At 67.6% G+C, this 56,807-nt stretch carries 46 protein-coding genes, 2 rRNA genes and 1 riboswitch (2 of these 49 cut by a window edge); of the genes, 19 read left to right on the top strand and 29 right to left on the bottom strand.

Annotation, left to right across the window (positions count from 1 at the left end):
* A protein-coding gene (locus ACSQ9E_RS10250) for a VOC family protein (protein ID WP_436217665.1) crosses the window boundary here: on the top strand, positions 1–260 show its 3' portion. It extends 187 nt beyond the left edge of the window; the window shows 260 of its 447 coding nt (coding positions 188–447); its start codon lies beyond the left edge, outside the window; it ends in the stop codon at positions 258–260.
* Positions 261–299: 39 nt separating this feature from the next.
* On the opposite strand, the gene ACSQ9E_RS10245 is transcribed toward ACSQ9E_RS10250, so the two are convergent.
* Positions 300–1,643 carry a protein kinase domain-containing protein gene (locus tag ACSQ9E_RS10245; RefSeq protein WP_436217664.1) on the bottom strand — a complete coding sequence of 448 codons (1,344 nt, stop codon included), beginning with the start codon at positions 1,641–1,643 and terminating at the stop codon, positions 300–302.
* 356 nt (positions 1,644–1,999) lie between these two features.
* On the opposite strand from ACSQ9E_RS10245, the gene adh reads away from it, so the two are divergent.
* The 3 genes from adh (at position 2,000) to ACSQ9E_RS10230 (ending at position 4,859) form a co-directional block, all read left to right on the top strand.
* The gene (gene adh, locus ACSQ9E_RS10240) at positions 2,000–3,520 is read left to right on the top strand and encodes an aldehyde dehydrogenase (protein WP_436217663.1); all 1,521 of its coding nucleotides are present in this window, start codon (positions 2,000–2,002) and stop codon (positions 3,518–3,520) included.
* 11 nt (positions 3,521–3,531) lie between these two features.
* Positions 3,532–3,939 (top strand): DUF779 domain-containing protein, encoded by a 408-nt coding sequence (locus ACSQ9E_RS10235; protein ID WP_057203280.1) that lies wholly within the window; start codon positions 3,532–3,534, stop codon positions 3,937–3,939.
* A gap of 116 nt (positions 3,940–4,055) precedes the next feature.
* Positions 4,056–4,859 (top strand): isocitrate lyase/PEP mutase family protein, encoded by an 804-nt coding sequence (locus ACSQ9E_RS10230; RefSeq protein WP_436217662.1) that lies wholly within the window; start codon positions 4,056–4,058, stop codon positions 4,857–4,859.
* Between the two features lie 30 nt (positions 4,860–4,889).
* Here the strand turns inward: ACSQ9E_RS10230 and ACSQ9E_RS10225 are convergent, their stop codons facing one another.
* From ACSQ9E_RS10225 to sbcB, 3 genes are all read right to left on the bottom strand, one after another.
* The gene (locus ACSQ9E_RS10225) at positions 4,890–6,782 is read right to left on the bottom strand and encodes a sigma-54-dependent Fis family transcriptional regulator (protein ID WP_436217661.1); all 1,893 of its coding nucleotides are present in this window, start codon (positions 6,780–6,782) and stop codon (positions 4,890–4,892) included.
* 108 nt (positions 6,783–6,890) lie between these two features.
* Entirely contained in the window at positions 6,891–8,141 is a 1,251-nt protein-coding gene (locus ACSQ9E_RS10220; protein WP_436217660.1) for a cystathionine gamma-synthase family protein, read from the bottom strand.
* 43 nt (positions 8,142–8,184) lie between these two features.
* Entirely contained in the window at positions 8,185–9,624 is a 1,440-nt protein-coding gene (sbcB, locus tag ACSQ9E_RS10215) for an exodeoxyribonuclease I (protein ID WP_436217659.1), read from the bottom strand.
* Between the two features lie 66 nt (positions 9,625–9,690).
* On the opposite strand from sbcB, the gene ACSQ9E_RS10210 reads away from it, so the two are divergent.
* The 3 genes from ACSQ9E_RS10210 to ACSQ9E_RS10200 all read left to right on the top strand — a co-directional run bounded on the left by ACSQ9E_RS10210 (position 9,691) and on the right by ACSQ9E_RS10200 (position 14,992).
* Positions 9,691–11,028, top strand: coding sequence for a lytic murein transglycosylase (locus tag ACSQ9E_RS10210; protein ID WP_436217658.1), 1,338 nt, complete (start codon positions 9,691–9,693; stop codon positions 11,026–11,028).
* A 26-nt stretch (positions 11,029–11,054) separates the two neighbouring features.
* Positions 11,055–11,281, top strand: a riboswitch (cobalamin riboswitch).
* Positions 11,282–11,362: 81 nt separating this feature from the next.
* Positions 11,363–13,519 (top strand): TonB-dependent receptor, encoded by a 2,157-nt coding sequence (locus ACSQ9E_RS10205; protein WP_436217657.1) that lies wholly within the window; start codon positions 11,363–11,365, stop codon positions 13,517–13,519.
* A gap of 9 nt (positions 13,520–13,528) precedes the next feature.
* Complete coding sequence (locus ACSQ9E_RS10200; protein WP_436217656.1) at positions 13,529–14,992, top strand: PepSY domain-containing protein; 1,464 nt, start codon at positions 13,529–13,531, stop codon at positions 14,990–14,992.
* Between the two features lie 15 nt (positions 14,993–15,007).
* Here ACSQ9E_RS10200 and ACSQ9E_RS10195 read toward each other — a convergent pair whose 3' ends face one another.
* The gene (locus tag ACSQ9E_RS10195; RefSeq protein ID WP_436217655.1) at positions 15,008–15,493 is read right to left on the bottom strand and encodes a hypothetical protein; all 486 of its coding nucleotides are present in this window, start codon (positions 15,491–15,493) and stop codon (positions 15,008–15,010) included.
* A gap of 217 nt (positions 15,494–15,710) precedes the next feature.
* Here ACSQ9E_RS10195 and ACSQ9E_RS10190 point away from each other — a divergent pair, with 217 nt between their 5' ends.
* Together ACSQ9E_RS10190 and ACSQ9E_RS10185 are read left to right on the top strand one after the other, a co-directional pair.
* Entirely contained in the window at positions 15,711–16,064 is a 354-nt protein-coding gene (locus tag ACSQ9E_RS10190; protein ID WP_436217654.1) for a DOPA 4,5-dioxygenase family protein, read from the top strand.
* A gap of 127 nt (positions 16,065–16,191) precedes the next feature.
* Positions 16,192–17,493, top strand: coding sequence for an IS4 family transposase (locus ACSQ9E_RS10185; RefSeq protein WP_436220183.1), 1,302 nt, complete (start codon positions 16,192–16,194; stop codon positions 17,491–17,493).
* Positions 17,494–17,563: 70 nt separating this feature from the next.
* Here ACSQ9E_RS10185 and ACSQ9E_RS10180 read toward each other — a convergent pair whose 3' ends face one another.
* Together ACSQ9E_RS10180 and ACSQ9E_RS10175 are read right to left on the bottom strand one after the other, a co-directional pair.
* The gene (locus tag ACSQ9E_RS10180) at positions 17,564–18,742 is read right to left on the bottom strand and encodes an acetyl-CoA C-acetyltransferase (protein ID WP_057203220.1); all 1,179 of its coding nucleotides are present in this window, start codon (positions 18,740–18,742) and stop codon (positions 17,564–17,566) included.
* Positions 18,743–18,840: 98 nt separating this feature from the next.
* Positions 18,841–20,547 (bottom strand): PHA/PHB synthase family protein, encoded by a 1,707-nt coding sequence (locus ACSQ9E_RS10175; protein WP_436217653.1) that lies wholly within the window; start codon positions 20,545–20,547, stop codon positions 18,841–18,843.
* Between the two features lie 125 nt (positions 20,548–20,672).
* Here ACSQ9E_RS10175 and ACSQ9E_RS10170 point away from each other — a divergent pair, with 125 nt between their 5' ends.
* Entirely contained in the window at positions 20,673–20,999 is a 327-nt protein-coding gene (locus ACSQ9E_RS10170) for a hypothetical protein (RefSeq protein WP_436217652.1), read from the top strand.
* Here the strand turns inward: ACSQ9E_RS10170 and pgeF are convergent.
* Complete coding sequence (gene pgeF, locus ACSQ9E_RS10165; RefSeq protein ID WP_436217651.1) at positions 20,919–21,722, bottom strand: peptidoglycan editing factor PgeF; 804 nt, start codon at positions 21,720–21,722, stop codon at positions 20,919–20,921. The two genes, ACSQ9E_RS10170 and pgeF, sit on opposite strands and share 81 nt — an antisense overlap.
* Positions 21,723–21,731: 9 nt before the next feature.
* Complete coding sequence (locus ACSQ9E_RS10160) at positions 21,732–22,187, bottom strand: MarR family winged helix-turn-helix transcriptional regulator (protein ID WP_057203224.1); 456 nt, start codon at positions 22,185–22,187, stop codon at positions 21,732–21,734.
* 134 nt (positions 22,188–22,321) lie between these two features.
* On the opposite strand from ACSQ9E_RS10160, the gene ACSQ9E_RS10155 reads away from it, so the two are divergent.
* From ACSQ9E_RS10155 to ACSQ9E_RS10145, 3 genes are all read left to right on the top strand, one after another.
* A complete protein-coding gene (locus tag ACSQ9E_RS10155; RefSeq protein ID WP_057203225.1) occupies positions 22,322–23,017 on the top strand; it encodes a fumarylacetoacetate hydrolase family protein in 696 nt (231 codons plus the stop codon).
* Between the two features lie 105 nt (positions 23,018–23,122).
* Complete coding sequence (locus tag ACSQ9E_RS10150; RefSeq protein ID WP_436217650.1) at positions 23,123–23,674, top strand: NUDIX hydrolase; 552 nt, start codon at positions 23,123–23,125, stop codon at positions 23,672–23,674.
* 19 nt (positions 23,675–23,693) lie between these two features.
* On the top strand, positions 23,694–23,888 hold the full coding sequence (locus ACSQ9E_RS10145; RefSeq protein ID WP_057267822.1) for a DUF1737 domain-containing protein: 195 nt from the start codon (positions 23,694–23,696) through the stop codon (positions 23,886–23,888).
* 200 nt (positions 23,889–24,088) lie between these two features.
* Here ACSQ9E_RS10145 and ACSQ9E_RS10140 read toward each other — a convergent pair whose 3' ends face one another.
* The 8 genes from ACSQ9E_RS10140 to ACSQ9E_RS10105 form a co-directional block, all read right to left on the bottom strand.
* Complete coding sequence (locus ACSQ9E_RS10140; RefSeq protein ID WP_436217649.1) at positions 24,089–26,497, bottom strand: penicillin-binding protein 1A; 2,409 nt, start codon at positions 26,495–26,497, stop codon at positions 24,089–24,091.
* Positions 26,497–28,596, bottom strand: a complete 2,100-nt coding sequence (gene ligA / locus ACSQ9E_RS10135) for an NAD-dependent DNA ligase LigA (RefSeq protein ID WP_436217648.1) — start codon at positions 28,594–28,596, stop codon at positions 26,497–26,499. Before ligA ends, ACSQ9E_RS10140 begins: the two co-directional genes overlap by 1 nt.
* Positions 28,589–29,122 (bottom strand): hypothetical protein, encoded by a 534-nt coding sequence (locus tag ACSQ9E_RS10130; protein ID WP_436178644.1) that lies wholly within the window; start codon positions 29,120–29,122, stop codon positions 28,589–28,591. Before ACSQ9E_RS10130 ends, ligA begins: the two co-directional genes overlap by 8 nt.
* A gap of 33 nt (positions 29,123–29,155) precedes the next feature.
* Positions 29,156–30,268 (bottom strand): cell division protein FtsZ, encoded by a 1,113-nt coding sequence (locus tag ACSQ9E_RS10125; RefSeq protein ID WP_436178645.1) that lies wholly within the window; start codon positions 30,266–30,268, stop codon positions 29,156–29,158.
* A gap of 60 nt (positions 30,269–30,328) precedes the next feature.
* Positions 30,329–33,853 (bottom strand): chromosome segregation protein SMC, encoded by a 3,525-nt coding sequence (smc, locus tag ACSQ9E_RS10120; protein WP_436178646.1) that lies wholly within the window; start codon positions 33,851–33,853, stop codon positions 30,329–30,331.
* 237 nt (positions 33,854–34,090) lie between these two features.
* A complete protein-coding gene (locus ACSQ9E_RS10115) occupies positions 34,091–35,158 on the bottom strand; it encodes a GGDEF domain-containing protein (RefSeq protein WP_057267874.1) in 1,068 nt (355 codons plus the stop codon).
* 46 nt (positions 35,159–35,204) lie between these two features.
* A complete protein-coding gene (locus ACSQ9E_RS10110) occupies positions 35,205–38,366 on the bottom strand; it encodes a bifunctional diguanylate cyclase/phosphodiesterase (RefSeq protein ID WP_057203233.1) in 3,162 nt (1,053 codons plus the stop codon).
* A 194-nt stretch (positions 38,367–38,560) separates the two neighbouring features.
* Positions 38,561–40,021 (bottom strand): short-chain fatty acyl-CoA regulator family protein, encoded by a 1,461-nt coding sequence (locus tag ACSQ9E_RS10105; protein WP_436217647.1) that lies wholly within the window; start codon positions 40,019–40,021, stop codon positions 38,561–38,563.
* Positions 40,022–40,211: 190 nt separating this feature from the next.
* Between ACSQ9E_RS10105 and prpC the strand changes: the two genes are divergently transcribed.
* The 4 genes from prpC to ACSQ9E_RS10085 are packed head-to-tail and all read left to right on the top strand — an operon-like array spanning position 40,212 to position 46,114.
* A complete protein-coding gene (gene prpC, locus ACSQ9E_RS10100) occupies positions 40,212–41,366 on the top strand; it encodes a bifunctional 2-methylcitrate synthase/citrate synthase (RefSeq protein ID WP_436217646.1) in 1,155 nt (384 codons plus the stop codon).
* 35 nt (positions 41,367–41,401) lie between these two features.
* Positions 41,402–44,008: a Fe/S-dependent 2-methylisocitrate dehydratase AcnD gene (gene acnD / locus ACSQ9E_RS10095; protein WP_436217645.1), complete on the top strand. Its 2,607-nt coding sequence runs from the start codon at positions 41,402–41,404 to the stop codon at positions 44,006–44,008.
* Position 44,009: 1 nt separating this feature from the next.
* Positions 44,010–45,203, top strand: coding sequence for a 2-methylaconitate cis-trans isomerase PrpF (gene prpF / locus ACSQ9E_RS10090; RefSeq protein WP_436217644.1), 1,194 nt, complete (start codon positions 44,010–44,012; stop codon positions 45,201–45,203).
* 47 nt (positions 45,204–45,250) lie between these two features.
* Complete coding sequence (locus ACSQ9E_RS10085) at positions 45,251–46,114, top strand: isocitrate lyase/PEP mutase family protein (RefSeq protein ID WP_436217643.1); 864 nt, start codon at positions 45,251–45,253, stop codon at positions 46,112–46,114.
* 25 nt (positions 46,115–46,139) lie between these two features.
* Here the strand turns inward: ACSQ9E_RS10085 and ACSQ9E_RS10080 are convergent, their stop codons facing one another.
* Genes ACSQ9E_RS10080 through ACSQ9E_RS10065 form a run of 4 tightly spaced genes read right to left on the bottom strand, consistent with a single transcriptional unit; the run spans position 46,140 to position 48,180 of the window.
* Positions 46,140–46,550: a DUF7684 family protein gene (locus tag ACSQ9E_RS10080; RefSeq protein WP_436217642.1), complete on the bottom strand. Its 411-nt coding sequence runs from the start codon at positions 46,548–46,550 to the stop codon at positions 46,140–46,142.
* Positions 46,551–46,569: 19 nt separating this feature from the next.
* Positions 46,570–46,821 (bottom strand): Imm32 family immunity protein, encoded by a 252-nt coding sequence (locus tag ACSQ9E_RS10075; protein ID WP_436217641.1) that lies wholly within the window; start codon positions 46,819–46,821, stop codon positions 46,570–46,572.
* Positions 46,822–46,849: 28 nt separating this feature from the next.
* Positions 46,850–47,710: a HEAT repeat domain-containing protein gene (locus ACSQ9E_RS10070; RefSeq protein ID WP_436217640.1), complete on the bottom strand. Its 861-nt coding sequence runs from the start codon at positions 47,708–47,710 to the stop codon at positions 46,850–46,852.
* Positions 47,711–47,760: 50 nt separating this feature from the next.
* Positions 47,761–48,180, bottom strand: coding sequence for a MarR family winged helix-turn-helix transcriptional regulator (locus tag ACSQ9E_RS10065; RefSeq protein ID WP_157422020.1), 420 nt, complete (start codon positions 48,178–48,180; stop codon positions 47,761–47,763).
* A 77-nt stretch (positions 48,181–48,257) separates the two neighbouring features.
* Between ACSQ9E_RS10065 and ACSQ9E_RS10060 the strand changes: the two genes are divergently transcribed.
* Positions 48,258–49,409: an FAD-dependent oxidoreductase gene (locus ACSQ9E_RS10060; RefSeq protein WP_436217639.1), complete on the top strand. Its 1,152-nt coding sequence runs from the start codon at positions 48,258–48,260 to the stop codon at positions 49,407–49,409.
* 11 nt (positions 49,410–49,420) lie between these two features.
* On the opposite strand, the gene ACSQ9E_RS10055 is transcribed toward ACSQ9E_RS10060, so the two are convergent.
* The 3 genes from ACSQ9E_RS10055 to ACSQ9E_RS10045 are packed head-to-tail and all read right to left on the bottom strand — an operon-like array spanning position 49,421 to position 50,900.
* Positions 49,421–49,831, bottom strand: a complete 411-nt coding sequence (locus ACSQ9E_RS10055; protein ID WP_436217638.1) for a YybH family protein — start codon at positions 49,829–49,831, stop codon at positions 49,421–49,423.
* A gap of 41 nt (positions 49,832–49,872) precedes the next feature.
* Entirely contained in the window at positions 49,873–50,373 is a 501-nt protein-coding gene (locus tag ACSQ9E_RS10050) for an N-acetyltransferase family protein (RefSeq protein ID WP_436217637.1), read from the bottom strand.
* A gap of 47 nt (positions 50,374–50,420) precedes the next feature.
* Positions 50,421–50,900 (bottom strand): winged helix-turn-helix transcriptional regulator, encoded by a 480-nt coding sequence (locus ACSQ9E_RS10045; RefSeq protein WP_436217636.1) that lies wholly within the window; start codon positions 50,898–50,900, stop codon positions 50,421–50,423.
* A 90-nt stretch (positions 50,901–50,990) separates the two neighbouring features.
* Here ACSQ9E_RS10045 and ACSQ9E_RS10040 point away from each other — a divergent pair, with 90 nt between their 5' ends.
* A complete protein-coding gene (locus tag ACSQ9E_RS10040; protein ID WP_436217635.1) occupies positions 50,991–51,845 on the top strand; it encodes an SDR family oxidoreductase in 855 nt (284 codons plus the stop codon).
* Positions 51,846–51,889: 44 nt separating this feature from the next.
* Here the strand turns inward: ACSQ9E_RS10040 and ACSQ9E_RS10035 are convergent, their stop codons facing one another.
* The 5 genes from ACSQ9E_RS10035 to ACSQ9E_RS10015 form a co-directional block, all read right to left on the bottom strand.
* A complete protein-coding gene (locus ACSQ9E_RS10035) occupies positions 51,890–53,035 on the bottom strand; it encodes an ankyrin repeat domain-containing protein (RefSeq protein WP_436217634.1) in 1,146 nt (381 codons plus the stop codon).
* Positions 53,032–53,640 (bottom strand): sigma-70 family RNA polymerase sigma factor, encoded by a 609-nt coding sequence (locus ACSQ9E_RS10030; protein WP_436217633.1) that lies wholly within the window; start codon positions 53,638–53,640, stop codon positions 53,032–53,034. Before ACSQ9E_RS10030 ends, ACSQ9E_RS10035 begins: the two co-directional genes overlap by 4 nt.
* 36 nt (positions 53,641–53,676) lie before the next feature.
* The gene (locus ACSQ9E_RS10025) at positions 53,677–54,546 is read right to left on the bottom strand and encodes a hypothetical protein (RefSeq protein ID WP_436217632.1); all 870 of its coding nucleotides are present in this window, start codon (positions 54,544–54,546) and stop codon (positions 53,677–53,679) included.
* A 210-nt stretch (positions 54,547–54,756) separates the two neighbouring features.
* Positions 54,757–54,869: ribosomal RNA gene (gene rrf / locus ACSQ9E_RS10020) — 5S ribosomal RNA — on the bottom strand.
* 150 nt (positions 54,870–55,019) lie between these two features.
* Positions 55,020–56,807: ribosomal RNA gene (locus tag ACSQ9E_RS10015) — 23S ribosomal RNA — on the bottom strand (it continues 1,091 nt past the right edge of the window).

Here is a 56,807-nt window from a genome sequence, read left to right as displayed (position 1 = left end):
TCATGGCGCCCGACCACCCCTCGCGCCCGCCGGGCCCAGAGGTCTTCAGCGGCCAGGGCCTGCTGCTCACCCTGCAGGTGGAAGATGCCCGCCGCGAAGAAGCCCGCCTGCGTGCGGCCGGCGTGGAGATCGCCTACGCCGTGCAGCACGAGCCCTGGGGCCAGGTGCGCTTTCAGGTGCGCGACCCGTCGGGCCTGGTGCTTGACATCGTGGAGCAGGCCGAGCCTGCGCCTGGCTTCTGGGATGATTATGTGAAGTGACTTTGCGGGCGCCCGCCGCCTCGCCCGCGACCAATCCGCTCAGTTGCCGTCAGGCCCTTCGGGTGCAAACACCTGCCCGGCCACCATGTCCCATTCGGCGATCTGATCGTTGGCGGCGATCAGCCGGCCCACAAGCAGCTTGATGAAGGCCTTGTCGAAGCGCGACTGCAGGTCTTCCGACGCTTCGCGCAGCGCGGGGTTGCGGATCTTGAGCACCAACACCTCGGTCTCGGCCACGGCGGTGGCGGTGCGCTGGCGGTTGTCGGGGCGCAGGTAGGTCATCTCGCCCAGGGTCACGCCCGCGCCCAGGGTGCTCAGCGTCCAGCCCTGGCGGCTCACGGTCACCTGGCCCTCGATGAGGATGCAGAACGAGTCGCCGGGCTGCCCTTCGCGCATGAGCACGGTGCCCTGCTCCAGCCGGCGCCAGTTGCCCAGGCGCATCAGCTCCCACAGCGCCACGTCGTGAAAATCGGCAAAGAAGGGCAGCTCGCGCAGGCGGCCGAAGCGCTCGGCCTCGGTGTCCTGCGAGCGCTGGCGCGGCAGGTCGCGGTGGGCGTCGAGCAGCGCCTGGGCAAAGTCGCCCCAGGTGGCAAAGCGGTCGGCCGGCTTCTTGGACAGCGCGCGAAGCAGCACGGCATCCACATGCCCGGGCAGCGAGGCGCGCAGCAGGCTCGGGGGCGTGGGTTCTTCGTGGCTGATCTTGTAGAGCGTGGCGAAGTCGGTCTCGCCGTCGAACGGGCGGCGGCCGGTGAGCAGCTCGTACACCACGATGGCCAGCGAGAACATGTCGCTGTGGTGCGTCAAATCTTCCTCGCGCACCTGCTCGGGCGACATGTACGAGGGCGAGCCCACCATGCCCGACAGCTGCGTGGCATCGCTGCGCAGCGACAGCGCGGCGCCGAAGTCGGTGAGCTTGACGTCGCCGTTGGCGGCCAGCATCAGGTTGGCGGGCTTGATGTCGCGGTGTACCAGGCCTTCGCGGTAGGCGTATTCGAGCGCATTGCAGCACTTGAAGGCGATGTCCAGCACCTGGGGCACGGGCAGCAGCGCATCGGCCCGGGCATGGGCCGCCAGGGGCTGGCCGTCCACGTATTCGAGCACCAGGTAGGGCTGGGCGGCGTCCTCGTCGGCGTCGAGCAGGCGCACGATGTGGGGATGCTTGAGCCGGCCGGACATGGCCGCCTCGTTGCGCAGCAGGCGGCGGTAGCGCTCGGCCTGGTCGGGCTGGGCCAGCAGGTGGGCATGCATCTGCTTGATGGCCACGCGCTTGCCGCGGAACCCGTCGAGCCCCAGGTACACGATGCCGCTGGCACCGCGCCCGAGCTCGCGCTCGATGCGGTACTTGCCGATGGTGGCGGGAATGGTGGTGGGGGTAGCGGTCATGGGTATCCGGGTGGCGATGCCCTCATTGTGGCAAAACCAGCGGCCCGCAACCACGCCCCGGGCTCCAAGGCGGGCATTTCGCACGCAAGCGACTGCCATGTGTGCAGGGCTGTGCCACCTGCGCTGTTCCGTTGTGGAACAACGGGTGTGCCATGGCACACCGGCATGGCGCGCCAGCCGCTGCCGGCACACACCCGCCGATGGGGGCGCAAGCCGCATGGGCATTGGGTTGGTGCGCCTTCGCCGACCACAGCACCCTGCCCCGCACGCCGCTGGCACGGGCATTGCGCTCTGCAGGGGGTACAGGCACTGGCAGCGGCGCCTGGCACATCCCAACCACCGCAGGAGACAAGCACATGAACATGGCAGAAATCGCGAGCCTCGGCATCGCCAACCCCTACAAGAAGCAGTACGGCAACTACATCGGCGGCCAGTGGGTGGCCCCCATCGACGGGCAGTATTTCGAGAACAGCTCGCCCATCAACGGCCAGGTGTTCACGGCCATCCCGCGCTCGAACGACAAGGACATCAACGCCGCACTCGACGCCGCGCACAAGGCCAAGACCGCCTGGGGCAAGACCTCGACCACGGACCGCGCCAACATCCTGCTGAAAATCGCCGACCGCATGGAGGCCAACCTGCTGACCATTGCCGTGGCCGAGACCATCGACAACGGCAAGCCGCTGCGCGAGACCATGGCGGCCGACATTCCGCTGGCCATCGACCATTTCCGCTACTTCGCAGGCTGCATCCGTGCGCAGGAAGGCGGCATCAGCGAGATCGACCACGACACCATGGCCTACCACTTCCACGAGCCGCTGGGCGTGGTGGGGCAGATCATCCCCTGGAACTTCCCGATCCTGATGGCGGTGTGGAAGCTGGCCCCGGCCCTGGCCGCCGGCAACTGCGTGGTGCTGAAGCCTGCGGAGCAGACGCCCGCCTCCATCCTGGTGCTGCTGGAGATCGTTGGCGACCTGCTGCCGCCCGGCGTGCTCAACGTGGTCAACGGCTTCGGCCTGGAAGCCGGCAAGCCGCTGGCCAGCAGCCCGCGCATCGCCAAGATCGCCTTCACGGGCGAGACGACGACGGGCCGACTGATCATGCAGTACGCCAGCCAGAACATCATCCCCGTGACGCTGGAGCTGGGCGGCAAGAGCCCCAACGTGTTCTTCGAGGACGTGATGGACGCCGACGACGGCTTCTTCGACAAGGCACTCGAAGGCTTTGCCATGTTCGCGCTGAACCAGGGCGAGGTCTGCACTTGCCCGAGCCGCGCACTGATCCAGGAATCGATCTACGAGCGCTTCATGGAACGGGCGCTCAAGCGCGTGGCCGCCATCAAGCAGGGCCACCCGCTGGACAAAGGCACCATGATCGGCGCGCAGGCCTCGCAGGAACAGCTCGAAAAGATCCTCTCCTACCTGGACCTGGGCAAGCAGGAAGGCGCGCAGTGCCTGATCGGCGGCGAGCGCAACCACCTCGCAGGTGACCTGGCCGGCGGCTACTACATAAAGCCCACGGTGTTCAAGGGCCACAACAAGATGCGCATCTTCCAGGAGGAAATCTTCGGGCCCGTGCTGTCGGTCACCACCTTCAAGACCGAGGAAGAAGCGCTGGAAATCGCCAACGACACGCTGTACGGCCTTGGCGCCGGGGTGTGGAGCCGCGACGGCAGCCGCGCCTTCCGCATGGGCCGGGGCATCCAGGCCGGGCGCGTGTGGACCAACTGCTACCACCAGTACCCGGCCCACGCGGCCTTCGGCGGCTACAAGCAGTCGGGCATCGGCCGCGAGAACCACAAGATGATGCTGGACCACTACCAGCAGACCAAGAACCTGCTGGTGAGCTACACACAGGCGCCCCTGGGCTTCTTTTGAGCCCGCGCAGCATGGCCCACGAGGCACCCCGGCAAGGCCATGGCACGGACCCACCGGTCCGCGTCACGGCCACGCCTGCGGCCCTGGAACTGATCGCACGGCTGCATGCGCAGCACGGCCCGCTGATGTTCCACCAGTCGGGCGGTTGCTGCGATGGCAGCGCGCCCATGTGCTTTGCACGCGGCGAGTTCATGACCGGCGATTCCGACGTGCTGCTCGGGTATGTGGCTGGCGAGCCCTTCTACATGAGCCGACCGCAGTTCGCCGTGTGGGAACACACGCAGCTGACCATCGACGTGGTGCCCGGCGGGGGCGGCATGTTCTCGCTGGAGCGGCCCACGGGCCTGCGCTTTCTGATCCGCTCGCGGCTGTTCAGCGAAGCCGAATCGGAGCTGCTGAAACTCCACCCGGTGGCCTGACACGACGCCCGCCTGGGGGCACAAAGCATCCCAGGCGGGCTTCATCCAGTGCCCTGGCCATGCCTTCAAGGCCCACCGGCGGTATGCTCGCGCCAACACCTACCGAAGGAGACCCTGTGACCGCACATGCCACCACGTTCCGCAGGCTGCACGCCAATGGCACCCTGCTGCGCCTGCCCAATGCCTGGGATGCCGCCAGCGCCAGGCTCTTCGAGAGCCTGGGGGCCAGGGCCATCGCCACGACCAGCGCAGGCGTGGCCTGGTCGCAGGGGTATGCCGACGGCTATGCAATGCCCGTCGAGGTGGTGTTGGCGTACGCCAAGAACCTGGTGCGGGTGCTGCAGGTGCCCCTGTCCGTGGACATGGAAGACGGCTATTCGGACGACCCTGCACAGGTCGCGGACCTGGCCGCGCGGCTGGCCGAGGTGGGCGTTGCCGGCATCAACCTGGAAGACGGGCGCAAGCCCGCTGAGCTGCTCGCACGCAAGGCCGAGGCGATCCGGGAGCGGCTGGCCAAGGACGGGCTGGACCTGTTCGTCAACGCACGCACGGACGTCGTGCTGGCACGGCTGGTCGATGAGGGCAGCCAGGTCGAAGAAGCGATCGCGCGCGGCACGCTGTACCGCAGCGCGGGCGTCGATGGCCTGTTCGTGCCTGGGCTGACCGATGCCGCGCAGATCCAGGCCGTCGTGGCCGGTGTCGACCTGCCGCTGAACCTGATGGCCTGGGGTGGCCTGGCCAACGCCACGCAGCTGCAGGCCCTGGGGGTGAAGCGGCTCAGCGCGGGCTCCGGCATCCCGCAGGTGCTGTGGGGCCATGCCGCGAAGCTGGCGACGGATTTTCTGCAAGGGGGCGAGTCCGACAAGTTGCAGGGGCAGATCCCCTACGGGCAGATGCAGAACCTCTTCAGCGGCCCCTGAAAGGCCCGCGCTGCCACGGGGCCGCGCGCTTCAGCCCGCCGCCTGGGCGCGCAGGTGCCGGTACACGGTATTGCGCGACACGCCCAGCGCACGTGCCACCGCCGACACGTTGCCGCCCTGCGCGGCCAGGGCCTGCGCGATGGCAGCGGCGGTGATGGCCTGCAGGGGCTGCGCGGCGGGTGCGGGTGCGAGCGATGCAACCTCCTCGCATTCCTCCAGGAAATCCTCGGGCAGGTGTTCGCGCCGGATGGTGGTATCGCCCTCGGCCATCAGCGCCGCCGTGCGCAACACATTGGTCAGCTGGCGCAGGTTGCCGGGCCAGGCACAGCGTGTGAACAGGTCCATGACCTCGGGGCACACGGGCAGCGGCGGCGCAGCGCACTCTGTGCCCGATTGCAAAATGCGCTGCACGATGGCGGCCAGGTCGCTGCGCTCGCGCAGCGCGGGCAGGCGCACCACCAGGCCGTTCAAGCGGTAGTACAGGTCATGGCGAAAGCTGCCGTCGGCCATCATCGCGCGCAGGTTGCGGTGGGTGGCGCAGACGACCTGGATGTCCACCTCGACCTGGCGCGTGCCGCCCAGCGGAGCCACGCTACGCTCCTGCAGCACGCGCAGCAGGCGGGCCTGCAAGGCCAGCGGCATGTCGCCGATCTCGTCGAGGAACAGCGTGCCGCCGTGGGCCTGCACGATCTTGCCAGGGCTGCCCTTGCGCCGTGCGCCGGTGAAGGCGCCCTCCTCGTAACCGAACAGCTCGGACTCGATCAGCGACTCGGGGATGGACGCGCAGTTGACCGCCACGAACGGCGCCTGCCGCCGTGGCCCGTCGTGGTGGATGGCGCGGGCCAGCAGCTCCTTGCCGGTACCGGTCTCGCCCAGGATCAAGGTGGCGATGTCACGGCCCAGCAGCCTGGTGACGCGGTCAATCGCCTGGGCCAGCGCGGGGTCGCCGGTGTTGAGGTAGCGCAGGCCCGAGAGCCCTGTCGAACGGGCAGTCCGCACCTGGACGGGGGCCCGGGCTGGCTCGGTTGCACCGCCGGACCACAGGCGCTCGGCCTGCGGCCGGACCTCGGGCCGGGCCATCACCGCCACGCCACCGGGCAGGCGCAGTGTGAGCAGCGCGCCAGGTGCCCTGCGGCCATGGTCGAGCACGCTCGCCATGTCCACCCCGAACAGCGAGGCAAAGGTATGGGCCTGCAGCGCACTGTGCGACAGGCCCAGCTGGAACTGCCCGCTGCGGTTGGCCGAGAGAAAGCGCCCGTCGGTGCTGAAGGCCGCGAGCCCCTCCACCAGCGTGCCCAGAAACTCGGGCCGCGCATGGAAGTGCAGGCGCACCGCGTCGGCGTGCACCTGGTTCCAGAGGTGGTTTTCCACCATCTGGGCGGACATGCGCACCAGCGCCATGGTGTGCTTGCTCTGGCTGCGGTGGTCGCCGCTCACGTCCAGTGCGCCCAGCGCCCTGCCCTGCGGGTCGAGGATGGGGACGCACGAACAGGTGAGGAACTGGTTGGCCCGCAGGTAGTGCTGGCCGGCATGCACCTGCACCCCCTGGCCCAGCGCCAGCGCGGTGCCGATGGCATTGGTGCCCTTGCGCTCCTCGGTCCACACGCCGCCGGGGCGCAGGGCCACGCGGTCGGCGCGGGCCACGAAATCGTCATCGCCCAGCGCATGCAGGATGACGCCTTCGGGGTCGGTGAGCAGCACCATGCTGTGGGTGCCGGCGATCTGGTGGTACAGCGTCTCCATCACCGGCAGCGCATGGTCGGCCAGCAACTGGTTGCGCTGCAGCGTGCATTGCAGGTCGGCACGGGCCAGGGGCATGGCATCCATCACGTCCTGCGCGCGCAGGCCGTAGGCGGCCGAGCGCGCGTGGGCACGCGGTATCAGGTCCTGCGGTGCCGTCAGGGCGGCTTGCTCCAGGTGCATGGGTTTGTCTCCTTGCGACCGTGGCAGTCAGCGCTGCCCGGCGTTTGAGGAAACCTTAGCATGCCGGCCTTACGCCAGCTTGCACCGGCAGGCTGGCATCGGGGGCATTTAAGCGAGGGCCTGGGCGAAGTCCGCCTGCAAGTCCTCGATCTCTTCCAGGCCCACGGACAGGCGGATCATGCCGTCGCCAATGCCCATGTTGGCGCGCACGGCGGGGCCCGCCTCCCAGAAGATGGTGTGCGCCACGGGGATGATCAGCGTGCGCGTGTCGGCCAGGCCCGTGGCCTTGATCGGCAGTTGCAAGCGGTTGCAAAAAGACAGGCATTGGTCGGCATCGCGCAACTCGAAGGCCAGCAGCCACGAACCGGCCTTGAAGTGCTTGCGCGCGATCGCATGCTGCGGGTGCGATTCGAGCATCGGGTAATGCACGCGGGCGATGGCGGGGTGCTGCTCCATCCACTGGGCCAGGGCCAGGGCGGTGGCGCTGGTGCGGTCCATGCGCAGGGCCAGGGTCTCGGCGCCCAGCGCGATCTGGTGTGCCGCGTGCGACGAGAGCATGCCGCCCATGTCGCGCAGGCCCTTCTTGCGCACCTGCTGCAGGCCCCAGCCCTTGGCGTCGCCCTTGCGGTAGGGGGCAAAGATGTTGGGGTAGCTGCTCCAGTCGAACAAACCGGTGTCGGTGACCGCGCCGCCCAGGGCATCACCCAGGCCGCCGATGCTCTTGGTCAGCGAGTTGATCACCAGGCCGGCGCCCACGGTGATGGGGCGAAACAGGTAGGGCGAGGCGACGGTGTTGTCCACCACGTAGAGCAGGCCGCGCTCCTTGCACAGGGTGCCGATGGCTTCGAGGTCGGGGACCTGCGTGCCGGGGTTGGCGATGGTCTCCACGAACACCATGCGCGTGTTGGGCCGCACGGCGGCGGCCACCTGGGCGGCGTCGGTCACGTCCACCACGGTCACCTCCACGCCCAGGTCGGCCAGGGTGCCGAACACGCTGTTGGTGTTGCCGAAGACGAACTTGCTGGCCAGCAGGTGGTCGCCCGCCTTGAGCAAGGTGAGGAACACCGCGCAGACGGCCGCCATGCCGGTCGAAAACACGATGGAGCCCTGGCCGCGCTCCATCTGCGTGACCTTGGCTTCGAGCGCCGCCGTGGTGGGCGTGCCCTGTCGGGCGTAGTTGAACCCGCCCTTGATCGTGCCCTGGAACACGCCAATCAGGTCTTCCACCTTCTCGTAGCCGTATTGCACCGAAGTGTGGATGGGTTGGTGCACCGCACCGTACTCGGTGCCGGCCAGGCGGTCGGCGTGCACGATCTGGGTGGTGAACTGGCGGGTGGGCTTGTCGTTGCTGCTGCTCATGGGAATGCGGGCCTGCTCTGCAGGTGTGAAAAAAGGAGGGTTCTCAGCGCTCGGGTGCGATGTGTTCGGCGTAATCGTACAAGGCGCCCAGGATGTCCTGGGTGCGGTCGTCGTCAGCGGTCTCTGACAGCTTGTCGATCTCGGTGAACAGCTGCTCCACCGTGCGGGCGCCGCCGGCACCATCGAAGAGGCAGGCGGCGCGGTGCACCTCCCAGCGCTCCTGCTCCTCGGGCGAGAGGGTGGCGGGGAAGTTGCGCGCACGGTAGCGCCACAGCAACTCCTTCAAGCGCGGGTCGTCGAACGAAGGGCGCGTGCGGGCCAGCTTCTCGCCGCTCATGGCGCGCATGTCGTTGAGCTGGCGCCGGTCGCCGTTGCCCACGAAGCCGCCGTACAGGTCCTGGTCCACGTCGGGCGTGGGCTCCTCGGGCCGGGCGAACACCTGGGGCCAGATGCCGCTCATGTCGGGCAGCACGCGCGCGATCTCGGCGTGCTGGGCGGCCTGGGGCAGGTCCATGTTCCAGTGCCGGGCGCGCTCGGCCGTGAGCGTGTTCACGTTGCCCACCACCATGGGCGACTTGTTCAGGTGGATGGTCTTGATGGGCAGGCGCGTGACGCCCTCGGGCAGGTCGGCCGCGCGCGAGAACATGCGCAGGCGGATCTCCTCCACGCCCATGCTGGCCAGCGGGGTTGGGTCGTGCGCCAGGTCCCAGGCGATCAGCTCGTTCTTGTTGGTCGGGTGGCTGGCCAGCGGCCACATCACGGCCAGGCAGCCACGCTCCACCGGGAACATGCCCGAGACGTGCAAAAACGGCTTGGCCGTGATGGCCGTGGCCGGCAGGCGCAGCTCGGCCGCCACCCTGTCCTTCTTGTGCAGGCTGAGCGCGAAGTCGAAGAGCTTGGTGTTGTGCTGGCGGATGAGGCGCGCCAGGGCAATGGTGGCGCGCACGTCCGACAGGGCATCGTGCGCGGCCTCGTGCAGCAGGCCGTTGGCCTTGGACAGGTGCTCGAGCTTGAAGCTCGGCGCGCCGTCTTCCTTTTGGGGCCAGGTGATGCCGTCGGGGCGCAGGGCGTAGGTCATGCGCACCACGTCCAGCAGGTCCCAGCGGCCGCACTGGTTCTGCCACTCACGCGCATAGGGGTCGATCAGGTTGCGCCAGAACATGAAGCGCGTGATCTCGTCGTCGAAGCGGATGGTGTTGTAGCCCACGCCGATGGTGCCGGGGCGGGCCAGTTCGGCCTCGATGCGGGCGGCGAACGCGTGCTCGGGCATGCCCTGCTCCAGGCACTGCTGGGGCGTGATGCCGGTGATGAGGCACGACACCGGGTCGGGCAGGTAGTCGTTGGCCGGCTGGCAGAAGATGTTCAGCGGCTCGCCGATCTCGTTGAGGTCTGCATCGGTGCGGATGGCGGCGAACTGCGCGGGCCGGTCGCGCCGCGTGTTGGCGCCGAAGGTTTCGTAGTCGTGCCAGAGGAAGGTATGCATGGAATGAAATTGCTACGGTCAGAAACACCGGAACCCGCAAGTATGCCGGGCACGGGACAATGGGGAATGCCCATTTCGCTTGCCCCCCATTTTGCCCGCCGCTTTATGCATGCCGCACCCCGCCCTGCCCTGACTGCTTGGGCCATGGCCTGCGCCCTCGCCCTGTCAGGCTGCGCTACAACGCCCGCACCTCTCTCGCCAGCAGCTACGCCAGCACCACTGGCCCCCGCTAGGTCGGTGGCGCCCGCCTCAGTTACCAGCCCTGCGCCCCAGGATACCGAGCAAGCCAGCTTTGCCGCCTGGATCGCCGGCTTCTCGCGCGAGGCCCTGGCTGCGGGCATCCGCCCGGCCACCGTGCAGCAGGTGCTGGCCCATGCCACGCTGCAGCCGCGCGTGATCGAGCTCGACCGCGCCCAGCCCGAATTCAACCGCACGCCCTGGGCCTACCTCGACAGCGCCGTGTCGGCCCAGCGCATCGCCCAGGGCCAGGCCAAGCGGGCCGAACACCAGGCGGCCATCGACGCCGCAGCCACGCGCTATGGCGTGCCCTCCTCCATCATCACCGCCATCTGGGGCATGGAGAGCAACTACGGCAGCAACTTCGGCAGCTTCCGCGCGGTCGATGCGCTGGCCACGCTGGGCTTCGAAGGCCGCCGCGCGGCCTGGGCGCGCAGCGAGCTGCTGGCGGCCCTGCGCATCCTGGACCAGGGCGACATCAGCGACGAGCGCATGGTGGGCTCCTGGGCCGGCGCCATGGGCAACACGCAGTTCCTGCCCTCGGTCTTTCTGGCCTATGCGGTCGATGCCGACGGCGATGGCCACCGCGATATCTGGGGTAGCATCCCGGACGTGGCGGCCTCCACCGCCAACTTCCTCGCGCGCATGGGCTGGCAGGCCGGCCAGCCCTGGGGTGTGGAGGTGCGGCTGCCGCCGGGCTTTGACTACGCGCGTGCCGAGCAGACGGTGCGCCAGACGGCTGCCCAGTGGGCTGCCGAAGGCGTGCAGGGTGTGGACGGGCAACCGCTGCCCGCGCTGGAGGCCGCCTCCATCGCCACGCCGGCCGGCGCACGCGGCCCGGCCTTTCTGGTGGGGCCGAACTTCCGCGCCATCCTGCGCTACAACAACTCGGTGAGCTATGCGCTGGCCGTGGGCCTGCTGGCGCGCCAGATCGACGGCGGCAGCGGCGTGGCTAGCGCCTGGCCGCGCGACCTCGCGCCGCTGTCGCGCAGCCAGATGCAGCAGATACAGACCCTGCTCAACCAGCGCGGCTTCAACGCCGGCACGCCCGACGGTGTGATGGGTCCGGCCACGCGCGCCGGGCTGCGCCAGTACCAGCAGAGCCTTGGTGCGGTGGCCGATGGCTACCCCACTGCCGAGCTGCTGCAGCGGCTTGCAGCGCCCTGAACGCAGCACTGACCGTTAACAACCGCATACAATCGAGCCCTGTTGGTGCTCGCGGTCCTTTTCTGGAACGCAGTTCAACGGGAAGCAGGAGGGCTTGGCAACAAGCCTGACCTGCGCTGCCCCCGCAACGGTCGGTGGAAGAGCCTTACGGCTCGGCATCCTTCATCAAGCCACTGGGCGCCAACGGCGCCTGGGAAGGCAAGGGACGCTTTTTCCACCCAGCCCGGATACCGGCCAACGAAGTGGTCTGCAGGCATGCCCATGGCGTGCGGCGAACCGTTCAGTCCAGACCCGGCGGGGATGCCGGGGAGGACGCCCCTGTATCCGTTGCTCCATGAATCCCCACTTTTGCCGCCCCTCGGCCGGGCATGCGCCCGCGCGCTTCCATTTCTCGTGCCTCTACGGTGCCGTTCTCACACTGGCCGCTGCCACTGGCGCACAGGCCCAAACCGCCACACTGGCCCCGGTCACCGTGCAGTCCGGTGCCTTCATCGAAACACCCCAGACGCTGACCACGCCCACCAGCACCGGCAGCCGGCTGGGCCTCACGGCGCTGGAAACGCCGGCCTCGATCGAGGTGCTCGAGGGCGAGACCATCCGCCAGCGCGGTGACCAGTCGATCGCCGACGCCGCCTCGCGCGCCACCGGCATCACGCAGACGGCCTCGGCCGCCAATGGCGCCCTGGTGGCGCGCGGCTTTGCCGGCAATACCTCGGTGATGCGTTTGTACGACGGCACACGCCAGTACGTCTCGGGCGGCACCGTCACCTTCCCGTTCGACCCCTGGCAGGCCGAGCGCGTGGAGGTGCTGCGCGGCCCCGCCTCGATCATGTATGGCGAGGGTGCCATCGGCGGCGCCATCAACACCGTGCCCAAGAAGCCCACGCGCGGCGCCATTTCCAACGAGCTGCGCCTGGGCTACGGCTCGCAGGACACAGTGCGCACGGCATTCGGCAGCGGCGGCGCCATCAACGAGCAGTGGTCGTACCGGGTGGACCTGTCGCACAACCGCTCGGACGGCCATGTGGAGCGCAGCGGCTCCAAGTCGCTGGTGGCCGCAGGCGCTTTGCGCTTCGATGCCACGCCCGACCTGCGCTTGACGCTGTCGCACGACTACGGCAACCAGGAGCCCGCGCACTACTTCGGCATTCCGCTGGTCAACGGCCAGATCGACCCGGCACTGCGCAAGGCCAACTTCAACGTGGCCGATGCGTACCTGAAGTTCCGCGACCAGTGGACGCGCCTGGACACGGAGTGGACGCCCTCCTCGGCCCTTACCCTGCGCAACTCCCTGTACCGCATCGCCTCGGACCGCCACTGGAACAACGCCGAGGGCTATGCCTACGTGCCCGCCACGCGGCGCATCACGCGCTCGGGCTTCATCGGCATCGACTACACGCTGGACCAGGTGGGCAACCGCTTCGACGCCACGCTCAAGCAGCCCATCGCCGGCCTGCCCCATACCCTCACGCTGGGCTTCGACGTGAACCGGCTCGAATACGCCAAGATGCGCGGCGACGGCGCGGCGGCGCAGTCGCTCGACCCCTACCAGTTCGTGCCCGGCAACTTCCCGACCACGGGCGTGACGGTGGGCGAGCTGTTCAAGGCGCAGACCGACACGCGCGCGCTGTTCGTGGAAGACCAGTTGCAGCTCACGAAGCAGCTCTCGCTGGTCACCGGCCTGCGCTGGGATTCGATCTCCTACGGCAAGCAGGATGGGAAGCGCATCGACCCCGATGTGAACAAGAGCTTCAACCACCTGTCGGGCCGCATCGGCGCGGTCTATGCGGTCACGCCGGCCACGTCGGTCTACGCGCAGTACTCGACCGCTGCCGACCCGCTGGGCGGCGTGGTCAACACCTCGGCCCAGCAAAGCCAGTTCGACCTGGCCACGGGCAAGCAGGCCGAAGTCGGCTGGAAGCAACTGTTCGACGACCGCAAGGGCGAGTTCACGCTGGCAGCGTACTGGATCGAGAAGAAGAAGCTGCTGATCCGCGACGCGGTGGACCCCAACCTCTTCCAGCAGGTGGGCGCCCAGTCGTCGCGCGGCATCGAGGCCTCGCTGTCTTACGCACCCACCAGCACGCTGCGCCTGGACCTCAACGCCGCGGTGCTGGACGCCAAGTTCGATGACTTCAACGAAGTCGTCAGCGGCCGCGTGGTCTCGCGCAACGGCAACACCCCGCCCGGCGTGCCCGAGCGCACGGCCAATGCCTGGGCGACCTGGGCCTTCCTGCCCGCGTGGGAGGCGGGCCTGGGCCTGCGCTACGTGGGCGCACGCAAGGTGGACAACGCCAACAGCAGCAGCGCGGCCTCTTTCACCGTGGCCGACGCCAGCCTGCGCTGGGCCGTGCGCCCGGGCACGGTGCTGGCGCTGCATGTCTACAACCTCACGGACCGCATCTACGCGCAGACGCTGTACAGCGGCAACAACCAGTGGATCCTGGGCCGCCCGCGCTCGGCGGAGCTGTCGGCCCATGTGCGCTTCTGATTGCGCAGCGTGAGCCCCGCGCTGCACGCCCTGTGGCGCCCGCTGCGGCGGGCGCTGTACTTCACCCACCGCTGGCTGGGCATCGCTGGCTGCATCCTGTTCGTGCTGTGGTTCGTGTCGGGGCTGGTGATGCTGCATGTGCGCTTTCCTGCGCTCACGCCGCAGGAGCGCATCGATGGCCTGCCGGTGCTGGACCTCGCGCAGGTGACGGTCACACCGGCCGAGGCGCTGGCGCAGCTCCAGCTGGCGGCACCCCGCAGGATGGCGCTGGAGCCGAGCCTGGATGCGCCCGTATGGCGCGTCATCGACGTCAAGGGCAACCACCACGTGGCTTCTGCATCGGCCACGCCGCTAAGCGCGGTCACGCCCGAACGCGCCGAGGCCATTGCACGCGGATTCGCCCGCTCGGCGACGGCGCGCTACCTGGAGACCAGCTTCGATGACCAGTGGACCCTGCCCAATGCCAACAGCTTCGACAAGGCGCGGCCGCTGCACCGCGTCGCCATCGACGACGGCGCAGGCACGGAACTCTACCTGTCGCAGAAGACGGGCGAGGTGGTTCGCGACACCAGCGCCTTCGAGCGCCGCTGGACACTGTTCGGCACGCTGCTGCACTACTACACCTACGCCCCCATCCGCCGGCATGCAGACTTCTGGCGGCAACTGGTGCTGTGGACCTCGGGCCTGGCCATGGTGTCGGCCGGCACCGGGCTCATCGTGGGCGTGCTGCGCGTGCGCCTGCGCCGCCGATACCGCGGCGATTCGGCCACGCCCTACCGGGGCTTTCTGGCCTGGCACCATGTGCTGGGCCTCATCGGCGGCATCGCCATCCTGACCTGGGTGTTCAGCGGCTGGTTCTCGATGGGTCCCAACCGCTGGCTGTCGCACAGTACGCCGGGCAACGCGGCGGCGAAGTTCGGACAGGCCGGGCTGGAGTTCACGCACGGGCTGCCAAGCCTGCGCACGCTGGCCAGCGGCCCATCGCCCGCCAAGGCGGTAGAGGCCGCCTGGTATGCCGGCCGCCCGGTGTGGGTGGTGTCGGATGCGGCGGGCGGGCGCCGCAGCGTGGATGCCGCCACCGGACTGGCTGTGGCGGTCGTGCCCGAGGACCTGGCGAGGGCCACCGCGGCAAGCTACCCAGGCATCGCCGCGGACACCCCGGCGCTGCTGACCGAGCCCGACCGCTACTGGTATGCGCGCCACGTGCCGCCCGTGCTGCCGGTGTGGCGGATCGTGCTGCACGACGACGCGGCCACCTGGCTGCATGTGGACGCTGCCACAGGGCAGTTGCTGTCCACCAGCACCTCAGACAGCCGGCTGCGCCGCTGGCTCTTCAACGGGCTGCACAGCCTGGATTTTCCGCTGTTCCTCAAGACGCCAGCCTGGTACCTGGCGATCTGGGTGCTGTCGCTCGCGGGCCTCGTCGTGTCGGTCACCGGCGTGGTGATTGGCTGGCGCCGGCTGGCGAAATGACCGCCCGCCGGGTGTTCAGCGCGCCTTGGCCTGTGTGGCCTGTATGAGCCCCACTTCGCGGGCCACATAGGCGTACTGGCGGCCATGGATGTCGGCCACGGCCCAGGCGCTGGCCTTCACCTGCCTGGCGGCGGTGCATTTGGAGACCCGAGGGTCGGGGCCGGAGCTTGCCGTCACGGCCTGCATGAGCGTGGACACATGCGGCTGCTTGGCCTTCTCAAGTGCCCAGTAGCCTGCGGAGCTGTAGGCCTTGCGCAGCATCTCGGCCTGCTGCTCCTGCGACCAGCCGCGCGTGGCCCCGCTGGCCTTGAGCTGGGATTCGAGGCGCGCCCGGTTGCGCAGCGGCCCGTCGCCCACGGTCTTGAGCGCGGCATCGATCTCTGCCTGTGCGGCGGTGAACCGGACACCCGAAGTGCATTCGGTCGGGCTCGCCTGCGCGGCCCATACCAGGGTGGATCCCAGCAGCAGCATCAGCGATGCGGTGAATCGGGTCAGTGCCATGGTATCGGTGCCTCGGCGAAAGAAGGGGCCGCGCGGGAGCGGTCGAATCGCCCAATGTAGCGCGCGCTCCACGGCGCGCCAAGGGCCATGGGCTGCGACGGCCGTGCACCGCACCTCGATGATGCGCAAACCAGACACTGATGCCAACGCCCTGGGCAGTGGGGGCTTGTGCAGGCCGGCCCGGCACTGCGGCCGACCAGGCCGTAACATGCCGCCCATGCCCCTGCTCGACCCCGCCCTGATCCGCGACTGGCACGCCCATGTCTACTTCGACACCGAGAGCCGCGACGCGGCCTGGGCACTGCGCGAGACCATCGCGCGCGAACTGGCGGGCCGGGTGGAGATCGGCCGTTTCCACGAGCGACCCGTGGGCCCGCACCCGGTGTGGAGCTACCAGCTCGCCTTCGGCACGGCCGACTTTTCGCACGTTATCGGCTGGCTGGCGCTCAACCACGGCACGCTCGACGTGTTCGCCCATCCCAACACCGGTGACGGCCTGCGCGACCACCGCGATTGCGCGATCTGGCTCGGGCACTCGCACACGCTGAACCTGGTGGGCTTTACCGGCTGAGCGAGCCAGGGCCATGAAAAAAGCCCACCGGGTGGTTAATGCCGTTCACTTAAGCCAGTGAGCGGCATTTTTCCTGTCTGCCCATAGCCCATACTCAGAGCCAGTTGCTTCACCCACCTTGGCTCTGATGGTCGGCAAGACTCCCACCCTCCCCGATTTCACCGCGCTGTCCCAGCACATTGATCCGCAATGGATCGCCCATGCCCTGGCCCTCACTGGCAAAGCCAGCGTTCGGCGGCGTAAGTTGCCGGCCGAGCAAGTCGTCTGGCTGGTCATTGCGCTGGCGATGTACCGCCACCAATCCATCGCACAGGTCGTGGCCGAGCTCGATCTGGTGCTGCCTGATGAGGTCAATCCAGCCATTGCGAACAGCGCCGTGACCCAGGCGCGCCAGCGACTGGGCCAAGAGCCCTTGGCCCAACTTTTTGGCCTGTGTGCCAGCGCTTGGGATGAGCGCCACCAGCGCGGCAGAAGCTGGCGGGGCTTGGCCCGCTATGCCATCGATGGCAGCACTTTGCGAACGCAGGACACCACGGACAACCGTCAACACTTCGGCGCTCAGGAGTACGCATCGGGCGTGGTCGCCAGCTATCCGCAGTTGCGCATGCTCACACTCACATCGCTGGCAACGCACCTGCTCAGAGATGCGGTCTTTGGCGAATACGGCAAGAACGAGATGCGCTATGCCAAAGAGTTGATTGAGGCCATTCCCGAGCACTCACTCACGGTCTTTGATCGGGGCTTCCTGAGCGCAGAGATCTTGCTGCAGGTCCAGCAAACAGGCACCCAGCGCCATTGGCTCATCCCCGCCAAGAGCAATAGCCAGTGGGAGAAACTGGACAAGCATCCGACAGACTATCGGGTGCGCATGAAAGTCTCCCCCCAGGCGCGCAAGGCCAATTCCTGCCTGCCCGCGTACTGGGAGGCCAGGGCGATAGAGGTCATCTCGCGCCACGGCCAGCGGCGCATCTTGCTGACCTCGCTGCTGGATGCAAAAGCCTGGCCAGCCAAAGAGATTGCGCTGCAGTATGAGCAGCGCTGGCACATCGAGACCAGCTACCGCGAACTCAAGCAGGAGATGCTGGGGGCGGGGTTGACGCTGCGCAGTGGCAACCCCCAGACCGTCAGGCAGGAGGTATGGGGAGTCTTGCTGGCCTACAACCTGGTGCGTCTGGAGATGGCTGAGGTTGCGCGAGAAGAAGGAGTAGAGCCCACCGAGCTGAGCTTTACGGTGGCGCTGCATTATTTGCGCTACGAGTGGCACTGGCTGGCCACCAGCAGCCCTGGCACCTTGCCCAAGCATCTGCAGCGTTTGCGTCAGCGTCTTGGGGATTTGCTGGTGTCAAAACAGCGACGGGGGCGTCAATGCCCCCGTGTGGTGAAAAAGCCGCCTGCGCGCTATCCAATCAGGCAAGTTCGCTTTAAGTGAACGGCATTACCACCGGGTGGTGGGCTTTGGCTGGCTGCAGAACCGCAGGGTGCTGCTGCGCCGAGGATGATCAGCGCTCCAAGGCCAGGGACACGCCCATGCCGCCACCAATGCACAGTGCGGCCACGCCCTTCTTGGCGTCGCGGCGCTGCATCTCGTGCAGCAGGGTCACCAGGATGCGGCAGCCCGACGCACCGATGGGGTGGCCGATGGCAATGGCGCCACCGTTGACGTTGACCTTGGCCGGGTCGATCTCCAGCTCCTTGTTCACGGCGCAGGCCTGGGCGGCGAAGGCTTCGTTGAGCTCGAACAGGTCCACGTCGGCGGCGTTCCAGCCGGCGCGCTGCAAGGCCTTGCGCGTGGCCGACACCGGGCCCATGCCCATGGTGGCGGGGTCCAGGCCGGTGGTGCCGAAGGAGGCGATGCGTGCCAGCGGCTTGAGGCCCAGGGCGGCAGCCTTCTTGGCGCTCATCACCACCACGGCAGCAGCGCCATCGTTCAGGCCCGAGGCATTGCCCGCCGTCACGCTGCCGGCCTTGTCGAAGGCGGGGCGCAGGCCGGCCAGGGCCTCGGCATTGGTCTTGCGGTTGAGGTACTCGTCGGTGTTGAAGAAGATCGGGTCGCCCTTCTTCTGCGCCAGGGCCACGTCCACGATCTCGTAGGCGAACTTGCCGGCGTCCTGCGCGGCGGCGGCCTTGAGCTGGCTGTTCAGGGCCAATGCGTCCTGCTGCTCGCGGGTGATGCCGTACTGCTTGGCCACGTTCTCGGCCGTGATGCCCATGTGGTACTGGTTGTACACGTCCCACAGGCCGTCAACGATCATGGTATCGACCAGCTTCCAGTCGCCCATGCGCTGGCCGTCGCGCGAGCCGGGCAGCACATGGGGTGCCAGGCTCATGCTTTCCTGGCCACCGGCCACCACGATCTCGCTGTCGCCCCAGGCCACGGCCTGGGCGGCCAGCATCACGGCCTTGAGGCCCGAGCCGCAGACGGCGTTGATGGTGAGCGCAGGCGTCTCCTGCGCCACGCCGGCCTTCATGGAGGCCTGGCGCGCAGGGTTCTGGCCCACGCCGGCCGCCAGCACCTGGCCCATGATGACTTCACCCACCTGGCCGGCAGCCAGGCCCGCGCGCGCTAGGGCTTCGCGGATGACGATGGAGCCCAGCTCGGTGGCGGGTACCTTTGCCAGTGCGCCGCCAAACTTGCCCACCGCCGTGCGGGTGGCCGAAACGATGACGATGTCTTCCATGGAATGTCCTTCTTTCTGGGGGTGGATACGGGCCCATCGGCGGAACAACGGGCCCTGTGCTTTCGGATCTTGCGGTGAATTCTCTCAGGTCTGCAGGCTCAGGCTTTTTGCTTCACATAGCGGCCGGGGGCCGGCTCGATGGCCTTGAACTTGGGGGCCTTGCCATAGCCCTTGGGCGCGGCGATCTGCTTGCCCGCATGGCCCTTGAGCCAGCCGGACCAGTCGGTCCACCAGCTGCCGGGGTGTTCGGCTGCGCCCTGCAGCCATTGATCGAGCGTGCCGGGGAACTTGCCGTCGGCGCGGATCCAGTGGCTGCGCTTGCCCTTGGCAGGCGGGTTGATCACGCCAGCGATGTGGCCCGAGGCCCCCATCACGAAGCGCTTCTTGCCCGGCAGCACCTGGGTCGAGGCATAGGCCGCCGTGGCGGGCACGATGTGGTCCTCGCGCGAGCCGTAGATGTAGGTGGGCAAGGTGAGCTGCCCCAGGTCCATCTTCTCGCCGCAGACGGTCAGCTTGCCCGGTTGGACCAGGCTGTTTTCGAGGTAGAAATTGCGCAGGTACCAGGCATAGAAGGGCCCGGGCAGGTTGGTGCTGTCGCTGTTCCAGTACAACAAGTCGAACGGCGGGGGCGTTTCGCCCTTGAGGTAGTTGCCCACAACGTAGTTCCACACCAAGTCGTTGGGGCGCAGGAAGCTGAAGGTCGAGGCCAGGTCCTGGCCCTTCATCATGCCGCCACTGCCCATCTCCATCTCGCGGTACTTGACGAAGGCCTCGTCGATGAAGACGTCGAGGATGCCGGTGTCGCTGAAGTCGATCAGTGTGGTCAGGAAGGTGGCGCTGGCCACAGGCTCGGCGCCGCGCGCGGCCAGCACGGCCAGCGCGTTGGAGAGGATGGTGCCGCCCACGCAGAAACCCAGGGCGTTGATCTGATCGGCGCCGGTGATGTTCTGCACCACGTCGATGGCCGCCATGGCGCCGTCTTCGACGTAGTTGTCCCAGGTCTTCTTCGCCAGGGCGTCGTCGGGGTTGCGCCAGCTCACCACGAAGGTGCGGTGCCCCTCGCTCACCGCATAGCGGATCAGCGAGTTCTCGGGCTGCAGGTCGAGAATGTAGAACTTGTTGATGCACGGTGGCACCAGCAGGAAGGGGCGCTCGTAGACCTTGGCGGTCAGCGGCTTGTATTCGAGCAGCTGGAACAGCTCGTTCTCGAACACCACGGCGCCCTCGGTGGTGGCCACGTTGCGCCCCACCTCGAACAGGCTCTCGTCGGTCATCGAAACATGGCCCTGCTTCAGGTCGTGCAGCAGGTTCTGCATGCCCTTGGCAATGCTCTCGCCCTTGGTCTCGATGGCTTTCTTCTGCGCCTCGGCGTTGAAGGCCAGGAAGTTGCTGGGTGCCATCGCCGCCATCCACTGCTCCACGCCGAAGCGGATGCGCGCGCGCGTCTTCTCGTCGGCCTCGACAGCGTCGGCCAGGCCCATCAGGGTACGGGCGTTGAGCAGGTAGGCGGCGGCAGAGAAGGCAGCCACCGGGTTGGCGGCCCAGCCTTCGCCGGCAAAGCGCTTGTCCTTGACCTCGGGTTTGCCCTGCAGGCCCTGGGCCCACAAGGCCTTGGCCTCTTCGAGGTACTGCTGCTGCAGGGCCTGCAGCTTGGCAGGCGACAATTGCACGGGCGCGGGAGTGGCCGCACCTGGTGCTGCCAGGTCAATTTTCTGGAATGATTGGACGGCCTGCGCCCAGCCTTGACCGAAAATCTGCTGGAATTGCTGGGCGCTCTGGTCCCAGATCGATTCTTCTGAACTCATCCCGTCTCCTCTGATGGTGTTCGGCTGCACCGGCACCTTGCCTTCATTGTTGCCCACGCCGCGAGGGCTGGCAACCTGCAACCGCGTTGATCGCGCCAAGAACCCGTAAACACGTTTTCAACACAATGTACCTGATCGTCATCGCCTGGCTCTACGTCACCCTCATGATGGCCGTGGCGGAAGCCACCAACACCACCGGCACGGTGCTCGGGGCCATCGTCACCTTCGTGCTGTACGGGCTGCTGCCCATGGGGATCGTGGTCTACATCATGGGCACGCCCTCGCGCAAACGGGCCATCAAGCAGCGCGAGCAGGCTGAGCAGGCCGCCTGGGACGCCGAGCAGGTGGCGCTGCGGGCCGCGCAGGCCGACTCAGCCGCGCCAGATGCAGGCGGCGAAACGCCCGCTGCCGCCGAGGACGGCGGTGTCGCGCCGGTGCGAAAAGAACCGTGAGGCATTGCGCACCGTGCACCAGGGTGCCGTGCCATCGTTGCCGTAAACCGCGTTGAGCCCCAGGGCCGCCAGGCGCAGCCGGGCCAGGCCTGCCAGATCGGCGAGGAACTTGCCCCCGGGCTGGGGCACGAAACAGGCCTCGGCGGCGGCATCATGGCCGCAGAACGCCGCGCGCACCTCGGCCCCCACCTCGAAAGCCGTGGGCCCGATGCAGGGCCCCAGCCAGGCAATGACCTCGGCAGCAGGCGCGCCCTGGGCCGCCAGATGCTGCACCGTGGATTCGAGCACCCCCTGCCCTTGAGCCCCGGCCAGGCCGCGCCAGCCGGCGTGGGCGGCAGCCACCACGCTGCCCGCGCGGTGGGCCAACAGCACCGGCAGGCAGTCTGCCACCATGATGGTGCACACGGCGCCGGGCGCGGTGGCCAGGCAGGCATCGGCCGCCGTGGCATCGGGCGTGGTGCGGTCGATCACGGCGACATCGGTGCCATGCACCTGGTTCAGGAAGACGGCGCGTGCCCCGGCGGTACGGGCCTGCAGCACGGACTGCAGCACCTGGCGGTTGGCCTGCACGGCCGCCGCATCGTCGCCCACGTGGATGCCCAGGTTCAGTTGGTCATAGGGCGTGCCACTGACGCCGCCGGCACGTGTGGTGCACAGCGCATGCACGCCGGACGGCGCAGGCCAGTCGGGTATCAGCCAGTCGGCCGGCAGGGAAGCATCCATGGGAAGCAATCAGGCGCCGGAGGTGCCTGCAGGGTCCTGGTGTTGGTAGACGACCTTGGTCAGCAGGGTCATCAGGACTGCGCGCTCTTCGGCATTCAGGGGGCCCATCAGGCGCTCCTGCACGCGCTGGGCGGCATCGCGCATCTGCAGTGCGGCGGTTTCGCCCTCGGGGGTGATCCACAGCAGCTTGCGGCGCCGGTCGCGGGTGTCGGCCTCGCGGCGCACCCAGCCGCGCTTTTCGAGCCGGCCGATGACCGAACCCGAGGTGGCGGCATCAAAGGCCACGCGCGAGGCCAGCGTCACCTGGTCCTCGCCCGGCTGGGCCAGCAGCTCGTGCAGGATGGCAAACTGCACCGGGGTCACGTCGAACCCGGCCGTCTCTTCCATGAAAAGCGCCACGGTCCGCTGGTGCGCGCGGCGCACCAGGTGGCCCGGCGTGTTTTGGAAATCGAAGCTCTTTGCCATGGGCGCGAGTGTAGCGCCCCACCCCCAGCAACTGCGGCGCGGGCGTGGCACACTGGCAACAGGCTCGCCTTGTACGCGATCGCCCACGGGCGCACGTGCATCGGCAGACTCCCCAACACCCTTGAAAGGCAGACATGAGCTATGTGTTTTCCCCCGCGCCGGTGGCCAGCGTCCCCGTGGTGGGCAGCGGCGACCGCTTTCCCGTGCACCGCATCTACTGCGTGGGCCGCAACTACGAAGAGCATGCGAAGGAAATGGGCTTCACCGGCCGTGAGCCGCCGTTCTTCTTCATGAAGCCGGCCGACGCCATCGTCGTCGTCGATGCCGGCCAGACCGGCGAGTTGCCCTACCCCAGCCTCACCGCCAACCTGCACCACGAGATCGAACTGGTGGTGGCCATCGGCAAGGGCGGCAAGGACATCAAGGCCGCCGACGCGTTCTCGCACATCTACGGCTACGCCACGGGCCTGGACATGACGCGCCGCGACCTGCAGAACGACATGAAGAAGCAGGGCCGCCCCTGGTGCATCGGCAAGGGCTTCGATGCCAGCGCCCCCATCGGCCCCATCACGCCTGCGGCCCAGGCCGGCGACGTGGCCAAGGCCGGCATCTGGCTGCAGGTCAACGGCACCGACAAGCAGCGCAGCACGGTGGCCCAGCTGATCTGGAACATCGCCGAGACCATCGAGCACCTGTCGGCCGCCTGGGAGCTGCAGCCCGGCGACCTGATCTACACGGGCACGCCCGAAGGCGTGGGCGCCGTGGTGCGCGGCGACACGCTCGAAGGCGGTGTGGACGGCCTCACGGGGATCAAGCTCAAGGTGGTGTAATCCCGATCGCCATCGCCCGCCGCAGGCTCGTCCTGGCGGGCAGTACACTATTATTTTCATAGCTGCGGGCGCCGGTCCAGGCCGGCAGCCCCACGCTTTACCCGCATGACCTTTCGCAGCCCGATCCGACACTGCCGCGCCTGCGGCACCGCCGTGGTGTACCGCCTGCCCGACGATGGCGACACCAAGCTGCGCGCCGTGTGCCCGGCCTGCCACACGGTGCACTACGAAAACCCGCTCAACGTGGTGGGCACGGTGCCTGTGCTGGCCGATGGACGCGTGCTGCTGTGCAAGCGCAACATCGAGCCGCGCTGGGGCAAGTGGACGCTGCCCGCCGGCTTCATGGAGCTGGAGGAGACCACCTCGCAAGGCGCCGCGCGCGAGACCGACGAAGAGGCCGGCGCGCAGATCGAGATGGGCCCGCTGTTCAGCCTGCTCAACGTGCGCCGCGTGGGCCAGGTGCATTTCTTCTACCGCGCCACGCTGCTCAGCGAGGTGTTTGACCCCGGCCACGAGACCATCGAGGCACGCCTGTTCACCGAGGCCGAAATCCCGTGGCACGAGATCGCCTTTCGCACGGTGAAGGAAACGCTGGAGTGCTATTTCGCCGACCGCAAGGCCGGCGCTTTTGGGCTGCACTGCATCGATATCGAGTGAGTCTTGAGAGAGGTCTGCCATGAACAGCACTCCACCCGACAACCTGCCCACCTACCGCCTGCTGACCGGGCCCGATGACGCCGCCTTCTGCAAGCGCGTGAGCGAGGCGCTGGCGCTGGGCTACGCGCTCTACGGATCGCCAGCCGCCACGTTCAACGGCGAGCGCGTGATCGTGGCGCAGGCCATCCTCTGGCCCGGCGCCCAGCACCGATAAGTCCTCTCAGTTATCCATTGCGCTGCGCGCCACCCACGAGGCATGAAACTGGCGCGGCCCAGGCCAGTGCCCCCTCGCAAGGGCCGCCCCGCCGCGAAGGCGGCGTATCCAGCCCTTGCTCTGGGGGCGTCCCCCTCCCGCCTCGCGCAGCGAGACGAGAGAGGGGTGAAGGCGCGAAGCGACTCAGGGGGTGTTTCACTTCAGGGCGGCACCTCGGCCCCTGGCACCTGTCCACCGGGTGGCGGTACGCCGACCGGCGGGGGCATGGCAGGCGACAGCGGCGGCAGCACCATCTTCTCGGCCGGGGGCGTCGGAGAGCGCACAGGCGCTTCAGGCAACGGCAGCAGGTCCGGCTCGCGGATCACGGGCGGCAGGGTGCCTGGGGGCAGCGGTGGCGGGTAGCTGCCGGGCTGTCCCGGCTGGCCAGGCGGTTGGCCCGGGGCATCGCGGCCGAACAGGTCCATCACCCAGCTGCGCATGCCGGCCATGGCATTGCCCACGGCGCTGGTGTCTTCTTCGTCGATGAAGCGGTCCTTGCCGTCGAGCACCTGCGAGCGGAAGGCCTGCTGCACGAAATCGCCGACCATGGGCAGCGCGCTGTGGGCGCCCTGCCCCCAGTAGTCGCTGCGCAGGGTCACGCGGCCGTCGTTGAAGCCCACCCAGGCGCCAGCGACCACGCGCGGGTGCATGAGGATGAACCAGCCATCGGTGTTGTCCTGCGTGGTGCCGGTCTTGCCCGCCACGTCGCCCTGGATGCCATAGCGCGTGCGGATGGCGCGGCCCGTGCCCTTGTCGATCACGCCGCGCATGGTGGCGCGCAGCGTCTGCGCCACGCCCACGGGCAGCACCTTCTCGGCCGCGGGCGGGGTGAAGGTCTGCAGCACCTTGCCATGGCGGTCCTCGATGCGCGTGATGAGCACCGGCGACACGTAGCGCCCGGCATTGGCGATGGTGCCGTAGGCCGAAACCATCTCGCGCAGCGTGACCGGGCTGGTACCGAGCGCCAGCGAGGGCACGAGTTCGAGCTTGCTCTCGCGCACACCCATGGCGCGCGCCAGCTCGGCCACGTGGGCGGGGCCGACCTTGTGCATGAGCTGCGCGGTGATGGTGTTCTTGGACAGGGCCAGGCCGTCGGCCAGGGTCATGGGTTCGTCGCTCGGCGGGCCGCCATCGGTGGGGCGCCAGACCTGCCCACCGCCCAGCGGGATTTCCACGGCCTCGTCCATCAGCGTGTCGGTGGGCAGCGCGCCCTGCTCGAAGGCCGCGCCGTAGACGAAGGGCTTGAAGGTGGAGCCCGGCTGGCGCCGTGCCTGCTGCACGTGGTCGAACGGGTCCTGGCCGAAATCGCGGCTGCCCACCCAGGCCAGCACGTGGCCGGTGACCGGGTCCATGGCCATGAATCCGGCCTGCACGCGGGTTTTGTTCTGGCGCAGGGTGCGCATGAAGGCGGTATCTGCCACCAGGGTCTTGAGCGCTTCTTCTGGCGTAGCACCCTGCTCCACCGCCGTGCGGTATTCGGGCGTGTCGCGCACGAAGTCCTGCACCAGGTCGGACTGCGGGTTCCACGCGCTGCGCTGGGCCCAGGCGGTATCGGCAATGCCCTGCAGCTGCTTGCCCTGGCGCGCCACGGCCTGGTTGGCGAAGGCCTGCAGGCGCGAGTCGATGGTGGTGTGCACCAGCAGGCCATCGGCATGCAGGCTGTAGCCGTTGGCATCGGCCCAGGCGATCAGGGTCTTGCGCAGCTGCTGGGCAAAGTGCGGGGCCAGGCCCGTGGCCTCGCTCTGGCGCTCGAAATCGACGCGCAGGGGGCGTTTTTGCAGGGTGTCGAACTGGGCCTTGTCGAGCTTGTCGCGCTTGACCATCTGCGCCAGCACGGTGTTGCGTCGCGCCTGGGCGCGCTCGGGGTTCATCACCGGGTTGTAGTAGGCCGTGCCCTTGAGCATGCCGATCAGCGTGGCGCTCTCCAGCAGGTTGAGCTTGTCAGCCGACTTGTCGAAATAGGTGCGCGCCGCCATCTCGATGCCGTAGGCGTTGTACAGAAACGGCACGGTGTTGAGGTAGGTCTCCAGGATCTCGTCCTTGGAGTAGGACATCTCGATCTTGATCGCGGTGATGGCCTCCTTGAGCTTGCGCGTCAAGGTGCGCGAGCGCCCGATCTCCTCGGGGAACAGGTTGCGCGCCAACTGCTGGGTGATGGTGGAGCCGCCCTGCGGATCCCCGCGCAGCGTGTGCACCACCGACGAGGCGGTGCGCCGCCAGTCCATGCCCCAGTGCTCATAGAAGCGGTGGTCTTCGGTGGCGATGAGCGCATTGATCACGTGCGGTGCGATGCGGTTGAGCGCCACCCACTCGCGGTTCGCCCACCGGTATTCAGACAGCACCTTGCCGTCGGCCGAGATCAACTGCGCGGGCCGCTCGGTCTTGGCCTTGGTGATGTCGCTGATGGACGGAGTGAACGGGATCAGCGCCACAGTGAAAAGCACCAGGGCCAACGGCAGCGCCAGGATGGCCAGCAGCCATTTGCGGCGCGAGGAGCCCTTTGCATAGGCCACCACGCGACGCAGGCCGGCGGCCAGGCGCGCGCCCAGGTTGGTGAGAAGGGGCGGCATCACGCTGCGGGCCCGCCGGCCAGCAGCGCCAGCATGCCCGCCTCGTCGAGCACGGGCACGCCCAGTTCCTCGGCCTTGGCGAGCTTGCTGCCGGCCTCTTCGCCGGCCACCACATAGCTGGTCTTCTTGCTCACCGAGCCCGAGACCTTGGCGCCTGCGGCCTCGAGCATGTCCTTGGCGGCATCGCGGCTCAGGGTGGGCAGCGTGCCGGTGAGCACGATGGTCTTGCCGGCCAGCACCTGGGCACCCTTTTCTGCCGGCGCGCCTTCAGGCCAGACCACGCCGCAGGCGCGCAGTTGCTCGATCACTTCGCGGTTGTGCGGCTGCTGGAAGAAGGTGTAGAAGCTTTGCGCCACGATGGGGCCCACGTCGGGCACTTCGAGCAGTTGCTCCACCGTGGCGGCTGTCTCGGCCGTGGCGCCAATCATGGCGTCCAGCGTGCCGAAGTGCTTGGCCAGGTCCCGGGCGGTGGATTCGCCGACGTGGCGGATACCGAGGCCGAACAGGAAGCGCGCCAGCGTGGTCTGCTTGGATTTTTCGAGCGCGGCCAGCACGTTCTGGGCCGATTTCTCGGCCATGCGCTCCAGCGCCACCAGCGAGGTGAGCCCCAGGCGGTACAGGTCGGGCAGCGTGCGGATCACGTTGGCCTCGACCAGTTGGTCCACCAGCTTGTCGCCCAGGCCTTCGATGTCCATCGCGCGGCGCGCGGCAAAGTGCAGGATGGCCTCCTTGCGCTGCGCGGCGCAGAACAGGCCGCCGGTGCAGCGGTGGTTGGCCTCGCCGGGCTCGCGCACCACGTCGCTGCCGCACACGGGGCACTGGCGCGGCATGCGGAAGTTGGGCACATAGGCTGGGCGCTGGCCGGGCATCACGCCCACCACCTCGGGGATCACGTCGCCCGCGCGGCGCACGATCACCGTGTCGCCCACGCGCACCTGCTTCTTGCGGATCTCGAACAGGTTGTGCAGCGTGGCATTGGTCACCGTGACCCCGCCGACGAACACCGGCGCCAGGCGCGCGACGGGCGTGAGCTTGCCGGTGCGCCCAACCTGGATGTCGATGCCCTCCACGCGCGTGGCCATCTCCTGCGCGGGGTACTTGTGGGCCACGGCCCAGCGCGGCTCGCGGGTCTTGAAGCCCAGGTCGCGCTGCAGGTCCAGGCGGTTGACCTTGTAGACCACGCCGTCGATGTCGTAGGGCAGCTGGTCGCGCGAGGCGCCCACCTGCTGGTGAAAGGCCACGAGCTCGGCCGCGCCCTTGGCGATCTGCACCTGCGCCGCCACCGGGAAGCCCCACTCCTTGAGGGTCTGCAGCATCTCGTAGTGCGTGATGAAGGCCTGGCCGCCTTCGTTCACCGGCGTGGTGGCGCCCAGGCCGTAGGCGAAAAAGCTCAGCGGGCGCCGGGCCGAGATGTCCGAATCGAGCTGGCGCACCGCACCCGCCGCGGCGTTGCGCGGGTTCACGAATGTCTTGCCGCCCTGCTCGCGCTGGCGTTCGTTCAAGGCATCGAAATCGGCGCGGCGCATGTAGACCTCGCCGCGCACTTCGAGCAGCGGCGGCACGCCGGCCGGCAGGATCAAAGGGATCTGGCGGATGCGGCGGATGTTGTGGGTCACGTCTTCGCCCACTTCGCCATCGCCGCGCGTGGCGGCCTGCACCAGGCGGCCGCCTTCGTAGCGCAGGCTCATGGCCAGGCCGTCGAACTTGGGCTCGGCCACGTACTCGATCGCCGGGTCGGACTCGGCCAGGCCCAGCTCGCGGCGCACGCGGGCATCGAAGGCCTGGGCGCCCGTGGCCTCGGTATCGGTCTCGGTGTGGATGCTGAGCATGGGCACGGCATGGCGCACCGGCGCCAGGCCGTCCGCGACGCCACCGATCACGCGCTGCGTGGGCGAATCGGGGGTGATGAGGTCGGGGTTCGCCTCCTCCAGGGCCTGCAGCTCACGGAACACCCGGTCGTACTCGGCATCGGGCACCGTGGGCTCGTCGAGTACGTAGTACTGGTGGGCCCAGCGATTGAGCTGGTCGCGCAGCGCGTCGACGGCCTCGGCCGGTTGCAGGGACAGCGCACTGGCTGCGGAGGGATTGGAATCAGTCACCACGGATGGCACCCAGGAAAGTAGGAGGCTCCTGCACGGTTACAGGAATGGCGGCGGGCATGGCGCGCTGCAGGAAATCGATAACTCGGGCGTCAAGGCGCCCAAGCCCCGGGCGCACCTCGATGGGCTCGCCCGCATGGCGCTCGAACACATAGCTGCGCAGGCCAGGCGTGCCTTTGACCACGAGCGCCCGGATGTCCGCCAGCGGCACCTGCACGTGGCCCGGGCGCACATTCTGGGGCATGCTCAGGTAGATCCCTGCGCCATCAATGCGCACCAGCGGCTGCCCCATGGGTCCGAACTTGCGCCGTGCGCGCCAGGCCAAGGCCACCGATGCAATGACGAAGCCCAGATACCCCAGGATGAAATAATTGGTCCGGCCTGCCAGGGATGCCCTGAGGAACATGCCCACGATGACCAGAAAGCCGATCGCGGGCAAGCCGTAGTCGATGAAACGGTTCGAGGGGCGAAACAGCCCCTGGGGCGTTTCCACCACCTGCGGAAACAGCACGTGCCACCAGCGCATGGGATCTCCTTTCGGCCCGGGATGCCCGGCCACTCAGCTGAACAGGCGCCGCGCCAGCACCGAGCCGGCCGACAGCTCGCGCCCGTCGAGCTGGTCGTACAGCAGCTCCAGGTCGGCCGCGATCGGGTCCATGGCCATGGCGGGCAGCGGGTGGCCGTTCTGGTCGCAGAGCACGCCGTCCATGGCCTCGCACAGCGCTGAGGCCACTTCGCGCAGGCGCGTGAACGGCTGTTCGCCGCGATGCACCTGGGAGACATCCAGGCTCAGCGTCACGTCGCGGATGGCGGACTGGTCCGGGTCATCGGCCAGTGCGGCCTGCGTGTCGTAGCCCAGGGTGAGCAGCGGCGGCAGGCCCGGGCTGCCCGTGGGCAGCACCAGGCGGCCCGGCATGGCGCCGGACACGAAGCCCAGGCGCGCGGCGTTCTGGTGGATGTAGCCGGGGCTCCAGGCGGCCTGGCGCGCGCGCAGCATGAAGGCCAGTTGCGCATCGTGGTCGCTGGCGAACTGGTCGAGCTCGCGGGCACGGGCCACTTCCTGCAGCATGTCGGGAAAGTCGGGGGCGGCGTTCACCGCATCGGCAAAGGCCTGGGCCTTGACCACGAATTCGGAGTATTCGATCTCGTTGAGCGCGCCCATGCGGTTGGCCAGCTGCACGCCAGCCTGGAAGCTCTGGTAGCGCTGGCCGGGCGACGGCGTCTCCCACTGCTGGGTGGCTTCGTTGTAGCCTTCGATGGCAAAGGGCTTGCTGCCCGCGCGGCGGGTGGGCGGCATGGCGGCCAGCGCGGCATCGCCCGAAACGATGAGCTCGGGCTGCAAGGTGGCGATCACGTCGATCAGCGGGTCGAGCCCCGGCCGGCGCTCCAGCGACATCGGCGGCACCGGCATCTGCAGCGCATCGAGCACGTCCACCGTGTGCACCGAGGGGTCGGGTCCGCGGTCCAGGCTGTCCAGTTCCGCCGCCGTGAGCTGGGTGGCACCGGCATCGAAACCGGGCTCCTGGCGCAGCGCCGGGTCGGCCCCGTGCTCGGGCTCCTCGGGCGAGGCGCGCCGCGGCGCGTTGCGGTGCGACGTCCAGGCGTTGTAGGCCACGATGAGGGCCAGCACCAGGCCGCCGATGATCGCCAGACTCAGTTGCAATGTGCTCATAGATCTCGGTCCGGTCCGTGCCCGGCGGGAAGGCTGCGGAAGCTTGTCTTGGTCATCATGTCATGCATCGGCCATCGAAAGGGCCGATTCCATGTCCACTGCCACGATGCGCGAGACGCCCTGCTCCTGCATGGTCACGCCGATCAGTTGTTCGGCCATTTCCATGGCGATCTTGTTGTGGCTGATGAACAGGAACTGCGTGCTCTTGCTCATGCTGGAGACCAGCTTGGCATAGCGCTCGGTGTTGGCGTCGTCCAGCGGCGCGTCCACCTCGTCCAGCAGACAGAACGGTGCGGGGTTGAGCTGGAAGATGGCGAACACCAGCGCAATCGCCGTGAGCGCCTTCTCGCCACCCGACAGCAGGTGGATGGTCTGGTTCTTCTTGCCCGGGGGCTGGGCCATCACCTGCACGCCGGAGTCGAGGATTTCGTCGCCGGTGATGATGAGCCGGGCCTGGCCACCCCCGAACAGCTCGGGGAACATGCGCCCGAAATGGCCGTTGACGGTGTCGAAGGTACCCGAGAGCAACTGGCGCGTTTCGCCGTCGATCTTGCGGATCGCGTCTTCGAGCGTGTTCATGGCCTCGGTCAGGTCGGCCGTCTGCGCATCCAGGAAGATCTTGCGCTCGCTGGCCAGCTTGAGCTCGTCCAGCGCCGCCAGATTCACCGCGCCCAGGGCCGCGATCTCGCGGTGCAGGCGGTCGATTTCGCCCTGCAGGCCAGAGACGCGCACGTTGCCGTCGGCGATCGACTGGGCCACGGCCTCCAGGTCGGCCTGGGCATCGGCGAGCAAGGTGGTGTACTGCTCCAGGCCCAGGCGCGCGGCCTGCTCCTTGAGCTGGTATTCGGTGATGCGCGCGCGCAGCGGATCGAGCGCGCGCTCGAGCTGCATGCGCCGCTCGTCGCTGGCGCGCAGCTTGGCGGTCAGGTCGTCGTACTCGCCACGCTGGGCAGACAGGGCCTTCTCGCGCTCCATCTTCACGTCCAGTGCAGCCTGCAGGCCGCCCTGGGCGGCCGCGTCGGACAGGCGGGCCAGTTCGTCGCGGGCGCGCTGCTGCTCGTCGGTGAGCGAGGCGGCCTGCTGGTTCGCCGTCTCGATGGAGCGGTTGAGTTCGCCGCGGCGCGCCTCCAGGCTGCGCTGCGAAAAGGTGGCCTCCTGCGCCTGGCGCTCCAGCGTGCGCTGCTGCTCGCGGCAGGCGGCCAGCTTGCGCTCGGCCTCGATCACGCGGTCGCCCAGTTGGGCCTCGCGCTCCTGGCTGTCGGCCAGCTGCATGTCCAGCTCTTCGAAGCGGGCCTCGGCGGCCACGCGGCGCTCCTGCAGGTCAGCCAATTGCGCCTCGATCTCGGCGATGTCGGCGCCGATCTGTGCGCTGCGCGCACGCGTCTGCTCGGCCAGCTGGGTCAGGCGCAGGGTCTCCACCTGCAGCTCATGGGCCCGGCCCTGGGCCTCGGTGGCCTCGCGGCGGGCACCCACCAGGCGCTGCGATGCGTCAGCATATGCGGCCTCGGCACGGACCAGGGCGGTGCGCGATTCCTCAGCGATCAGGGCCTGGGCGCGCAGCTCCTTCTCCAGGTGCTCGATCTCCTGCGCACGGGCCAGCATGCCCGACTGCTCGGAGTCCTGGGCATAGAAGCTCACGCTGTGCGCGCTGACGGCATGGCCCGAAGGCACAAAGACTACCTCGCCCGGCAGCAGCGTGCTGCGGCGGTTCAGCGCTTCATCGAGCGTGGGGGCGGTATAGCAGCCCTGCAGCCAGTCGACCAGCACGGCGCGCAGGCCGGCGTCGTTCAGGCGCAGCAGGTCGGACAGGCGCGCATGCGGCGAAGCGGCTTCGGGCGTGCCGGCGGAAGGCATGCTGTAGAACGCCAGGCGCGCCGGCGGCGCATCGGTGCCGCCCGAGCCCAGGAAGCCGCGCACCATGTCCAGGCGCCCGACTTCGAGTGCGGCCAGGCGCTCGCGCAGCGCGGCTTCAAGCGCGTTTTCCCAGCCCGGTTCGATGTGGATGCGGCTCCACAGGCCCTGCAGGCTATCGAGGCCGTGCTTGGCCAGCCAGGGGCGCAGCTTGCCATCGGTCTTGACCTTTTCCTGCAAGGCTTTGAGGGCCTCCATGCGGGCCGACAGGTCGGCCTGGCGCGCGCTTTCGCTGTTCACGGCCTGCTGGCGGGCGCGGCGGTCGTCGTCCAGCTGCGGCACGGCCTCCTGCAGCTCGGCCAGGCGGGCCTCGGTGGTCTCGGCCAGTTCCTGGGCCTCGTCCAGTTGTTCCTGCAGGTTGGCCAGGCGCGCCTCGTCGGGCGCGGCCAGGGCATTGCGGTCGGCGCGCAGGCGCTCGTAGCGGCCATCGAACTGGCGGCTTTGCTCGTCGATGCTGCGCTGCTCGGCGGCCAGCACGCCGATCTGCTGCTGCACCTGGACCACGCTGGCGCGCTGCTCGGAGGTGCGGCTTTGCGCCTGGCGCAGGGCGTCTTCGAGGTCGGGCAGCTGCATGGCCTGCTCTTCCACCTGGGCGGCCAGCAGCTCGGCGCGCTCCTCGGCGTCCACACCGGCACCGGCGAGGTTTTCGAGCTCGATGTCGGCCTCTTCCTTGCGCGCGGACCACTGGGCGATCTGCTCGGCCAGGGTTACCAGGCGCTGCTCCACGCGCAGGCGGCCTTCCACCACGTAGCGGATCTCGGCCTCCAGGCGACCGACTTCGGCCGTGGCCTCGTAGAGCTTGCCCTGGGCCTGGTTGACGTGGTCCCCCGCAGCATAGTGCGCCTGGCGGATGGTCTCGAGGTCGGACTCGACGGCGCGCAGGTCGGCCATGCGCGATTCGAGGTCGTTCACGGCCTGCAGGCCATCCAGGCGCACCTTGGCCTGGTCGGCCTCGGCATCGGCGCGCTTCAAGAACCACTGCTGGTGCTGCTTGAGCGTGGCGTCGGCGTTCAGCGCGTTGTATTTGGCGGCCACCTCGGCCTGCTTTTCGAGCTTTTCGAGGTTGGCGTTGAGCTCGCGCAGGATGTCTTCCACCCGCGTGAGGTTCTCCCGCGTGTCCGAGAGGCGGTTTTCCGTCTCGCGGCGGCGCTCTTTGTACTTGGAGACGCCGGCAGCCTCTTCGAGGAACAGGCGCAGCTCTTCGGGGCGCGACTCGATGATGCGGCTGATGGTGCCCTGGCCGATGATGGCGTAGGCGCGCGGCCCCAGGCCCGTGCCCAGAAACACGTCCTGCACGTCGCGCCGGCGCACGGGCTGGTTGTTGAGGTAGTAGCTGCTGGTGCCGTCGCGCGTGAGCACGCGGCGCACCGCCACCTCGCCGTACTGGCCCCACTGGCCACCGGCGCGGTGGTCGGAGTTGTCGAACACCAGCTCCACGCTGGCGCGGCTGGCCTGCTTGCGGGTGGTGGTGCCGCTGAAGATCACGTCCTGCATGGACTCGCCACGCAGCTCGCTGGCCTTGCTCTCGCCCAGCACCCAGCGCACCGCATCCATGATGTTGGACTTGCCGCAGCCGTTGGGGCCCACCACGCCCACGAGTTGCCCCGGCAGCATGAAGTTGGTGGGCTCAGCGAAGGACTTGAAGCCGGAAAGCTTGATGGAGGTGAGACGCACGTGTCAGGGGGCGGGCAAAAATGGGAGTGGCGCAAGGGGGCGCACAGGCGCCAGACGGAAAAATACCGGCAAATATAGAGCGGGATGATACCGCGCCGCCTGCCGGCTCCCGCGCCAGGGAGCCCCCTCGAAGGCAATCCCCCTGCATCCATCTGCAATATTTAACAAATACCGACTCCATCGCTTGCCTGCCAAGCGCTGGCAGCTATCAATTTTGAACCGCTGCCCAGGCGGGTTTCACTGCACCACGCGCACCTGGTTGCGCCCCTGGGATTTGGCGTCGAACAGTGCCTGGTCGGCGCGCGCGATGGCCTGCGCCAGGTGCTGCATCGCAAGCACCTCACAGGCGCCGATGGAGACGCTTAGTGGCTCGGGCTCGGTGACCCCCTCCACCCCGCGGCGCAGCTTCTCGGCGACCTTGAGGGCGTCGGCCAGCGGGGTCTGGGGCAGGCAGACCAGAAATTCCTCACCGCCCCAGCGGATGATCTCGTCGCCCCGGCGCAGGGCGTCCCGCAGCACCCGGGCCACGGCCTGCAGCGCCGCGTCGCCCGCATCGTGGCCGAAACGGTCGTTGATGCTCTTGAAATGGTCCAGGTCCAGCATCAGGATGGACGAGGCCGGCTCGAACAGCGAGGTGCGGTACAGCCGCCGGTCGATCAGGTCCAGGGCGTGCCGGTTGAGCAGGCCGGTGAGCGCATCGTGGTAGGCCGCGCGTTCCAGCTCAACACGCTCGGCGGCCACCGTCATGAGCGAGCCGAACAGCTCGGCCAGCCCCGAGAAGAGCCCCACCCCCAGGTCGTCGAAGTAGCCATCGCGGTCTGCATACAGCACGAACATGCCGCTGTAGCCATTGAAGGTGGAGCGGATCGGCAATGCCAACACGTGGCGGATGCCATGCTCGCGCGCGGCCTCGCGCCACGGGCCGTACAGCGAATACTGCGACACCGTGAAGGCCTGCGCAGGCTTGCCGTCCAGGGTGGAGAAGGCCGGGCCGATCTGCGTGAGCAGGTTGCGCTCGATGTGCAGTGCCTCGGCATATGCGACCGCCGGGCCGGCGAACACCTGGGGGCGGATGGATTGCGTGTCCGAAGGGCCGAACCAGGTCCAGGCCAGGCGGATATGGGGCGTGACCTCGACGATCGCCTGGCAGATGCCGCGGATGATCTCCAGCTCGCCCCGCCCGAGGATCAGCTTGGCAGAACTCTTGAGCAGCATTTCGGCAATGGCCGACTTCTCGCGCTGGGCATCGAACGCCTCGGGAGGTGGCTGGGCCTGGCGCTGCGATCGCCTCGTATTGAAAAGCATGGCGCGGGTCAGATGGTGCAAAGGGCTTGTGCAGCCGGTGGCAAGCTCATGCCAGGGGCAGGCCCGGGGCGTTATGCCGGCGCACCAATTCCTCGAACTCGGCCACCTGCAAAGGAGGGCTGAGCAGATAACCCTGCCAGGCATGGCAGTTGTTGCGCGCCAGGAACTCGCGCTGGGCCTCGGTCTCCACGCCTTCGGCGATCACGCGCAGGCCCAGGCTGGTGCCCAGCGCCACCACGGTGCGGGCGATGGCCGCGTCGTTGGGGTCGGTGAGCACGTCGCGCACGAAGCTCTGGTCGATCTTGAGCTGGTCCAGCGGCAGCCGCTTGAGGTAGGACAGCGACGAGTACCCGGTGCCGAAGTCGTCCAGCGAAAAACCGACCCCATAGGCCTTGAGCTGGCCCATCTTGGCGATGGTGTCTTCCACGTCCGAGAGCAGCAGGCCCTCGGTCATTTCCAGCTTGAGGCGGTTGCCGTCGGCGCCAGCACCCGCCAGCGCGGCCAGCACCTGGGCCACGAAGCCGCTCTGGTGGAACTGCCGCGGGCTCACGTTCACGGCCAGGCCCAGGCCCGCCAGGGCGGGTTCATGTGCCCAGCGGGCCAGCCGCTGGCAGGCCACCTGCAGCACCCATTCGCCCAGCGGCAGGATCAGGCCGTTCTCCTCGGCCAGCGGAATGAACTGCGCCGGCGAGACGAAGCCGTCGCGCGGGTGGCGCCAGCGCAGCAGCGCCTCGGCACCGGTGATGCGGCCCTGGTCGATCTGCGCCTGGTAGTACAGCTCGAACTGGCCCTGGGCCATGCCCACGCGCATGTCCAGCTCCATGGCCGCGCGGGCGCTCACGGCGGCCTGCATCTGCGGGTCGTAAAAGCGCAGCGTGTCGCGCCCTGCCGACTTGGCCTGGTACATGGCCAGGTCGGCGCGGCGCAGCAGCTCGTCCACCGTCTCGCGCACGCCGCTGAACAGGGTCACGCCCATGCTCAGCGAGCTGTGGTGCGCCTCGGCGCCAATGGCGTAAGGTTCACGCAGCACGGCCAGAATGCGCTGGCCGGCCTCCTCGCAGCGTGCGGCGGCCTCCTCGGGCGTGGCGCCCAGGTCTTCGAGCAGCACCACGAATTCGTCGCCGCCCTGGCGCGCCACGGTGTCGTCCTCGTGCACGCAGGCGCGCAGGCGGTTGGCCACCTGCAGCAGCAAGGTGTCGCCCTTGTCGTGGCCCTGGGTCTCGTTCAGGGTCTTGAAGTTGTCGAGGTCGAGCAGCAGCAGCGCGCCGTGGCTCTGGTGGCGCGCGCTGGTGGCCAATGCCTGCTGCAGCCGGTCGATGAGCAGGCGGCGGTTGGGCAACTGCGTCAGCGGGTCATAGTAGGCCAGGTTCTTGATTTCATGCTCGGCCGCCTTGCGCTGGCTCAGGTCTTGCAGGGTGACGAGGTGGTCGTCCCCGATGCGCACGCCGGCCACCTCCACCGGGCGCACCACGCCGTCGCGGCACAGGAAGTGGTATTCGGCGGCGGCGATGATGCCGTCGCTGTCGTCCGCGCGCTGGCGCTCCTCGCGCCAGGCATTGCGCATCACCTCGCGCTCCTCGGGGTCGGGGTAGGTCTTTTGCCACCACACGTCCACATTGGGCACGTCCTGGGCGGTATAGCCGCAGATCTGCAGGAAGCGCTCGTTGCGAAACGAGATGGTGCCGTCCTTTTGCACCAGGCACAGCCCCATGGGCAGGCGCTGCAGAATGCCGCGCAGGTGCGCCTCGTTGCCGCGCAGCGTGTGCTCCATGCGCTTGCGCTCGCTGATGTCCTGCACCACGGCCATGTGGAAGTCGGGTTCAGTGCCCGGCGTCCACATGGGCGAAACCGTCAGGTCCACCCAGATCTCGGAGCCGTTCTTGTGGAAGTACCGCTTTTCCATGCGGAACTCGTGGATCTCGCCGGACTTGAGGCGCTCCATCTGGGCCAGATCGAGCGCCAGGTCCCCGGGCTGGCTGATGGCCCGGAAATCGAGCGCACGCATCTCCGGCACCGAGTAGCCCAGGATGTCGCAGTATTTCTGGTTGATGCGCACGAAGCGCCCGCTTTGGGTATCGATCTGCGCCACGCCCACGGCGGCCTGATTGAACAGGGCGCGAAAGCGGTCTTCACTTTCGCGCCGGGCCTCGTCAGACACCTGCGCACGCGCCAGGGCCTGCGTGCGCTGGCGCGCCAGCAGCGTGACCAGTGCTGCCAGCAGCAACGACACCAGGGCCCCCGAAGCCCCTGCCGCCCAGGGCAGGCTGCGCTCGGAGAGCGACAGCAGTGACTGCGTGGGCATGAAGCGCAGGCGCCAGCGCCGGTCGTGCACCAGGATATCGCGCTCATAGGGCACCGAGCCCGGCAAGGCCTCTGCGGTGGGCGGCAGCAGCACGCGCACCGTGGTGTCGGTGGCACCGGGGCGGGAGGGACCCTGGTCGGTGATGGAGACCGCTATGCCGTTGAGCAGACCCTCGCCGCGCATGAAGCGCACCAGGTCATAGACCCGGATGGTGGCGGCCACGGCCCCGATGAACACCTGCGGCTTGAGATCGGTCACACCCGAACGGTCGAACACCGGCACACGGATCACGAAGGCCGTGCGGTGCGTCTGCTCCTGCACCAGGTCGAACGGGGCCGAGGCCACGGTGTGCCCGCTGTCGCGGCTGTACTGCATGGCCGCCAGGTTGGTGGGCTGGGCACTGATGTCGAGGCCCAGCACGGCCTCGTTGCCCTTCATGGGCCACAGGTACTCGGCCACGAAGTACTCGGGGCGCTCGCCGGGCGGGCGGATCGAAAACTCGGGATAGCCGGCGGGGTTGATCGAGGTGTCGCCCCGCACACGGGCTTCGTAGTCGGCTTTCTCGGCCAGCGCCACCCGGCGTGTGAACGACAGGTTGCGCACGCCGGGGTAGCGCTCGGAGATGTCGAGCTCGCTGGCCACCTGTTCGAACTCGGCCCGCGTGAGCTTTGGATTGGCAGAAAACAGTCCGCGCAGTCCATGCACGATTTCGGTGTGCGTAGCGATGCGCTGGACCAGCGCGTCGGTGAACAGCCGTGTCTCCTGCGTGAGGCGCGCCTTGGCCACGGCATCGGTGGCATCGGCCTGCTGCCGCGCCAGGCCGAAGCTCAGCAGCAAGCCGGCCGCAGCCACGCCCAGGCCAGGCAACCAATGCCGGTAGAAGCCGTTGAGGGGTAGCAAAGCCATTCAGAGCAGGGAGTCAGCGAAAGCCAGACAGGGTTGCACACGGCGTACCAGGGCACTGCCGCAACAGCCCCTGAGGATAGCGGGATTCGGCCCCTCATCCGGCATGCAAGGGTCCACATCTTGTAACAACGCCGCTGTTTTTGCCGTACCGTTTATGCAACACCAAGGGCGGGTTTTTTTGTCGCCCCCGAGGATCACCCACCGATCACCGGGTAGGGCGCAAAACGGCTTCGATTCTCATTCACATACAGCGCCCGGCCGATGGGCGGAAACGCGCGCTGCGGGCAGGCCTCGCGCTCGCAGACCTTGCAGCCCATGCCGATGGGCACGGCCGCCTCGGGGTCGGCCAGGTTCAGCCCGCGCGAGTACACAAGCTGCGCGGCATGGCGCACGTCGCAGCCCAGAGCCACCGAAAACTCCTTGCCCGGCGCGCCCCAGCCCCCTGCCCCGCCACCGCCGCGCGTGACGGTGCGAGCCACCCACAGATAGGCCCGGCCGTCGGGCATGCGTGCCAGTTGCGGCACGATGCGCCCGGGCTGGGCAAAGGCCTCGTACACGTTCCACAGCGGGCAGGTGCCGCCGATCTTGCTGAAGTGAAAATGCGTGGCCGACTGGCGCTTAGAAATGTTGCCCGCCCGGTCCACGCGGACGAAGAAGAAGGGCACGCCGCGCGCGCTGGGCCGCTGCAGGGTGGACAGGCGGTGGCACACCGTCTCGAAGCCCGCGCCGAACAGGTGGCCCAGCCGGTCGATGTCGTAGCGCACCGCCTCGGCTGCGCGCAGGAAGGCGGTGTAGGGCAGCAGCAAGGCGCCCGCGAAGTAGTTGGCCAGGCCGATGCGTGCCAGTGCCCGCGCCTGGTCGCCCGACAGGCCAGCCCCGTCGGCCAGGCGACGCAGTTCGGGGCCCATCTCCAGGAAGGCCAGTTGCGTTGCCATCTGGAAGGCGCGCTGCCCGGCTTCGAGCGCCTGGGCCAGTTGCAGCACACCGCTGCCGAGGTCGTAGTGGCGCTGCGCCCCGCCCGGCAGTTCGGCCACCGTGGCCACGTGCACGCCGTGGGCCGACTGCAGGCGGCGCGCCAGCCCTTCGTCGGCCCGGCCCGGCTGCAGCGCCCAATCGGCGGCCAGCCGCTCGGCCGCGTCGTCGAGCTCGGCGATGTGGTTGTGCCGGGCAAAGAAGAAGTCGCGCACCTCCTCGTAGGCCATGGGCTGGTGGCTGGCGCTGGCCAGCGCCCCACTGCGGTCGTCGCCCCACTGGGCGCCCAGGGCATCGAGCCGCTCCAGCGCCTGGCGGTGGCGCTGGTGCAAGGCCAGCAGGGTGCGCGCCACGGCGGGCATGCCCGAGGCCAGTTCGCGGATCTCGGCCAGCGACACGGCCTGCTCCGTGCCATCGGCACCGGGCTCGACAGGCGTGTCGGCGAGCACCTCGCGCAGGCCGGTGATCAGGCGCGCCTCGTCGTCGTCGGAAAAGCGCTGCACGTCCACGCCGAACACGGCATTGATCTTGAGCAGCACCGGCACCGTGAGCGGCCGCTGGTTCTGCTCAAGCTGGTTCAGGTAGCTGGCCGACAGGTCGAGCGCGCGCGCCAGCGCGATCTGCGTCATGCCGCGCTCCTCGCGCAGGCGGCGCAGGCGCACGCCCATGAAGGTCTTCTTCATGGCGCGTCAGCCTCTGCACAAATCATTCGCAAGATTTGCAATTTATCCATTTTTTCTTCGCAATCATTTGCCAATTCAGCCCTGTACGCGGGATAGGAGCTTGCGTACATTGCGAATCATGCAACAAACCAGCGCCCTGCACCAGCCCACGCATTTTTCCCCCACCGTTTTGCAACAGGAGACAGCCCCCATGAGCGACACCCTCGCCGCCAGCCTCAAGCCCAAGAAATCCGTCGCCCTCTCGGGCGTGACCGCTGGCAACACGGCGCTGTGCACCGTGGGCCGCACGGGCAACGACCTGCACTACCGCGGCTACGACATCCTGGACATCGCCGATGTCTGCGAGTTCGAGGAGATCGCCCACCTCCTGGTGCACGGCAGGCTGCCCACCACGGCCGAGCTGCGCGCCTACAAGGGGCGCCTCAAATCCCTGCGCGGCCTGCCCGCGAGCGTGAAGGAGGCGCTCGAGCAGCTGCCCGCCAGCAGCCACCCCATGGACGTGATGCGCACGGGCGTATCGGCCCTGGGCTGCGTGCTGCCCGAGAAGGACGGGCACCACACGCCCGGCGCACGCGACATCGCCGACCGGCTGATGGCATCGCTCGGCTCCATGCTGCTGTACTGGTACCACTGGTCCACCCAGGGCAAGCGCATCGGGGTGGAGACGGACGACGACTCCATCGGCGCGCATTTCCTGCACCTGCTGCATGGCAAGAAACCATCGGCCGCGTGGGAGCGCGCCATGCACACCTCGCTGAACCTGTATGCGGAGCATGAGTTCAACGCCTCCACCTTCACCGCGCGCGTGGTGGCCGGCACAGGCAGCGACATGTACTCGTGCATCACCGGCGCCATCGGCGCGCTGCGCGGGCCCAAGCATGGCGGCGCCAACGAGGTGGCCTTCGAGATCCAGAAGCGCTACGACAACGCCGACGAAGCCGAGGCCGACATCCGCCGCCGCGTGGAGGCCAAGGAGGTGGTGATCGGATTTGGCCACCCGGTCTACACCGTGAGCGACCCGCGCAACGAGGTCATCAAGCGCGTGGCGCGCCAGCTCTCCGAGGACGCGGGCAGCACCAAGATGTTCGACATCGCGGAGCGGCTTGAGTCGGTGATGTGGGAGGCCAAGCAGATGTTCCCCAACCTCGACTGGTTCAGCGCCGTGAGCTACCACATGATGGGCGTGCCCACGGCCATGTTCACACCGCTGTTCGTCATTGCGCGCACCAGCGGCTGGGCGGCGCACATCATCGAGCAGCGCATCGACAACAAGATCATCCGCCCGAGCGCCCACTACACCGGGCCCGAAGACCTGGCCTTCGTGCCCATCAACGAGCGCAAGTAGATTCCACAGGAAGCGAACCGCCCTACCCCACGTCCATGAACACCAATTACCGCAAGAACCTGCCCGGCACTGCGCTGGACTATTTCGACGCCCGCGAAGCGGTCGACGCCCTGGAGCCCGGCGCCTGGGCGCACCTGCCCTACACCTCGCGCGTGCATGCCGAGAACCTGGTGCGCCGCTCTGACCCTGCCACCCTGGAAGCATCGCTGCGCCAGCTGATCGAGCGCCGGCGCGACCTGGACTTTCCGTGGTTTCCGGCGCGCGTGGTGTGCCACGACATCCTGGGCCAGACGGCGCTGGTGGACCTGGCCGGCCTGCGCGATGCGATTGCCGACAGAGGTGGCGACCCGGCCCAAGTGAACCCGGTGGTGCCCACCCAGCTCATCGTGGACCATTCGCTGGCCGTGGAGTTTGGCGGCGACGACCCCGAGGCCTTTGCCAAGAACCGCGCCATCGAGGACCGGCGCAACGAGGACCGCTTCCACTTCATCGAGTGGACGAAGAAGGCGTTCAAGAACGTCGAGGTGATCCCGCCGGGCAACGGCATCATGCACCAGATCAACCTTGAGCGGATGTCGCCGGTGGTACATGCCCAGGGTGGCGTGGCCTACCCCGACACGCTGGTGGGCACCGACAGCCACACCCCACACGTGGATGCACTTGGCGTCATCGCCATCGGCGTGGGCGGGCTCGAGGCCGAGAGCGTGATGCTGGGCCGTGCCTCCTGGATGCGCCTGCCCGACATCATCGGTGTGGAACTGACCGGCCGGCCGCAGCCCGGCATCACCGCCACCGACACCGTGCTGGCCCTCACCGAGTTCCTGCGCCAGCAGAAGGTGGTGGGCGCCTACCTGGAGTTCTTCGGCGCCGGCGCCTCGGCGCTGACCCTGGGCGACCGGGCCACCATCTCCAACATGACGCCCGAGTTCGGCGCCACGGCGGCGATGTTCTACATCGACGAGCAGACCATCGCCTACCTGCGCCTCACGGGCCGTGAAGCGGAGCAGGTGCGGCTGGTAGAGACCTATGCCAAGGCAACCGGCCTGTGGGCCGATGCCCTGGCCACGGCCGAGTACGAGCGCGTGCTGTCGTTCGACCTGTCCCGCGTGGTGCGCAGCATGGCCGGGCCCTCCAACCCGCACAAGCGCCTGCCCACCAGCGACCTGGCGGCACGCGGCATTGCCGCGCCGTGGACCGAGCCGCCCGGCCAGATGCCCGACGGCGCGGTCATCATCGCTGCCATCACCAGCTGCACCAACACCAGCAACCCGCGCAACGTGATCGCCGCCGGCTTGCTGGCGCGCAATGCCAATGCCCGGGGCCTGGTGCGCAAGCCCTGGGTCAAGTCGTCCCTGGCGCCCGGCTCCAAGGCCGTGCAGCTGTACCTGGAGGACGCCGGGCTGCTGGCCGAGCTGGAGCAACTCGGCTTCGGCATCGTGGCCTTTGCCTGCACCACCTGCAACGGCATGTCGGGCGCGCTGGCCCCGGCGATCCAGCAGGAGATCATCGAGCGCGACCTGTACGCCACGGCCGTGCTCTCGGGCAACCGCAATTTCGACGGGCGCATCCACCCCTATGCAAAACAGGCTTTCCTCGCATCGCCGCCGCTGGTGGTGGCCTATGCGATCGCGGGCACGGTGCGCTTCGACATCGAAAAGGACGTGCTCGGCACGGACGCCGAGGGCCGCCCCGTGACGCTCAAGGACATCTGGCCCAGGGATGCGGAGATCGACGCCATCGTGGCACAGAGCGTCAAGCCCGAGCATTTCCGCCGCGTGTACGAGCCCATGTTCCGGCTGCAGGCGGCCAGCGGCGAAGCGGCCGTGAGCCCGCTGTACGACTGGCGCCCACAGAGCACCTACATCCGCCGCCCTCCCTACTGGGAAGGCGCGCTGGCGGGTGCGCGCACTTTGCAGGGCATGCGCCCGCTGGCTGTGCTGCCCGACAACATCACGACTGACCACCTCTCGCCCTCCAACGCCATCCTGATGGACAGCGCAGCGGGCGAGTACCTGCACAAAATGGGCCTGCCCGAGGAGGACTTCAACTCCTATGCCACGCACCGCGGCGACCACCTCACGGCCCAGCGCGCGACCTTTGCCAACCCGCAGCTGGTCAACGAGATGGCCGTGGTGGATGGCCGGGTGAAGAAGGGATCGTTCACCCGCATCGAGCCCGAGGGCCAGGTGGTGCGCATGTGGGAGGGCATCGAGGCCTACATGCAGCGCGGCCAGCCGCTGATCATCATCGCTGGCGCCGACTATGGCCAGGGCTCGTCGCGCGACTGGGCGGCCAAGGGCGTGCGCCTGGCGGGGGTGGAGGCAATCGCGGCCGAAGGCTTCGAGCGCATCCACCGCACCAACCTGATCGGCATGGGCGTGCTGCCGCTGGAGTTCAAGCCCGGCACCAACCGCCTGACCCTCGGCCTCGATGGCACGGAGACGTACGATGTGGTGGGCGAACGCCGCCCGCGCGCCAACCTCGTGCTGGTGGTGCGGCGCAAGGGCGGCGAGCGCATCGATGTGCCGATGACCTGCCGCCTGGACACCGCCGAGGAAGCCTCGATCTACGAGGCCGGCGGCGTGCTGCAGCGGTTTGCACAAGACTTTCTTGCTTCCACCTCCCAGCCACCGGTTGCCTGACATGCCCCACCCACCCCAGATCAAGATCCCCGCCACCTATATGCGCGGCGGCACCAGCAAGGGCGTGTTCTTTCGCCTGCAAGACCTGCCTGCCGCAGCCCAGGCACCGGGCGCCGCACGCGATGCGCTGCTGCTGCGCGTGGCCGGCAGCCCCGACCCCTATGGCAAGCAGACCGACGGCATGGGCGGCGCCACATCGAGCACCAGCAAGGTAGTGATCCTCGCGCCCGCCACCCGGCCCGGCCACGACGTGGACTACCTCTTCGGCCAGGTGGCCATCGACTCGGCCTTCGTGGACTGGAGCGGCAACTGCGGCAACCTGTCGGCCGCCGTGGGGCCGTTCGCCATCGCCAACGGCCTGGTGGATGCCGCCCGCGTGCCGCACGATGGCATCGCCACGGTGCGCATCTGGCAGGCCAACATCGGCAAGACCATCGTCGCCCACGTGCCCATCACCGGCGGGGCCGTGCAGGAGACCGGCGATTTCGAGCTCGATGGCGTGGCGTTTCCCGCAGCCGAGGTGCAGCTCGAATTCAGGGACCCGGCGGCCGACGAGGACGGTGCCGGCGGCGCCATGTTCCCCACCGGCAACGTCGTAGACGAGCTCACCGTGCCGGGCGTGGGCACGCTGCGTGCCACCCTGATCAACGCGGGCATCCCCACCATCTTCGTCCATGCCGCCGACGTCGGCTGCACCGGCGCCGAGCTGCAGGATGCGATCAACAGCGACCCCGCCGCGCTTGCGCGCTTCGAGGCCATCCGCGCCCATGGCGCCGTGCGCATGGGGCTGATCGCCACGGTGGATGACGCCGCCCGGCGCCAGCACACGCCCAAGGTGGCCTTCGTCGCGCCGCCGGCCGGCTACACCGCATCGAGCGGCAAGGCCGTGGCCGCCGCCGATGTGGACCTGCTGGTGCGCGCCCTGTCCATGGGCAAACTGCACCACGCCATGATGGGCACGGCTGCTGTGGCCATCGCTACCGCCGCCGCCATCCCGGGCACGTTGGTGAATCGGGCCGCCGGTGGCGGGCCGCGCAGCGCCGTGCGCTTCGGCCACCCCTCGGGCACGCTGCGCGTGGGCGCCGAAGCCACCCGGCAATCCAACGGCGAATGGACGGTGACCAAGGCCCAAATGGGCCGCAGCGCCCGCGTGCTCATGAGCGGCTGGGTGCATGTGCCCGGCGACGCCTTCTGACGCGCTTCAAGAACCCTGTTCAAGATCTTTCGTTCATTCATCCATCCATGTCCACCCGCAAGACCCTCAAAGCCCTGGCCGAATCCCGGCGTGGCATCCTCGTTCCCGGCGCCTTCAACGCCCTGTCGGCCCGCGTGGTCGCCGACCTGGGCTTCGAAGCCCTCTACGTCACCGGCGCCGGGGTGACGAATATGTGGTTCGGCCTGCCGGACCAGGCCTTCATGGGCCTGACCGACATTGCCGACCACACGGCGCGCATCCGCGACGCAGTGGAGCTGCCGCTGATCGTGGACGCCGACACCGGCTTCGGCAACGCGCTCAACACCTACCACGCGGTGCGCACGCTGGAGCGCGCGGGCGCCGACTGCATCCAGCTCGAAGACCAGGTCAGCCCCAAGCGCTGCGGGCATTTCAACGGCAAGGAGGTGATCAGTACCGACGAGATGCTGGGCAAGATCCGTGCGGCCGTGGATGCCCGCCGCGACCCCGACACCCTCATCCTGGCCCGCACCGACGCCTGCGCCACCCAGGGCTTCGAAGCCGCCGTGGAGCGTGCCCAGCGCTTCGGCGAGGCAGGCGCCGATATTCTGTTCGTAGAGGCCGTGACCACGGCCGAGGAGATACGCGCCCTGCCCCGGCGCCTGGCCAGCAAGCCCCAGCTCATGAACATGGTGATCGGCGGCAAGACGCCTATCTTCAGCGCCGAGGAACTGGCCGACCTGGGCTATGGCATCGTGCTGTATGCCAATGCCGCGCTGCAGGGCGCGGTGGCCGGCATGCAGAAGGCGCTGACGGTGCTGCGCGACACGAAGCGCATCGACGAGGACCCGGCCCTGGTGGCGCCGTTTGCGGAGCGGCAGCGGCTGGTGAAGAAGAGCGAGTGGGATGCGCTGGAGCAGAAGTACCGGTGATCGGGGGGGAGACCGCAGACAGGCCTTAGGCCTGCACGTAAGCGTCCATGATCCGTTGTTCTGCAGGCTGCCTTGCAATGTGCAGGAGCACCGTTTGCGCCAACGGCACGGAATCAAAAAGCGCCAACTGCTTGCAGTAGGCAAAAACCTCGTCGAGCGTTTGATTTTCGTGCCAGGACGTCATGACGAATCGGTCTTCCGGAATATCCCCAAACTTGAATTCTTCCAGCAAGGTCCAGTCCACCACGTCATCCCACAGGTCGCAACGCTCGCCCCAGGTCAGCATGCAAAGGCAACCTGAACGCACGAGCCAGGAGCTTACAAGCGCCCGCCATGCGGGAGCCACATCCACCTCGGCAATCACCACCACCCGGCTTGGTAAGAAGTTGGAGACCAGCGGCAGTTGACCACCCGGTAAAAGGTGCAGGTAGTGCACTGGCGCGAGAGTCTTGGGCTCAACACCCATCATTTTCCGAGACCCATCGAAACACCGTCAAATGCGGCGAGGTTCTGAATTCGGGCATGGCATCTCCCAGATGCAAATGGTCATAGGCCGCGCCCATTCGGTCCATTTCATCTGCAGCCGACAGGAAGAATGCGGCGATATCGCGCAACTCCTGCGGGCTGGCCTCCAATGTCACCTCTGCCAATTCAGCGGACGCACCGACATCCTGCGGGCCTTCCTTTGGGTATCCGTGAAGCTTCATGGAAGCATGCTAAATCATTGCCCTTGCATCAACCCAATGAATCCGGCGCCAAGGCCGGCGAGCAGGCCTCCACGGCGGACTGCAGACATCCGAACCAATAGCCCTCCCGCTCGCTGCCCTGCAAACCATCCGCAAGGGCCTGGAGTGCGGGCAGCAGCAAGGGGCTTGCCAACTGCTCTGCCGCATCCAGCTGATAAACCCGGCATTCGGGCCCCAGTTGCGCCAAGAGGTGGTCGATCACCCTCAGGTCTTGCCGTGCCGCCAGGCCCACCAGGGCCTCACCCCGGACGTCCTCATCTTCATCACTCAGATTGCGCCACAGGACCTCGCGCAGGCCCGGCGTGTCGGCGTTCTGCAAGGTGCCAAGGCCGAAGGTGGCCCAATCGCGCACGTCCGAGTCCACGTCGGTTGCCAGCTGGATCAACGCGCCGATGGCGGCCGGATCCTGGTAGCAATCCAGCGATACGGCTACATTCCAACGCATTGCACTGTCGGCATGCCTCGCCAACACCACCAGGGTCTCCAGAGCATCTGGATGTGGTCGATGCCCGAGACCCGACACTGCGGCACAGACTACGCCGGAGTGCGAATCCATCAGGCCTGCCAGCAGCAGTGCCTGCCTGGCATCCAGGGCGTATTCCATCGCGCCGCCCGTGCCTGGACGCCTGCGCCGCTGCAACTGTGACGCGACATGCAAGCCCAGGGCCCGGCGCCTCCAGTTGCGGCTCGCACACAGTGATCGCACCAGGTCCAGAAGCGGTGGAGAAGCGCGCAACTGCATTTCGACGACGGCACTCCAGCCCCGGTCAGTGTCCCAGGCACGCAGTGCCCTGCGCACCAGTTGCTGCGGGGTCCGCTGCCGGCTCAGGTTCCGGGATGGCCTTTTCATGAACACGATGTTAGCCCCAGCGGCCGCCCCATCGCCCCGCTCGCGCGCGGCTACGCTTCCATGCGCTCCAGATTGCCGCCGATGCGCACCAGCATCGCGCCCAACTGCTCCACCTCCTGCGGCGTAAAGCCGGCCAGCGCCTCATCCACCTGCGCATCGAGCAGGGCCTTGCCCTGGGGCAGCTTGCGCCGGGCCGCAGGCGTCAGCGATACCAGCCGGCTGCGGCCGTCGGCCGGATCGGGCGTGCGCTGGACCAGGCCGTCGCGCTCCATGCGCGCCAGCAACTGGGCCATGCTGGGCTGCTCGACCTGGGCGATCTGCGCCAGCTCGGCCTGCGAGCGCGTTGCGCCGTCCTTGAGCGAGACGAGCACGGGCAACTGGCCCATGGCCAGGCCCAGGTCGCGCAGCCGGGCGTCACCCAGGCGCGTGAAGCCGCGCGCCACGTGGCCGATCATCTTCAGGGGATTCATCGTGACGGAGCTTGCTTGACTTTGCATAGGTGCCTATTTTAATATAAATAGGATCCTATTTAACTTGATTGGCGCACATGACCTATCCCCGCATTGCCATCATCGGCGCCGGCCCCGGTGGGCTCACGCTGGCCCGCACACTGCACCTGGCCGGCATGGCCAGCACCGTGTTCGAACGCGAAGCCGGGCCGCTGGTGCGCCCCCAGGGCGGCACGCTGGACCTGCACGAAGGCTCGGGCCTGCTGGCGCTGGAGCGCGCCCGGCTGCTGGAGCCGTTCCAGCGCATTGCGCGCTACGACGACCAGGGTTCGCGCCTGCTGGACCAGGCGGGCCAGGTGCTGTTCGACTCGGCCGACACCAGCAGCGGCAACCGGCCCGAGGTGGACCGCACCGCCTTGCGCGGCATGCTGCTCGATGCCCTGCCGGCCGGCTGCGTGCGCTGGGGCTGTGAACTGGTGGAGGTGGCAGATGCAGGCCAGGGCACCTGGACGCTGGTGCTGGCCGATGGGGAGGATGGCGAGGCCGGGCCCTTCGACCTGGTGGTCGGTGCGGACGGCGCATGGTCGCGCGTGCGGCCCCTGCTGTCGGCCTACCAGCCGCAGTACAGTGGGCTCACGTTCATCGAGTTCGGCATTGACGACATCGATGCCCGGCACCCGGCCCTCTCGCGCCTGGTGGGCCGCGGCAAGCTGCAGGTGTGCGGTGGCGGCAAGGAGATCATCGCCCAGCGCAACGGCAACGCCCATGTGCGTGGCTATGCCATCTTCAGGGTGCCGACCGACTGGGCGCACAAACGCTTCGACTTCGCATTGCCCGCAGCCGTGCGCGAGGGGTTGCTGGCCGAGTTTGCGGACCATGCCGAGGGCATCACCGACCTGTTTCGCGCCAGCAACGACCATTTCGTCGCCCGCCACATCCACGCCCTGCCCGTCGGCCACCGCTGGCAGCACCGCCAGGGCCTGACCCTGCTGGGCGACGCCGCCCACCTGATGTCGCCCTTTGGCGGCGAGGGGGTGAATGCGGCCATGCTGGACGCCAGCGACCTGGCCATGCGCCTGATCGAGCAGGTGGGCTGGGCCCGGGCGGTGAAGGACTACGAGCAGCACATGTTCGAGCGCGTGCTGCAGGCAGCCGCCGGCTCCGCCGAGGCCGCTGCCACCGAGCTGTCGCACGACAGCCTGGCCCTGACCCTTGGCCACATGCGCATGCACGAGGCGCAGGCCGCCTGAGACAGGCAGGATCAGGTGGGGGGTGGCGCCTGCACCGCCAGCATGTTCGCGTCTCGGGCCAGCAGCCAGCGGCCCCGTTCCTTGCGGAACAAGGTGAGCACCGGGCCCGAGCGCACGATGGGCGGCGCAGCACCGCCGGGTGGGGTGACGGTCACACTCAGTTGCGACCAGGTAAACGCCCAGTCGCCAGCCACCTGCACTTCCTGGATCTCGCTCGTGCCATCGATCCTGGGCCCGGCATCGCCGGCCTGCAGTTTGGCGGCGGCCTCGAAATCGGCCCTGGACATGGCTGGCCTGCCGGGCATGAGAAAGACCACGTCGTCAGTCATCAGGCCCATCACGGCCTCCACGTCACCGGCACGGGTCGCCACCATCCAGGTCTCGATCAGTGCCCGGATATGCGCTTCGTCTTCAGAGTACATGGTCGCTCCCGCAAAGGTGCCTGTCGGGCCGCCAACGTCCGCTACGCGTGGTCTCGCAGCAGTGCCATGGCCAGGCTGTCATGGTAGTCCCCATCCACGCGCACCGAACGGCGGCGAATGCCCTCCAGCTCGAAGCCCAGGCGTTCGTACAGGGCCTTGGCATTGGCGTTGTCGGCACGCACGCTCAGCTCGATGCGCGTCAGCCCCCGGGCCCAGGCACCGTCGATGGCGGCGCGCATCAGTTGCGCCCCAATGCCCCGGTGCCGCGCACCAGGAATGAGCCCTATGCCCAGGGTGCCGACATGCGCCCGCGTCTGCCCCGTGCCGGGCAGGACGTCGCACCAGCCCACGACCTGGCCGTCGGCCACGGCCACCACCTGGCACTGGTCGTTGGCGATGATGTGCTCATAAAAGGCGCGCGAGGACTCCCAGGGCGGCGCCTCGGTAAAGGCCAGAAAGCGCTTCTCGCGCGCGACCGAGTCGAGGGCGCGCCACAGGCCCTCGAAATGCGCTGGTGCCACCGGTTCGATGGACAGGTTCATCCCGCAGATCTCCAGTCAGCGGGGCCCATGCCCCGAGCCACCGCAGTCTACAGGCCTGCGGAGAACACCCATCCCGCACCCGGATCGACAGGCTGCACGGCAGCGCCAGCGCCTGCCGCATCCGCCCGGTGCTTGTCCATGATGCGGTGCAGGTTGCCCTCGATCCAGTCCACCAGCCCTTCGACCTGGCGTGCCACCTCGGTGCCCATGGGCGTCAGGCTGTATTCGACATGGGGCGGCACCACCGGGTGGGACACGCGCAGCACAAAACCATCGTGCTCCAGCCACTGCAGGGTCTGGGCGAGCATCTTCTCGCTCACGCCGCCTACCTTGCGGCGCAGATCGCTGAAGCGGTGTGTGCCCGCGAGCAGGGCCACCAGCACGAGCACGCCCCAGCGGCTGGTCACATGCTGAAGCACCGCGCGCGATGGGCAATCGGGCGCGAACAGCTGGCCGCGCTGCAGCCGCTCGGCAATTCCGTCCGGGGAGGCCGTTTCGGTGGGTGGTGGTGAAAGGTTTGCAGACATAGGGGTACTTACCTTTATGTGCGTACTTACAAAAAGTTAGCTTGACCGTTATTCTGCCTTCTCTGTCTTTTTCAACCAAGGTTTTTCACCATGATCGCCATCACCGGAGCCACCGGCCAGCTCGGCCGCCTTGTCATCCAGTCCCTGCGCAAGACCATCCCCGCCGCCCAGATCGTAGCGGCCGTGCGCAACCCCGAAAAAGCCCAGGACCTCGCTGCCCTGGGCGTGCAGGTGCGCAAGGCCGACTACGGGCAGCCCGACACGCTCGATACGGCCTTCCAGGGCGTGGACAAGCTGCTGCTGATCTCATCGAGCGAAGTGGGCCAGCGCACGGCGCAGCACAAGGCGGTGATCGACGCGGCAAAGCGTGCGAACGTGCAACTGCTGGCCTACACCAGCGTGCTGCGTGCCAACAGCTCGCTGCTGGGCCTGGCTGCGGAGCATGTGGAGACCGAAGCCATGCTGCGCGCCTCGGGCCTGCCCGTGGTGCTGCTGCGCAATGGCTGGTACACCGAAAACTACACGGCCAGCGTGCCGGCCGCCCTGGCCCATGGCGCCGTGCTGGGCAGCGCGGGCAACGGCCGCATCGCCTCGGCGGCGCGCGTGGACTATGCCGAAGCCGCAGCCGTGGTGCTGGCCACCGACGGCCAGGCCGGCCGCGTGTACGAGCTGGCGGGCGACAGTGCCTACACCCTGGCGGCCCTGGCTGCAGAGATCGCACGCCAGTCGGGCAAGACCGTGGTTTACAAGGACCTGCCCGAAGCCGACTACCAGGCCGCCCTGGTGCAGGTGGGCCTGCCGGCAGGCTTTGCCGCGCTGTTGGCCGATTCGGACGCGGCGGCGGCCAAGGGCGCCCTGTTCGACGATGGCCACCAGCTGAGCCAATTGATCGGCAGGGCCACGACGCCGCTGGCAACCACGGTGGCAGCGGTCTTGAAGGGCTGATGGCAAAGGGGTGAGGCGCCCGCAGGTGCCCTACTCCCACGGCCTCATGGGGCGGCTTCGATCAGGTCGGCAATGCGCGTGTAACCCAGTCGCTTGGCGTGCTGCGCGGCGCCCAGGCCTTCGCGGTCCACCAGGGCCGGGTTGGCACCCAGGGCCAGGAGTTTCTGGACCGTGGTGGTTTGGCCATTCATGGCGGCAAGCATAAGTGACGTTCTGCCAGCGCTGTCGCGCGCGTCGATGGGTGCCCCCTGGCGGATGAGGCTTTCCACCTGCAGCGCCTGGCCCGTGCGGGCCGCCTCCCGCAAGTCATCGGGCAACGGGGCGCCGTCCCCGCTGTCGGCACGGGGCGCGGCCGCAGCCAGGCTGTTGTCGGCCGCGCTGCTGTCCTGCCGCCTGAGGACCGCCTTAGGGACTGGCAGTGCCTGAACCGGTGCGGCGGAGCGGGAAGTTTCGGCTGCTGGGGCGGGTGCTGCAGCTGGAGGCGGCGGCACCGCCCCAGCAGCCGGGGCATCCTGCATGGCCAAACGCTCGCGTATTTCACCGCGTGGAGCGGGGGGCACCACTGGAGGCGCAGATCCAGCCACCGACGAGCGGTCGGCCGTGAGAGGCGGCGATGCGGGGAAGCCCGACACCGCGCCGGCCGCGCCCGCAGCCGTTGGGGAGTCGGCCTCCCGCATGGCGGGTGTGGGTGCCGTCTTGGCCAGTGGACCTGCCTGGCCCAGCGCTGGTGCAGCAGGTTTTTGCGCCGCGGACCTGGCCGATGGACTGGCGTCATCGCGGGCGCGGCCTTGCGGCACCGCGGGTGCGGCAGGGACTGCAGGGGCGGCCGAAGGCGCTTCTGCCGGCGCAGGCGCAGGGGGTGCGACAGCAGACGGCTGCGCGCGCGCAGGCGCTTCGGCACGGCGCTGGCCGTAGGCGATTTCCTGTTCTTCGGGCGTCCCGCGCTGGAACTGCAGCAGCAGCAAGCCGGTCAGGCCCACCACCGCCACGGTGGCCAGGGCCGTGATCTTCCATCGTGACTGGTTGGCGGCCTCCGGGCTGGGGGCGGCGGGTGCGATGGGCAACGGGGCTACCGCCAGCATCTGCGCATGCGCACGCACGGCAGCGCGGACATGGGCACCGGGGCGGGCATCCTCCTGTTCGCTGGCTTCGCGGTACCGCTGGGTCAGCTCGTCGTCCCGCGCGCTCATGGTGCAAACTCCTGTAGCTGTTGGCGAAGGCTGGCCCGCGCATAGCGCAGGCGGCTCTTAGCGGTTTCAAAACTGACGCCAGTGGCCTGTGCAATCTCGTGTACACCGAGGTCACCTTCGGCCTGCAGAAGAAAGGCCTGCCGCTGCTCGAACGGCAGCTGCTCCACCGCCGCGATCAGCGCCGCCGCCTGCTCGCGCGACTGCAATTGCCGAACCGGGCCGAACCCGGAGTCTGCCGCCAGGGTGTTCACCAGGCTGCGCTCGTCATCGTCGCTCGCGTCCAGGCTGGCGTGGTGCTTGGCGGTGCGCAGATGGTCCACCAGCCGGTTGTGCGCCAGGGTGAACAACCAGGTCCTGAATTTCGCCTTGACCTCATAACTGCCGGCATTGCGCGCCACGGCAAACCAGACGTCCTGCAGCAGGTCGTCGGCCACCGCATGGACCTTCACGCTGCGAAACACAAACCGCCATACCGCCAGCTCGTGCCGGCTGTAGAGCGTGTCGAACGCGCCCAGCTCACCCCCGGCATAGCGCAGCATCAGCGTCTCGTCGGTGTCGTCGGGTGATGGGAGGGGCGGCACCTGTGCATTATGCGGGGCCCTCATCCACCGGCGAAGTCTGAAAGACTTCGCCAGCGTCCATCACTTCGGGTCCGGCACATAGGACACGTTGTCCGACTGCGGAAACGCGCGGGGTACCGGTGGCCGCACCGGCTGCTCGCGGATCACGCCGCTGGCGACCAGGTTCTCGCGGCTGTCGTAGCGGATGCTGATGACTTCATTGGGCTGCTCCTGCAGCCGCGTGAAAGTGGTCTGCGTGACCACGGAGGTCTCGCGCTGGCCATGCGCCGTGCCCAGTTTGGGCGATGGTGCTGGCGCCGCCTTCGCCAGGCTGCCCGCCGACTGCGAGCGCGCGGACGACTCGGCTTCCGAGGCGGGGGCGGGAGCTGCGGCGGCGGGCGACGCCGGCTCCTCGCGCAGGCGCCCGAGGCTGTTGTCGCTGCTGCTGTCGCGGCGCTGGCCCAAGACCTCGGGTACCACGGGTCGCGCGGGCAAGGGCGGCTGCTCGCGAAACAGCGCCACGCCGATCACGCCCACGTTGGCCGGCCGGCCGGTGCGGCCGGCATAGGAGTTGCCTGCGCTGGAGAACTCGAAGGCGGCGATCTCGCTGCTGCTCTTGCGCCAGCCAGTGATCTGGTAACGCTCGTAGGGAGAGAACACATAACCGCGCTGGTCCCAGGCGGCGGTCTCGCCACTGAGCACATTCACGCCGTCCACCGAGGGCACGGCCAGCACCCGTTCGCCCACGCGGTTGTGCACCGTGACGGCGTAGCGCGCGCCAGGGCGGCCGGCCACCCAGTATTCGCCTTTGGCGTAATGCACCGGCAACGTGGCGCCGGTTTCGCGGTCGACGATGGTGATATCGGCCAGGCGGCCAATGGCCTGGGCCGGCAGGCTGGCCAGCGCCAGCAGTGCAGCCAGAGCGGGAAGAATGAATGAACCGGATTTCATGGCAGCTCCATCAAAGTGTTGGTGCTGAGTGAAACGAACGGCGGGGATGAACGGGGTTAAGCGCCACCCAAAAAAAATGAAAAATAGTGGGGCCAAGGCTTCCGGGCCAGGCGGCCCTCAGGAATCGGCCGGAAGGTCGAATGCATTTCAAACCCCCAAACGCAAAACCCCCCAGTCCTTTGGAGACTGAGGGGGTTTGGGGCTATAAGAGCCTGACGATGACCTACTTTCACACGGGAACCCGCACTATCATCGGCGCAAAGTCGTTTCACTGTCCTGTTCGGGATGGGAAGGAGTGGTACCAACTTGCTATGGTCATCAGGCATAACTTGGAGTCGACTTGCTCTTGGAGCAAGACAACGAATTCATAGAGTGGAATCAGATTTTATGTGTTTTGACTGCGTCAACTTGGCATAACAATCTTCGAAGCTTGCACACATCCATGAAGGAGCGTACACGGCTATCAAAGTTATAGGGTCAAGCCTCACGAGCAATTAGTATCAGTTAGCTTAACGCATTACTGCGCTTCCACACCTGACCTATCAACGTCCTGGTCTTGAACGACTCTTCAGGGGGCTCAAGGCCCCGGCAGATCTCATCTTGAAACGAGTTTCCCGCTTAGATGCTTTCAGCGGTTATCTCTTCCACACTTAGCTACTCGGCAATGCCACTGGCGTGACAACCGATACACCAGAGGTGTGTCCACTCCGGTCCTCTCGTACTAGGAGCAGGCTTCCTCAAATCTGCAGCGCCCACGGAAGATAGGGACCAAACTGTCTCACGACGTTTTAAACCCAGCTCACGTACCTCTTTAAATGGCGAACAGCCATACCCTTGGGACCGGCTACAGCCCCAGGATGAGATGAGCCGACATCGAGGTGCCAAACACCGCCGTCGATATGAACTCTTGGGCGGTATCAGCCTGTTATCCCCAGAGTACCTTTTATCCGTTGAGCGATGGCCCTTCCATACAGAACCACCGGATCACTATGTCCTGCTTTCGCATCTGCTCGACTTGTCAGTCTCGCAGTTAAGCACGCTTATGCCATTGCACTATCGTCACGATGTCCGACCGTAACTAGCGTACCTTCGAACTCCTCCGTTACGCTTTGGGAGGAGACCGCCCCAGTCAAACTGCCTACCATGCACTGTCCCCGATCCAGATAATGGACCTAGGTTAGAACCTCAAACACACCAGGGTGGTATTTCAACGTTGGCTCCATGACATCTAGCGACATCACTTCAAAGCCTCCCACCTATCCTACACAGATCTGTTCAAAGTCCAATACAAAGCTACAGTAAAGGTTCATGGGGTCTTTCCGTCTTTCCGCGGGGAGATTGCATCATCACAAACATTTCAACTTCGCTGAGTCTCAGGAGGAGACAGTGTGGCCATCGTTACGCCATTCGTGCAGGTCGGAACTTACCCGACAAGGAATTTCGCTACCTTAGGACCGTTATAGTTACGGCCGCCGTTTACTGGGACTTCAATCAAGAGCTTGCACCCCATCATTTAATCTTCCAGCACCGGGCAGGCGTCACACCCTATACGTCCACTTTCGTGTTTGCAGAGTGCTGTGTTTTTATTAAACAGTCGCAGCCACCGATTTTTTGCAACCCCGTTGGGCTCCCTCTGTTCGAGTTCACCTACTTGGGGCATACCTTCTCCCGAAGTTACGGTATCAATTTGCCGAGTTCCTTCTCCTGAGTTCTCTCAAGCGCCTTAGAATACTCATCTCGCGCACCAGTGTCGGTTTGCGGTACGGTCGTGTGTAGCTGAAGCTTAGTGGCTTTTCCTGGAAGCAGGGTATCACTCACTTCGTCTGCAAGCAGACTCGTTATCACCCCTCATCTAAGCCCGGCGGATTTGCCTACCAGGCACGACTACAGGCTTGAACCAACATATCCAACAGTTGGCTGAGCTAACCTTCTCCGTCCCCACATCGCACTACACATCGGTACAGGAATATTGACCTGTTTCCCATCAGCTACGCATCTCTGCCTCGCCTTAGGGGCCGACTCACTCTACGCCGATGAACGTTGCGTAGAAAACCTTGCGCTTACGGCGAGGGGGCTTTTCACCCCCTTTAACGCTACTCATGTCAGCATTCGCACTTCTGATACCTCCAGCATCCGTTACCAGACACCTTCACAGGCCTACAGAACGCTCTCCTACCACGTGCAATAAATTGCACATCCGCAGCTTCGGTAACTGGCTTAGCCCCGTTACATCTTCCGCGCAGGACGACTCGATCAGTGAG

This window comes from Acidovorax sp. LjRoot118 (assembly GCF_964253575.1).
In the GTDB taxonomy this organism is placed as follows: Bacteria; Pseudomonadota; Gammaproteobacteria; order Burkholderiales; family Burkholderiaceae_C; genus Acidovorax.
Note: the sequence above shows the minus strand (reverse complement) of the source record. Positions and strands in the feature narration are given on the sequence as shown.

Coding starts and splice junctions, on each gene's coding strand:
- ACSQ9E_RS10245 (WP_436217664.1), bottom strand. CDS start 1,643: ATGACCGCTACCCCCACCACCATTCCCGCCACCATCGGCAAGTACCGC.
- adh (WP_436217663.1), top strand. CDS start 2,000: ATGAACATGGCAGAAATCGCGAGCCTCGGCATCGCCAACCCCTACAAG.
- ACSQ9E_RS10235 (WP_057203280.1), top strand. CDS start 3,532: ATGGCCCACGAGGCACCCCGGCAAGGCCATGGCACGGACCCACCGGTC.
- ACSQ9E_RS10225 (WP_436217661.1), bottom strand. CDS start 6,782: ATGCACCTGGAGCAAGCCGCCCTGACGGCACCGCAGGACCTGATACCG.
- ACSQ9E_RS10220 (WP_436217660.1), bottom strand. CDS start 8,141: ATGAGCAGCAGCAACGACAAGCCCACCCGCCAGTTCACCACCCAGATC.
- sbcB (WP_436217659.1), bottom strand. CDS start 9,624: ATGCATACCTTCCTCTGGCACGACTACGAAACCTTCGGCGCCAACACG.
- ACSQ9E_RS10210 (WP_436217658.1), top strand. CDS start 9,691: ATGCCCATTTCGCTTGCCCCCCATTTTGCCCGCCGCTTTATGCATGCC.
- ACSQ9E_RS10205 (WP_436217657.1), top strand. CDS start 11,363: ATGAATCCCCACTTTTGCCGCCCCTCGGCCGGGCATGCGCCCGCGCGC.
- ACSQ9E_RS10195 (WP_436217655.1), bottom strand. CDS start 15,493: ATGGCACTGACCCGATTCACCGCATCGCTGATGCTGCTGCTGGGATCC.
- ACSQ9E_RS10190 (WP_436217654.1), top strand. CDS start 15,711: ATGCCCCTGCTCGACCCCGCCCTGATCCGCGACTGGCACGCCCATGTC.
- ACSQ9E_RS10185 (WP_436220183.1), top strand. CDS start 16,192: ATGGTCGGCAAGACTCCCACCCTCCCCGATTTCACCGCGCTGTCCCAG.
- ACSQ9E_RS10180 (WP_057203220.1), bottom strand. CDS start 18,742: ATGGAAGACATCGTCATCGTTTCGGCCACCCGCACGGCGGTGGGCAAG.
- ACSQ9E_RS10175 (WP_436217653.1), bottom strand. CDS start 20,547: ATGAGTTCAGAAGAATCGATCTGGGACCAGAGCGCCCAGCAATTCCAG.
- ACSQ9E_RS10170 (WP_436217652.1), top strand. CDS start 20,673: ATGTACCTGATCGTCATCGCCTGGCTCTACGTCACCCTCATGATGGCC.
- pgeF (WP_436217651.1), bottom strand. CDS start 21,722: ATGGATGCTTCCCTGCCGGCCGACTGGCTGATACCCGACTGGCCTGCG.
- ACSQ9E_RS10160 (WP_057203224.1), bottom strand. CDS start 22,187: ATGGCAAAGAGCTTCGATTTCCAAAACACGCCGGGCCACCTGGTGCGC.
- ACSQ9E_RS10155 (WP_057203225.1), top strand. CDS start 22,322: ATGAGCTATGTGTTTTCCCCCGCGCCGGTGGCCAGCGTCCCCGTGGTG.
- ACSQ9E_RS10150 (WP_436217650.1), top strand. CDS start 23,123: ATGACCTTTCGCAGCCCGATCCGACACTGCCGCGCCTGCGGCACCGCC.
- ACSQ9E_RS10145 (WP_057267822.1), top strand. CDS start 23,694: ATGAACAGCACTCCACCCGACAACCTGCCCACCTACCGCCTGCTGACC.
- ACSQ9E_RS10140 (WP_436217649.1), bottom strand. CDS start 26,497: ATGCCGCCCCTTCTCACCAACCTGGGCGCGCGCCTGGCCGCCGGCCTG.
- ACSQ9E_RS10130 (WP_436178644.1), bottom strand. CDS start 29,122: ATGCGCTGGTGGCACGTGCTGTTTCCGCAGGTGGTGGAAACGCCCCAG.
- ACSQ9E_RS10125 (WP_436178645.1), bottom strand. CDS start 30,268: ATGAGCACATTGCAACTGAGTCTGGCGATCATCGGCGGCCTGGTGCTG.
- ACSQ9E_RS10115 (WP_057267874.1), bottom strand. CDS start 35,158: ATGCTTTTCAATACGAGGCGATCGCAGCGCCAGGCCCAGCCACCTCCC.
- ACSQ9E_RS10110 (WP_057203233.1), bottom strand. CDS start 38,366: ATGGCTTTGCTACCCCTCAACGGCTTCTACCGGCATTGGTTGCCTGGC.
- ACSQ9E_RS10105 (WP_436217647.1), bottom strand. CDS start 40,021: ATGAAGAAGACCTTCATGGGCGTGCGCCTGCGCCGCCTGCGCGAGGAG.
- prpC (WP_436217646.1), top strand. CDS start 40,212: ATGAGCGACACCCTCGCCGCCAGCCTCAAGCCCAAGAAATCCGTCGCC.
- acnD (WP_436217645.1), top strand. CDS start 41,402: ATGAACACCAATTACCGCAAGAACCTGCCCGGCACTGCGCTGGACTAT.
- prpF (WP_436217644.1), top strand. CDS start 44,010: ATGCCCCACCCACCCCAGATCAAGATCCCCGCCACCTATATGCGCGGC.
- ACSQ9E_RS10085 (WP_436217643.1), top strand. CDS start 45,251: ATGTCCACCCGCAAGACCCTCAAAGCCCTGGCCGAATCCCGGCGTGGC.
- ACSQ9E_RS10075 (WP_436217641.1), bottom strand. CDS start 46,821: ATGAAGCTTCACGGATACCCAAAGGAAGGCCCGCAGGATGTCGGTGCG.
- ACSQ9E_RS10070 (WP_436217640.1), bottom strand. CDS start 47,710: ATGAAAAGGCCATCCCGGAACCTGAGCCGGCAGCGGACCCCGCAGCAA.
- ACSQ9E_RS10065 (WP_157422020.1), bottom strand. CDS start 48,180: ATGAATCCCCTGAAGATGATCGGCCACGTGGCGCGCGGCTTCACGCGC.
- ACSQ9E_RS10060 (WP_436217639.1), top strand. CDS start 48,258: ATGACCTATCCCCGCATTGCCATCATCGGCGCCGGCCCCGGTGGGCTC.
- ACSQ9E_RS10055 (WP_436217638.1), bottom strand. CDS start 49,831: ATGTACTCTGAAGACGAAGCGCATATCCGGGCACTGATCGAGACCTGG.
- ACSQ9E_RS10050 (WP_436217637.1), bottom strand. CDS start 50,373: ATGAACCTGTCCATCGAACCGGTGGCACCAGCGCATTTCGAGGGCCTG.
- ACSQ9E_RS10045 (WP_436217636.1), bottom strand. CDS start 50,900: ATGTCTGCAAACCTTTCACCACCACCCACCGAAACGGCCTCCCCGGAC.
- ACSQ9E_RS10040 (WP_436217635.1), top strand. CDS start 50,991: ATGATCGCCATCACCGGAGCCACCGGCCAGCTCGGCCGCCTTGTCATC.
- ACSQ9E_RS10035 (WP_436217634.1), bottom strand. CDS start 53,035: ATGAGCGCGCGGGACGACGAGCTGACCCAGCGGTACCGCGAAGCCAGC.
- ACSQ9E_RS10030 (WP_436217633.1), bottom strand. CDS start 53,640: ATGAGGGCCCCGCATAATGCACAGGTGCCGCCCCTCCCATCACCCGAC.
- ACSQ9E_RS10025 (WP_436217632.1), bottom strand. CDS start 54,546: ATGAAATCCGGTTCATTCATTCTTCCCGCTCTGGCTGCACTGCTGGCG.